This window comes from Streptomyces sp. NPDC051636, from assembly GCF_044453765.1.
Taxonomy (GTDB): domain Bacteria; phylum Actinomycetota; class Actinomycetes; order Streptomycetales; family Streptomycetaceae; genus Streptomyces.
Genome location: NZ_JBITDA010000006.1, coordinates 230,687 through 287,789, shown reverse-complemented (window position 1 = coordinate 287,789; position 57,103 = coordinate 230,687). Strand labels below are relative to the sequence as shown.

The window sequence follows — 57,103 nt, the reverse complement described above, 5'->3', positions numbered from 1 at the left end:
GGTCGACCGGTATGCCGTAGCGCCCGCATACCGCGGACGTCAGCCGCGCCGAGGCCGCGTACATCGCGTCCGTGAAGGAGGACGCGTGCTCGACGAAACCCTCGTGCTCGATGCCGACGCTCCGCTCGTTGTACTCCCGGTTGCCCGCGTGGAAGGCCACGTCCAGCTCGCGGATCAGCTGGGTGACCCGCCCGTCCTTGCGCACGATGTAGTGCGCCGCCGCCTCGTGCGCCGGATCCTGGAAGGCCTTCACCGCGCTCGCGTAGTCGCCCTGCGTGACATGGATGACGACCCGGTCCACGGAATAGTCGTCCGGCCGGTCCGCCCGCCGGTAGTTCGCCGGGGACGCCGCCACCCAGCGCGCACCCCGGAAGTCCACCGCGCCCGCCACCCGCGACTTCTCCACCCCCGGCAGCCGCCACCACAGATGGGACAGCTCCTCCCGGGCCAGCGCGGCCGTGCCCACGGCAGCCGCCACCCCGCCGACGAGCAGGGCCCGCCGCCCCAGCCGCCGGTCCGAGTCGCCGCGGGCCGCCCCCGCCTGTGTCGTCCCCATGCGATCGTCAACGGATACGCGCGGGCTCCGGTTCCCGCGCCCCCGTACCCTGGAAGGGCTATGACTGACACCCCGCAGCGCACCCGCCCCCTCCGCGTCCTCGCCGCCATGTCGGGCGGCGTGGACTCCGCCGTCGCCGCCGCCCGCGCGGCCGAGGCGGGCCACGACGTGACCGGCGTCCACCTCGCGCTCTCCGCGAACCCGCAGTCCTTCCGCACCGGCGCGCGGGGCTGCTGCACCATCGAGGACTCGCGCGACGCCCGCCGCGCCGCCGACGTCATCGGTATCCCGTTCTACGTCTGGGACCTCGCCGACCGCTTCCGCGAGGACGTGGTCGAGGACTTCGTCGCCGAGTACGAGGCCGGCCGCACCCCGAACCCGTGCCTGCGCTGCAACGAGAAGATCAAGTTCGCCGCCCTGCTGGACAAGGCGCTGGCCCTCGGCTTCGACGCGGTCTGCACCGGCCACTACGCCAAGGTGATCGTGAACGAGGACGGTACACGCGAGCTGCACCGCGCCTCCGACATGGCGAAGGACCAGTCGTACGTCCTCGGCGTGCTGGACGACCGGCAGCTGGCCCACGCGATGTTCCCGCTCGGCGACACGGTCACCACCAAGGACGAGATCCGCGCGGAGGCCGAGCGCCGGGGCCTGGCCGTCGCCAAGAAGCCCGACTCGCACGACATCTGCTTCATCGCCGACGGCGACACCCAGGGCTTCCTGGCGAAGCGGCTGGGCAAGGCCGAGGGCGACATCGTCGACGAGTCCGGCGCGAAGCTCGGCACGCACGAGGGGGCGTACGGCTTCACCATCGGCCAGCGCAAGGGGCTAAGGATCGGCACCCCCGCCCCCGACGGCAAGCCGCGCTACGTGCTCGACATCTCCCCGGTGACCAACACGGTGACGGTCGGCCCGGCCGACGCCCTGGACGTGACGGGGCTGACGGCGATCAAGCCGCGCTGGTGCGGGGCGGCCCCCGCCGGCCCCGGCACCTACACCGCCCAGCTCCGCGCTCACGGCGGCGAGACCGAGGTCACCGCCGAACTGGTCGACAGTTCCCTTCAGGTCCGGTTCGCGAAGCCGGTGCGCGGCGTGGCCCCCGGTCAGGCGATCGTCCTGTACGACGGCACACGCGTGGTGGGCTCGGCCACGATCGCGTCCACGGTGCGGGCGACGGCCGGGGCGGCCTGAGCGCCCGCCCTGTGCGGTGAAGGTCACGCGGTGAAGAACTCCGCGAGCGCCGACGCCAGCACATTCGGGTCCACCATGTGCGTCTGGCCCTCCAGGACGCGGTACGTCCCCTGAGGCACCGTCTCCGCGACGGCCCGCGTCGCCTCGCGGAGCCACGCCGGGCTCTCGCCGCCCGCGACCGCCAGCACCGGGACGGTGAGCGCGGCCAGCCGGTCCCGGGGTACCAGCCCGTTGCCCATGACCGCGTCGTCGTAGGCCAGGGTCGGCGCGATGGCCTCCATATCGGCCCACATGGGGGACTGGCGGGCGCCCTGGATCATCTGCTCGGCCAGCCCGGTGAGCCGGAGGAACAGCTCCACCGCGTCACCGCGCCTGCCCTGCGCGAGCGCCTCGGTGAGGTTCTCCGTGTACTCGGCGCGCCCCTTCGCCCCTTCCTCGTCCAGGGCGAACGGCGTCTCGTACACGGCCACCTGACGCACCGGCAGCCCGCTCGCCGCCGCCTCCAGGGCCAGCGCGCCGCCCGAGGAGATGCCGTAGAGCGCCGCCTCGCCGCCCACCGTGTCGATCAGCGCCGCGAGGTCCTCGACCTCCCGCTGAACCGCGTACGGTGCCGTGTCGCCGCTTCTGCCGCGGCCCCGGCGGTCGTACACGACGGCCTGGAAGCGGCCCGCCAGGCACTGCGCGAGGGGCGCCACGGTCCCGCCCGTGGACATCGCACCGCTCACCAGGATGACCGCGGGCCCCTGACCGGTGCTCGTGTAGGCGATGCGGGTGCCGTCACGGGAAAGCGTCTCCTTGTCCATACCCGTGCAGACTGCCGCATCGCACGGAACTCATCGGTCATGACACGTCGACTTCGTAGAAGCAGAGGTGGTCCTTGATCCGCGCCACGTCCGGCTTCGGGTCGAGGTACGCCCAGACGAGGTCGGGGGCGTCCGGGAGCGACCAGTACGACGCCGTGCCCTTGAAGGGGCAGTGGGTGCGGGTGCCGGAGGGGGTGAGGAGGTCGAGGCGTACGTCCTCGGCGGGGATGTAGTACCGCACCGGACAGCCGGTCTCCCGCAGCACCAGGGGGCGGTCGGTCTCGGCCAGCACCTCCTCGCCGTGCACCACGCGCACGTGCTGCCCGCCCTCCTGGATCGTGATCGTGTGTCCTGTCGCATGTCCTTCGGTCATACCGGGAAAGCGCTCGCGGCCCCCCGCTTCTTCCCGCCTGCACTGACCGCGTGATCGGCAAGGCCGGGCACACCCTTGTCCGGGGCGGTTCGAACGTCGGCCTGATGAAGGTGGTCGCCGACGGGGTGCAGGAGGCGGGCGGCCGTCTCGTCGGCGTCTTCGTCGGCTTCCTGGCGAACAAGGTGCGGCCCGGCGCCGCCGAGACGGTGATCGCCGAGGACCTCGCCACGGGGTCACCCACGCCTTTGGGGGAGTGGGGGAGGAAGAAGCTGCTGCTGGAGAAGGCCGACGCGGTGGTGATCATGGTGGGCGGCACCGGGACGCTCTACGAGGCCACCGAGATCCTGGAGCTGAAGAAGCACGGTCACACCGACAAGCCGGTGGTGCTGCTGAAGACGGCCGGTTTCTACGACGGGCTGAAGGAGCGGTTCCGCCGCATGGAGGACGAGGGCTTCCTGCCCCGCCCGCTGGCCGTGATGTTCTTCGCCGAGGAGCCGGCGGCCGGGCCGGCATACCTGGAGGAGCACCAGGGCGCCGGGTGAGCGGCGGCGGATGCGAGCATGGCGCCATGGCTACTCATGTGATCACCGGAGCGGGTTCCGGCATCGGCGCGGCCGTGGCCCACCGTCTGCACGCGCGCGGGGACGAACTCGTGCTGCACGCGCGCGACGCGGGCCGCGCGAAGGAACTGGCGGCCGAGTTCCCCGGCGCGGCAACGCTCGTCGGCGACCTCGCCGACCCGGACCGGCTGTCCTGGGCCTTCTCCCACCAGACGCTCCCCGACCGGGTCGACTCCCTGCTGCACATCGCCGGAGTAGTCGACCTCGGCGAGGTGGGCGATCTGACCCCCAAGTCCTGGCGCCACCAGCTCAACGTCAACCTGATCGCCCCCGCCGAGCTGACCCGCCACTTCCTGCCCCAGCTCCGCGCCACCCGGGGCCACGTGGTGTTCGTCAACTCCGGCGCCGGCCTCAACGCCCACGCCGGCTGGTCCGCCTACGCCGCCTCCAAGCACGGCCTCAAGGCCCTGGCCGACTCCCTGCGCCACGAGGAACACGGCAACGGCATCCGGGTCACCTCGGTCTACCCCGGCCGCACGGCCAGCCCCATGCAGGCCAAGGTCCACCAGCAGGAGGGCAAGGAGTACGACCCGGCCCGGTGGATCGACCCCGAGTCGGTCGCCACCACGATCCTCACCGCTCTCGACCTGTCCAGGGACGCGGAGATCAACGACGTGACGGTGCGGCCGGGGCGGTGACCGGTTCGCGGCGGGCCGGGGTGGCGGGCGGTGACGAGATCCGCCGGTGGCTGGACGGGGTCCGGGACCGCACCGAGGGGGTGTGGATCCTGGCCGGAGGGGACAACGGCTCACCACTCGCCCGGCGCCCGGTCGTGGGGGAGGTCCACGGCCCGGCCGGCCTCGCCGAGCTCCGCACCCTCGCCACGACGGGCGAGTTCCTGGACGGCATCTGCCGCTGCTTCGGCAGCCTCACCCTCGCCCTGTTGGACGCGGGCGCCGAGATCATCGGCAGCGAAGCCTGCACGGCGTCACCGACCTCGCCTGGGAGCGAGGCCGCTTCCGCAACAATCTCCAGGTGGCCGACCCGGAACGACTGGCCGCGTTCCTGGAGCGGCAGGGGAACGTACCGGCGTTGAGGCCGCCCGGGTAGGGTTACGTACGCTTCCAGGGTGAGCGAAAACAGCCAGTTGAGGTTCGGTGCCGCCACCGGTATCGGTTCCATGCCCGGTGGGGACGCCCGTGAGGCCGTCAAGACCGTCACCGGCAGCTTCGAGGACTTCCCCTTCCTGCCCGAACTGCCCGCCCGGGGACCGGGCGCCGACATGATCGGGCGTACGGCCGGGATACTCGTCGAGCTGTACGCGCGCGTGGAGCCCAGTGGCTGGCGGATCGGGGACCGGCCGGGGCGGGACACCAAGCGGGCCCGGGCCTGGCTGGGGGAGGACCTCGACGCACTGGAGGAGTTCACGCAAGGCTACGAGGGTCCGCTGAAGGTGCAGGCCGTCGGACCCTGGACGCTGGCGGCGAACCTCGAGCTGAGGAACGGCGAGGCCGCCCTCTCCGACCCCGGCGCCTGCCGCGACCTCGCAGCCTCCCTCGCCGAGGGGCTGCGGCTGCACCTGGCCGAGGTCCGGCGGCGGATCCCGGGCGCACGGCTCGTCCTGCAACTCGACGAGCCGTCCCTCACCGCCGTCCTGCGCGGGCAGGTGAAGACCGCCAGCGGCTACCGGACCCACCGCGCCGTGGACCGGCAGGTCGTCGAGTCCGCCCTCCGGGACATCGCCGGCGTGCACGCGCCCGATCCCGTGGTGGTGCACTCCTGCGCCCCGGACGTTCCGTTCGCCCTGCTGCGCCGGGCGGGCGTGGCCGGGGTCTCCTTCGACTTCTCGCTTCTCACCGAGCGTGACGACGACGCGATCGGCGAAGCCGTGGAGGGCGGCACCCGGCTCCTCGCCGGTGTCGTGCCGGGCACGGACGGCCCGTTGTCAGACCCTGCCGGTAGCGTCATGGGTGTCAGGACGCTGTGGCGCAGGCTGGGGCTGCATCCGGGGCTTCTCGCCCAGGCGGTGACGGTCACCCCGGCGTGCGGACTAGCGGGCGCTTCCCCGGAGTACGCGCGCCGGGCGCTCGCCCATTGTGCCCGGGCGGCGAGATCCCTCGCGGACAACCCAGAGTAACGGGAGGACAACACGGTGGCCGGCGACAAGCAGCAGGCGGAGACGGCAGTGCCCGCCGAGGCACGGGAGAAGCACGCGCAGCTCGCTGAGCAGATCGAGGAGCACCGCTTCCGGTACTACGTGAAGGACGCTCCCGTCATCAGCGACGCTGAGTTCGACGGGCTCCTGAAGACTCTGGAAGCGCTGGAGGAGCGGTATCCGGAGCTGCGCACGCCGGACTCGCCGACCCAGAAGGTGGCCGGGTCGTACGAGACGGAGTTCACCTCGGTCGAGCACCGCCAGCGGATGCTCTCCCTGGACAACACCTTCAACGACGACGACCTCGCCGCCTGGGCCGACCGCATCGCCCGCGAACTGGGCGACCAGGAGTACCACTTCCTGTGCGAGCTGAAGGTCGACGGCCTCGCGGTGAACCTCACCTACGAGCGCGGCCGCCTCACCCGCGCGGCCACCCGCGGCGACGGCCGCACCGGCGAGGACATCACGCCCAACGTCCGTACGATCGCGGAGATCCCGGACCGCCTCAGGGGCGACCGCGTCCCCGACCTCGTGGAGATCCGCGGCGAGGTCTACTTCCCGATGGAGAAGTTCGCGGAGCTCAACGAGCGCCTGGTCGCGGCCGGCGACAAGCCGTTCGCCAACCCCCGCAACGCGGCGGCCGGTTCGCTGCGCCAGAAGGACCCGCGCGTCACCGCCACCCGCCCGCTGCACATGGTCGTCCACGGCATCGGAGCCCTGGAGGGCTACCAGGGCCTCACCCGACTCTCCCAGGCCTACGAGCTGCTGCAGACCTGGGGTCTGCCCACGTCCCCGCACAACAGGGTGGTCGACGGCCTCGACGGCGTACGGGAGTTCATCGCGTACTACGGCGAGAACCGCCACTCCGTGGAGCACGAGATCGACGGCGTGGTGGTCAAGCTCGACGAGATCCGCCTCCAGGGCCGTCTCGGCTCCACCGCGCGCGCCCCGCGCTGGGCGATCGCGTACAAGTACGCGCCGGAGGAGGTCAACACCAAGCTGATCGACATCAAGGTGGGCGTCGGCCGCACCGGCCGCGTCACGCCGTACGCCCAGGTCGAGCCGGTCACGGTCGCGGGCTCGGAGGTCGAGTTCGCCACGCTGCACAACCAGGACGTGGTCAAGGCCAAGGGCGTCCTCATCGGTGACACCGTGGTGATCCGCAAGGCCGGTGACGTCATCCCGGAGATCCTCGGACCCGTGGTCGACCTGCGCGACGGCAGCGAACGCGAGTTCGTGATGCCGAGCGAGTGCCCCGAGTGCGGTACGCCGCTGCGGCCCATGAAGGAGGGCGACATCGACCTCCGCTGCCCCAACGGCCGCACCTGCCCGGCCCAGTTGAGAGAGCGCGTCTCCTACCTCGCGGGCCGTGAGTGCCTGGACATCGAGCACTTCGGTCAGGTGGCGGCGGCCGCGCTGACCCGCCCGCTGGAGCCGGCCGACCCGCCGCTGGTCGACGAGGGCGACCTGTTCGACCTGACGGTGGAGAAGCTGCTCCCCATCAAGGCGTACGTCCTCGACCCGGACAGCGGTCTGCCCAAGCGGGACCCGAAGACGGGCGAGGAGAAGGTCGTCACGGTCTTCGCCAACCAGAAGGGCGAGCCGAAGAAGAACACCCTCGCGCTGCTGCGGAACATCGAGGCGGCCAAACAGCGGCCGCTGGCCCGTTTCCTGAACGGGCTTTCCATCCGCCACGTCGGACCGGTGGCGGCGCAGGCCCTGGCGCGTGAGCTCCGTTCCATCGACCGCATCGAACAGGCCACCGAGGAGGAGTTGGCGGCCACCGACGGCGTCGGCCCCATCATCGCCGCGGCCCTGAAGGAGTGGTTCGCGGAGGAGTGGCACCGGGAGATCGTCCGAAAGTGGAAGGCGGCCGGAGTCCCGCTGGAGGACGCGGGCTCCGGCGAGGAGGAGGGACCGCGTCCGCTGGAAGGGCTCACTGTCGTGGTCACCGGCACGCTCGAGCACTTCACGCGCGACGGCGCCAAGGAGGCGCTGCAGAGCCGGGGAGCGAAAGTGACCGGTTCCGTATCGAAGAAGACGTCTTTCGTCGTTGTGGGCGACAACCCGGGATCGAAGTACGACAAGGCCATGCAGCTCAAGGTGCCCGTTCTGAACGAGGACGGTTTCAGTGTCCTTCTGGAGCGGGGACCCGAGGCGGCGGCCGAAGTCGCGCTTCCGACCGGGGAGTAGCGGTTGAAGGCCACCCGAACAGCGCATATCAGATGCATAAGGGTGGCCAGGGCGCATTCGGGCAACCGTCGACGACCGCTGCCCGTGGAAGCCCTGTGCGGCCTACTGTTGAGGGATGCGCCTGCCGTGCCCAGCTGCGGTCGGGGCATCCTCCTGCTCCGGCGGAGCGGGAGGAAGGGCTTTCCAACGCGGAGCCGCTCATGATTGTCGGGCATCGGGCCGCGTGGCGTGGGCACCGCCGGCTGTGAGAGGGACGGGAATGGAACCGACCGAGAGCGCCGCCCCGAACTCCCGGCTGCGCCTGCGCCGCAGGGCGGCCGCATGGCGGGGGAGCCGGTGGACGGGGCGGACCGCGGAGCGTCCGGGCGCGCGGCGACGCGCCGCCGGGCCGCCCACCGCGACGGACGCGCGCACCACCCCCGTACCGCTCGCCATCGAGCCCGCCTCCGCGCTGCCCGGCGCCGAACCCGAACGGCGCCTGTCCCGGCCCACGCTGCCCGCGGCCGCCGTCGCGGCCGCCGGCTTCGCCCTGGGCGCCGGTTTCTACCGCGCGTTCACCGACCACCACGCCCTCTTCCCCTCCGGCACGGTGGGCTGGGCCCTGGCCGTGCTGACCGGCGTCATCGTCGGCCACCTGGTCATGCTCGGCCGCTCCCGCTGGTGGGGCGGCACCGGCTCCGGGGCCGCCCTCACCATCGCCGTCCTGCTGCTCTACGGCTGGCTGCCCGCAGGCATGGTCAGCCTCACCGTCGTCGTCCTGGTCGGCATAGCCCGCCGCCACCGCTGGCGCCAGGGCGTGCTGCACGGCGCGGTGGACATCCTCGGCATCGGCGCCGGCGCCCTGGTGCTGGGCGCCTTCGGCCGCGTACCGACCGTCGAGCGGCCCTGGAACCCCGAGACCTGGACCGTCACCACCGCCCCCGAGGTCGTCCTCGTCGCGGTCGCCTACCTCGCGGTCACCCGCGTCCTGCTGTGGTACCTGCACGCCCCGCGCGGCGGCCTGCCCACCGTCGCCCGCACCGCCCTGGCCAGACAGGGCCTGGTCGCGGTCGCGCTGCTCGGTATCGCGCCGCTGGTCTGCGTGGTCGCCGTCGCCCAGCCGCTGCTGCTGCCGCTGTTCGCCATCCCCCTCGTCGCGCTCGACTCCACGCTGTGGATAGCCCGGGCCCGGGCGGAGGAGCAGCTGCGCGATCCCCTGACCGGGCTGCCCAACCGGCAGTGGCTGCTGGAGCGGACCTGGACGGCCCTCGACGACGCCGAACGCATCGGCGCCCGGGCCGCCCTGATGCTGATCGACCTGGACCGCTTCAGGTCGGTGAACGACACCCTCGGTCATCTCGCCGGTGACCGGCTCCTGCTGCAGATAGCGGACCGGCTGCGGCTGGCGCTGCCGCGCGGCGCGGAGGCCGCCCGGCTCGGCGGCGACGAGTTCGCCGTGTTACTGCCCGTCGCCGACTCCACCACGTCGGCGACCCGGGTGGCCCGCGGCCTCGTCACCGCCCTCAGCTCCCCGCTCGACCTCGACGGGCTCACCCTCGTCCTGGAGGCCAGCGCGGGCGTCGCCGTCTTCCCCGACCACGCCCTCGACGCCGAAGGGCTGCTGCGCCGGGCGGACGTGGCGATGTACCAGGCGAAGCGGGACCGTACGGGCGTCGAGGTCTACGAGTCCAAGCGGGACTCCAACACGCCCGACCGGCTGGGCCTGCTGGGCGACCTGCGCCGGGCGCTGGACGCGCACGAGGTCCAGCTGCACTACCAGCCCAAGGTCCGCTTCGACGGGCAGGTCGCGGGGCTCGAGGCGCTGGTCCGCTGGGTGCATCCCGAGCGCGGGAAGGTGCCGCCGGACGAGTTCATAGCGATCGCCGAGTCCTCGGGGCTGATGCCCCATCTGACGGAGTACGTGCTGGAGACGGCGCTCGGGCAGGTCGCGCGGTGGCGGGCGCAGGGACTGCGGGTGCCGGTGGCGGTCAACGTCTCCCCGCGCGACGTCCACACCCCGGGTTTCGCGGGGTCCGTCGCCGCGCGGCTGGCCCGGCACGGGGTCCCGGCGGGAGCGCTCCAGCTGGAGATAACCGAACACGTCCTGCTGGAGGACCCGCAGCGGGCCGCCGACACCCTCGCCGGGCTGACCGCGCACGGCGTGAAGATGTCCCTCGACGACTTCGGCACCGGCTACTCCTCGCTGGTGCACCTGCGCCGGCTGCCGGTCAGCGAGCTGAAGATCGACCGGTCCTTCGTGGCCCGCCTCGCCGTGGACACCGAGGACGCGGAGATCGTGCGGTGCACGGTCGACCTCGCCCACTCCCTGGGCCTGCTCGTCGTCGCGGAGGGCGTCGAGGACGACGAGACCTGGGAACGCCTGCGGGACCTCGGCTGCGACGCCGTACAGGGGTGGCTGGTGGCCGCGGCGATGCCTCCCGAGGAGACGACGGCGTGGTTGCGGGCGCGCGGATCGCGGGGGTGGCAGCGCCCCCGGGCGGCGCTGCCGGCCGCCGAGTGAGTCTTCCACCCGGCCCGCCCGTTCATCCTTGACGGAGACCGCCCGCCCGTCGCGTCACGGCATGTGCTCCCCCGTGAAGCGGCCGATCAGCAAGGACAGCCGGCGTTCATGTGCCTCCCCGGGCAGGCGCCCGCTGCGCATCAGGGTGACGAGGCCGTGCAGGCCCGCCCAGTACGTCTCCGTGAGGAGCCCGGGTCGTCGCCGTCCCCGGCGATCGGCTCCACGGCCCGCGCCAGCTCGCCGAACGCCTCGTGCAGCGCGGCCGGGGCCTCGGCGGTCGCGAACGGCAGGTCCACGGTGTGCGTGAACATCGCGTCGTACAGGGCGGGCCGGCGCCGGGCGAAGGCCGGGTAGGTCTCGCCCACCGCCGCCAGCGCCGCTCGGGCGCCCCCGGCAGCCGTACGCGCCGCCCGCAGCTCATCCGCCAGCTCCGCGAAACCTGCACCGCGACCGCGGCCATGATCGCGTCCTTGCCCTTGAAGTGGCTGTAGAGGACGGGCTGGCTGTACTCGATCTCGGCGGCCAGCCGCCGCGTGGTGACCGCGTCCCAGCCCTCGGACTCCACCAGCTCCCGCGCGGCCGTGACGATCAACCGCTCGTTCGCGTCGGTTCCTGTTCCAGCCCCCTCCGCCGCCGCCGGCTACGGAGCCCCGGCCGATCCCGCCGGCGACGCCGGCGCCTATCTCGCGATCAAGGGCCTCAGGGACGGCACCTTCGGCCTGGTGGGCCTTGCGCTGCTGGCCTTGGCGGGGGCGCACGCCGAGGCCTGGCTCATGCAAGCGTGGCGCTCGTCCCACTCGGCGACACGCTGATAGTCCTGCGGCACGGCGGCACGAAGGCCGTGGCGTTCGGAATCCACTTCGCCACCGCGGTCGTTGTGCTGATCAGTGCCGCTCTGCTCTTCGCCGTCCGACCGCGTCAGCACCATCACAGGGGTTCGGAAATGTCGCTGTTCGTACCCAGGTTCGACTCGTCCGTAATCGTCCGTGACGCGGAGGCCGAGGTCGTCGGCCGTGCTCCCGCCACCGTCCGGCTGCTGGCCGACAGCAGTCGGACCGGCGGCGCGCTGTCCACCCAGCGCGTCACCCTCACGGCGGGCGCGGACGGCGCGAAACCGCACTGGCACAACAACTCCGCCGAGATGTTCTTCCTGCTCGACGGCGCCGCGGAGATCCTCTCCGGCGAGGACGTCGTCACCGCCGGCCCGGGCGACCTCGTCATCGTCCCGCCCGGCAAGCCGCACGCCTTCGCCGCCGTACCGGGCGCCGACGCCGACCTGCTCATCGTCCTCACCCCGGGCGTCGAACGCTTCGAGTACTTCCGCCACCTCCAGCGCATCGCCCTCGGCGAGGCCACCCCGGACAGCCTCCTGGACGTGCAGGAGCTGTACGACAACCACTTCCTGAAGAGCGAGGCCTGGGACGGGCGCCGCTGACCTCGGAGCGTGCGGCCGGGCAGACCGTTTCACGGGCACCTGCCCCGGCCCCATAGGATTAGGACCCCTAGGCCCGAACCACACACACTCACCCCAGAGGAACGCTGCATGCCTGGCATCACGCGCGAGGAGGTCGCCCACCTCGCCCGGCTGGCGCGTCTGGAGCTGAAGCCCGAAGAGCTCGACCACTTCGCGGGACAGCTTGACGACATCATCGGCGCGGTCGCCCGCGTCAGTGAGGTCGCCGACCAAGACGTACCGCCGACCTCGCACCCGCTCCCGCTGACGAACGTCATGCGCCCGGACGAGGTCCGTCCCTCGCTCACCCCCGAGCAGGCGCTCTCCGGCGCCCCGGCCCAGGAGCAGCAGCGTTTCAAGGTGCCGCAGATCCTGGGGGAGGACTGATCCCATGACGGACATCATCAAGCTCACGGCCGCCGAGACCGCCGCGAAGATCGTCTCCGGCGAGCTCACGGCCGTCGAGGTCACCGAGGCCCACCTGGCGCGCATCGAGGCCGTCGACGAGAAGGTGCACGCCTTCCTGCACGTCGACCGCGAGGGCGCCCTCGCCCAGGCCCGTGCCGTCGACGAGAAGCGGGCCAAGGGGGAGAAGCTCGGTCCGCTGGCCGGCGTCCCCCTCGCGCTCAAGGACATCTTCACCACCGAGGGCGTGCCCACGACCGTCGGTTCGAAGATCCTCGAGGGCTGGATCCCGCCGTACGACGCGACGCTGACCAAGAAGCTGAAGGCCGCCGACGTCGTCATCCTCGGCAAGACCAACATGGACGAGTTCGCCATGGGGTCCTCCACCGAGAACAGCGCGTTCGGGCCGACCGGCAACCCCTGGGACCTCACCAGGATCCCCGGCGGCTCCGGCGGTGGGTCGAGCGCCGCGCTCGCCTCCTTCCAGGCGCCCCTCGCCATCGGCACCGACACCGGCGGCTCGATCCGCCAGCCGGCCGCCGTCACCGGCACGGTCGGCGTGAAGCCGACGTACGGTGCGGTGTCCCGCTACGGCATGGTGGCGTTCTCCTCCTCCCTCGACCAGGGCGGCCCCTGTGCCCGTACGGTCCTGGACGCTGCGCTCCTGCACGAGGTCATCGCGGGGCACGACCCGCTCGACTCCACCTCCATCGACGCCCCGGTCCCGCCGGTCGTCGAGGCCGCCCGCAACGGCAGCGTGGCCGGGATGCGCGTCGGCGTGGTGAAGCAGTTCCGCGGCGAGGGCTACCAGGCCGGCGTCATCCAGCGGTTCGACGAGTCCGTGGAGCTGCTGAAGGAGCTCGGCGCCGAGATCGTCGAGCTGGACTGCCCGTCCTTCGACCTGGCCCTGTCGGCGTACTACCTGATCGCGCCGTCCGAGTGCTCCTCCAACCTGGCCCGCTTCGACGGCCTGCGCTACGGCCTGCGCACCGGCGACGACGGCACCCACTCGGCCGAGGAGGTCACCTCCCTCACCCGTGAGGCGGGCTTCGGTCCCGAGGTCAAGCGCCGCATCATGCTCGGTACCTACGCCCTTTCGAGCGGGTACTACGACGCGTACTACGGCTCCGCGCAGAAGGTCCGCACGCTCATCACGCGCGACTTCGAGAAGGCCTTCGAGCAGGTCGACGTGATCGTCTCGCCGACCACCCCCACCACCGCCTTCCCGATCGGCGAGCGCGCCGACGATCCGATGGCGATGTACCTGGCCGACCTGTGCACCATTCCGACCAACCTGGCGGGCAACGCGGCCATGTCGCTGCCCTGCGGTCTCGCCCCGGAGGACAACCTCCCGGTGGGCCTGCAGATCATCGCCCCGGCACTGAAGGACGACCGCCTCTACAAGGTCGGTGCTGCTGTGGAGGCCGCCTTCGTGGAAAAGTGGGGGCACCCGCTGCTCGAGGAGGCTCCGTCGCTGTGAGTAAGGCACTGTCGAAGGCCAAGGGCTTCAAGAAGTCCAAGTCCGGTACGTACCTGTCCATGGCCACCACCGCGTTCGGCGCCGTCAGTGTCGTCAAGCAGGTCAAGAAGGCCCGCCTCGAGAACGACACGCTGCGCCTGATCGACGCGGCCGTGTCCGCCGCCGCCATCGTCACCGGCCTCGCCATCCTCTACCGCGAGCTGAAGCGGCTGGGCGACGACGACGTCCTGCTGGGCTGAGAGGGAAGTTTCACCGTGACCACCACGACCGACCTGGTGTCGTACGAGGACGCGCTGGCGTCGTACGACCCCGTCATGGGCCTCGAGGTCCATGTCGAACTCGGCACCAGGACCAAGATGTTCTGCGGCTGTTCGACCGCGCTCGGCGCCGAGCCGAACACCCAGACCTGCCCCACCTGCCTCGGCCTGCCCGGCTCGCTCCCGGTCGTCAACGCGACCGGCGTCGAGTCCGCGATCAAGATCGGTCTCGCGCTGAACTGCGAGATCGCCGAGTGGTGCCGCTTCGCCCGGAAGAACTACTTCTATCCGGACATGCCGAAGAACTTCCAGACCTCCCAGTACGACGAGCCGATCGCCTTCAACGGCTACCTCGACGTGCAGCTGGAGGACGGCGAGACCTTCCGCGTGGAGATCGAGCGCGCCCACATGGAGGAGGACACCGGCAAGTCGACGCACGTCGGCGGTGCCACCGGCCGTATCCACGGCGCGTCCCACTCCCTGCTCGACTACAACCGCGCCGGCATCCCCCTGATCGAGATCGTCACCAAGCCGATTGTCGGCGCGGGCGAGCGCGCTCCCGAGGTGGCGAAGGCGTACGTCCGTGAGCTGCGCGAGGTCATCCGTGCTCTCGGCGTGTCCGAGGCCCGCATGGAGATGGGCCAGATGCGCTGCGACGTGAACCTGTCGCTGATGCCCAAGGGCAGCGCCACGTTCGGCACACGCTCGGAGACCAAGAACGTCAACTCGCTGCGGTCCGTGGAACGTGCGGCCCGCTTCGAGATCCAGCGCCACGCGGCCGTCCTCAGCGGCGGCGGCACGATCGTGCAGGAGACCCGGCACTTCCACGAGGACACCGGGTCGACGACCTCGGGCCGCGTGAAGGAGGAGGCCGAGGACTACCGGTACTTCCCCGAGCCGGACCTCGTCCCGGTGGCCCCCTCGCGCGAGTGGGTCGAGGAGATCCGTTCCGCGCTGCCCGAACTGCCGTTGGTCCGCCGCAACAGGCTCCGCGAGGAGTGGGGCATTTCGGCCACCGACATGCAGGCGATCCTCAACGCCGGTGCGCTGGACCCGATCGTCGCCACGATCGAGGCCGGTGCCGACGCCGCCTCCGCCCGCAAGTGGTGGATGGGCGAACTGGCGCGCAGCGCCAATGAGTCCGGCACGTCCCTGGACGAACTGGCCATCACACCCGAGCAGGTCGCCCGCGTCACCAAGCTGGTGGCCGCCGGTGACCTGAACGACAAGCTGGCCCGCCAGGTCATCGAGGGCGTCCTCGCGGGCGAGGGCACCCCCGACGAGGTCGTCGAGAAGCGCGGACTGAAGGTCGTCTCCGACGAGGGCGCCCTGACCGCCGCCGTCGACGAGGCCATCGCCGGCAACCCGGCCATCGCGGACAAGATCCGCGGCGGCAAGGTGGCCGCGGCCGGCGCCCTGGTCGGCGCGGTCATGAAGGCCACGCGCGGCCAGGCGGACGCCGCCCGGGTGAAGGAGCTGATCCTTCAGAAGCTGGGCGTCAGCGAGGGCTGACCTCTGCTCCAGCTCCTCAGGGGGATGCATCCGCAGTGATGCATCCCCCTCTTGCCGCCACATTGCACAGCCACAGGTACTACGCTCGCCCGCCATGAGTGGACGCGTTGATTCCGACACAGAACCCGAGATAGCCGAGGTGGACGACGCAGAGGACCCCGCCGAGGACGCACGCCGGGCCCGCTGGACGGCGACCGGCACCGGAGCCGTGCTGACCCTGGCGGGTGTCGCCGCCTCCCTGATGCGCCTCACCGGCTCCGCGCCGGCCCTCGTCCCGGCCGCGTACGCCTTCGGCGCCGCGGTGTGCGCCCTGGCCGCGGTGCTGGGCGTCAGAGGCCGTACCCGCCGGGCGCTCTGGCTCCTCATCGCGGGGACGATGATCATGGCGCTCGGCGATCAGTTCGACTGAAGTGCCCCGGATCCGAGCCACCGGAGCGCCGCACCGCACATGAGAGGCTCACGGGCGTCGTGGCGGAACAGGGACGGAGTTCATCGGCCGCCACGTCGGCCTGCCGGACGTGGTGACGGACCTGGAGTCGGCCCGCGCCCATCTCCGCTCGTACGCCGACAAGCGCGCGGCGGACGCCGGCAGCCTGCGCGGGGTGTGGCTGGACGGCAGGCTGGTCGGCGGGCTGCTGTTCCGCCGTCTGGGACACGCCCGGCGGGGTCTGCGAGGCCGGCTGCTGGGTGGAACCCTCCGTGGCCGGGCGCGGGCTGGTCACACGCCGTATGCGGGCGCTGCTGGACTGGGCGTTTGACGAGCGCGGCATGCACCGTGTGGAGTGGCACGTGTCGTCGGCCAACGAACCCAGCATCAACGTGGCGCGACGGCTGGGCATGACCCGCGAGGGCGTGCTCAGGCAGAACTACCTCTGCCGGGGCGTGCGCACGGACACCGAGATCTGGTCGGTGCTCGCTCCCGAGTGGCGTGCGGCACGCGCGCGTGCCGCACACGACGATCATTAAGGGACCTCTCAGAGAGCGTCCGTACGGTGCGAGGCATGGGAACGAAGACAGTGGACGCCACCCAGAACGACGATGAGCGCGCCGATGAGCATGTCGACGAGGTGACGGAGGCCGAGAACGCCGGGCCCGCGGCAGAAGCCGACGTCGAGGAGCCGGTGGCCGACGAGACCGAGCACGCGGGCCCCTCCGGAGTCGGACAGGGCGCCGGTGCCGTGGTCTCCGCCGCCCTGGGCCTGGTCTCGCTCACCGGCGGCTGGATCGGCACCGTGGCCGCCGCACGCGAGACCCTCGTCGGCCAGCTGCAGACCTCGTCGACCGCGAGCGTCGGCAAGCAGGTCAAGGAGGTCTACGGCGACGCCTGGCACACCACCGCGCTGTGGGCCGGCCTGTTCGCCCTGGCCGCGCTGATCACCGGCGTCGTCGTCCTGGCCCGGCCCGCCTTCGGCACCCCCGGCAAGCCGCAGGCCGCGTGGATCAAGTCGGTCGCCTGGGCGGGCGTCTCCCTCGGCGTCATCGGCCTGCTCCTGGCCGTCCTCAAGTACTCCGACGCCCTGCTGGCCCTGCCCTCCGCCGGCTGACACTCCGCAGACCTGAGGGGCCTTAGGGCGTCCGTGAGCACCTTACGGACGCCCTAAGGCCCCTTACGCGTCTCCCGTGCCCGTCAGGCCCGCCGAAGATGCGGAACACTCCCGATGCGGCCCGCCTCCCTGGGCGACGAAGGTGGAGGCATCCCGGAACGACCCGGGAAGCCACCTCGCACCAGGGGAGACATCATGTTCCAGTTCGAACTGCTCCAGGCCCGTTCCGCCGAACTGCGCCGCCGGGCCGAGCACGAGCGCCTGGTCCGCGAGGCCGTGCGCGCCCGTCGCGCCGCCCGTCGCGAGGAGGCCGCCCGCCGCGCCGCCGAGACCGAGGCCCATACCCGCGGCTCACGCCGGGACCGACTCGCCCGCGCCGCGTGACCGCGGGAGCGGAGGCGGGCGGCCGAACGGGGGTCGGCCGCCCGCTTCCGTATGGTCGTACGACGAATACCGTCGCGCTGTGGAAAACCCGTGTCACGTCGTCCGATCCGCATGCGATGCTCGGGCCCGTGGAGACCAGATCCGTCAGTCCCGTCTTCGTCGGCCGCACCGATGAACTGGGCGCCCTGAACGACGCGCTCGCCCGTGCCGGCACGGGCGAGCCGCAGGCCTTGGTGGTCGGCGGCGAGGCGGGCGTCGGCAAGACCCGGCTCGTCGAGGAGTTCGCCACCGCCGCCTGCCGTCAGGGCGCCTTCGTCGCGCTGGGCGGATGCGTGGAGATCGGCGCCGACGGGCTGCCCTTCGCTCCCTTCTCCACCGCCCTGCGCACGCTGCGCCAGGCCCTCCCCGGCGAACTCGCCGCCGCGACCGCCGGCCAGGAGGAGGAACTGGCCCGGCTGCTGCCCGAACTCGGCGAGGCCACCTCCAGCCGGCACGACGAACAGGGCACGGCCCGCCTCTTCGAACTCACCGCCCGCCTCCTCGAACGCGTCGCCGCCGAGCGCACCGTCGTCCTCGCCCTCGAGGACCTGCACTGGGCCGACGCCTCCACCCGCCACCTCCTCGCCTACCTCTTGCGCACCTTGCGCACCGGCCGTCTCGTGGTCCTCGCCACCTACCGCTCCGACGACATCCACCGCCGCCATCCCCTCAGGCCCCTGCTCGCCGAACTCGACCGGCTGCGCACCGTCCGCCGCCTCGAACTCGCACGCTTCACCCGCGAGGAGGTCGGCCGCCAGATCGCCGGCATCCTCGCCACCGAACCCGACCCCGCCCAGGTCGACGAGATCTTCGACCGCTCCGACGGCAACGCCTTCTTCGTCGAGGAACTCGCCGTCGCCACCTGCGAGGGCTGCTGCGCCGGCCTCACCGACTCGCTGCGCGACCTCCTCCTGGTCCGCGTCGAGGCACTGCCCGAGAGCGCCCAGGGGGTCGCCCGGATCGTCGCCGAGGGCGGATCCACCGTCGAGTACCGGCTCCTCGCCGCCGTCGCCCGGCTCGCCGAGGACGACCTCATCGAGGCACTGCGCGCCGCCGTGAACGCCAACATCCTCAGCGCCGCACCCTCCGGCGACGGCTACCGCTTCCGTCACTCCCTGGTCCGCGAGGCCGTCTCCGACGACCTGCTGCCCGGCGAGCGCTCCCGCCTCAACCGCCGCTACGCCGAGGCCCTGGAGGCCGACCCCACGCTCGTCCCCGCCGACGAACGCGTGATGCGCCTGGCCAGTTACTGGTACCGCGCCCACGACGCCGCCAAGGCCCTGCCCGCCGTCCTGGACGCCTCGGTCACCGCCCGCCGCCGGCACGCCTACAGCGAGCAACTGCGCCTTTTGGAGCGGGCGATGGAGCTGTGGGACAGCGCCCCCGAGGACGTACGGTCCGCCCTGCGCCCCGCCGACTACACCGAGGGCTATCCCCACTGCGGCTGCGACCCGGCCACCACCCCCCTGCGCTATCTCGACCTGCTGGCGGAGGCCACCGTCGCGGGCCGCTTCTGCGGAGAACGCGAACGCGGCCTGAAGATCGCCAAGCGGGCGCTGCGGCTGCTGGAGGACGATGACGACCCGCTGCGCGCCGCCTGGTTCTGGGCGCAGCGTTCCCGGCTGGTCCAGGCCCAGGCCCGGGGCGACGGCTGGAAGGAGCTGGCCACCGCACAGGAACTGGTGCGCGGACTGCCGCCGTCGGAGGTGCACGCCGAGGTCCTCGCCTACGTCGCCAACTGGTGCATGCTGCACGAGCCCGGGCCGGACGCCCTCGCCGCCGCCGAACGGGCCGTCGAGTACGCGCGCATGGTGGGCGCCCGTGAGATCGAGCTCCACGCCCGCCTCACCCTCGGCTGCCTCATGGTCGACGCGGGCGACACCGAAGCCGCGCTCGCCGGACTGCGCCAGGTCAAGGAGCAGGCACTCCAGGAAGGCGTCGTGCACGTCGCGGGCCGCGCCCATGTGAACCTTCCGAGCGAACTGCTGTCGGTAGGCCGGGCCCGGGAGGCCGTGCCGATCCTCCGGGAAGGCATCGCCTTCACCCGCAGGTTCGGCCTGCTGGACACCGAGGCATGGGTGTGGGGCAACCTCTCCGAGGCGCTGTACGTGCTCGGCAGCTGGGAGGAGGCCGCCGACGCCGCCGCGAACGCGCTCACCGTGGGCCACAGCGCCAAGCCCCAGGGCGCGGGCGCGCTCCGCCTCGCCCACCTCGCGCTCGGCCTCGGCGACGTCGCCGAGGCCGGCCGCCGGCTGGCCACCGCCCGCGCCCACTACGGCACCCACGACCCCATGCCCCAGCAGTGGCTGCCCCTGGCCCGCATCGCCGTCGGCGTCGCCGCCGCGGAGGGCCGGCTGCTCGACGCCCGCGCCGAACTGCTCTGCGCCCTCGACGCCGGCTTCCCGCCCGGCACGCACCGCTACGCCTGGCCCCTGCTGCTGGCCGCCGCCACCGCCGAGGCCGACGCCCGCACTCTGCCCGCGGCGGCGGAGGGCCGCACGGAGTACCTCGACCGCCTCAGCGAGGCCGTCAGGAAACTCACCACCGGCGCCCCCGTCTGGCTCGCCCACGAGAAGTGGACCCGCGCCGAACTGCTGCGCGCCGGCGGCGAGGACACCGCCAACACCTGGGCGGAGGTGGTCACCGCCTTCGAGTGCCTGGAGCGCCCCTACGACCTCGCCCGCGTCCGGCACCGGCTCGCCCAGGCCCTGCTGACCGACGGCGGCGACGACCAGCGCGACCGCGCCGCGGAACTGCTCCGCCTGGCCGGGGCCGTAGCCGACCACCTGGGCGCCCGTCCGCTCGCCGAGGCCGTCGCCCTGCTCGCCCAGCGTGCCCGCCTCACCCCGGCCCGCGTCCCCCGGCAGGCCCTCACCGCCGCCGACCCCGTCGAGGCGCTCGGCCTCACCAGCCGGGAGCGGGACGTGCTGCGCCTGGTGTCCGCCGGCCGCACCAACCGCCAGATAGCCGAGGAGCTCTTCATCTCCCCCAAGACGGCGAGCGTCCACGTGTCGAACATCCTGGGCAAGCTCGGCGTCTCGGGGCGCGGCGAGGCGGCGGCGGTGGCGCACCGGCTGAGTCTGTTCCCGCCCGAGCCGAGCACCGTCCGGACGGCGGGGTGAGACCGGGAAGAGGGCTCGGGGCTCAGGGGGTGTCGTTGGGAGCAGCGCGGACCCGGGGTGTTCCCCACGACACCCCCTAGGTCACCCGCGCCTCCAGGATGCGGTCGTCGCCCTTCTCCGGCGTGCCCCTGCCGTCCGTGTTGCTGGTGACCAGCCACATCCTGTCGCCGCCCGCCGCCACCACCGTACGCAGGCGGCCGTACTCGCCGGTGAGGAAGGCCTGCGGGGCCGCCGAGGCCTTCGTGCCGTTCAGCGGGACGCGCCACAGGCGCTGCCCCTTCAGGCCCGCCATCCAGATGACGCCCTTGACGTAGGCGATGCCGCTGGGGGAGGCGTCGTCGGTGTGCCACTGGGCGATGGGGTTCTGGTACCGGGTGTTGTCCGACCTGCCCTCGGCGTCCGGCCAGCCGTAGTCGGCGCCGGGCTTGATCGCGTTCAGCTCGTCCCAGGTGTCCTGTCCGAACTCCGAGGCGAACAGGCGCTGTCTGTCGTCCCAGGCGAGGCCCTGCACATTGCGGTGGCCGTAGGTGTACACCGGGGAGTCGGGGAACGGGTTGCCCGGGGCCGGCTCGCCCTCCGGGGTCATCCGCAGGATCTTGCCGCCCAGCGACTTCCTGTCCTGGGCCAGGCCCCGCTGCCCGCTCTCGCCGGTGCCCGCGTAGAGCATGCCGTCCGTTCCGAAGGCGATGCGGCCGCCGTTGTGGATGTAACCCTTGGGGATGCCCCTGAAGACCGTGTCGGGGGCGCCGAGTTGTTCGCCGGCGGGCCTGTGCTCGTCGTACAGCATCCGGACGATGCGGTTGTCCGAGGCGGAGGTGAAGTAGGCGTAGATCATGTGGTCCGAGGCGTAGTCGGGGGAGAGGGCGATGCCCAGCAGGCCGCCCTCGCCGGCCGGGGACACCCCGGAGACCTTGCCCAGCTCCGTCTTCTTCCCGGTCTTCTCGTCGACCCGGATGATCGTCCCGTCGTCGCGGGAGGAGACGAGCAGGCCGCCGTCCGGCAGGGGAGCGAGGCCCCACGGGGTCTTCAGGCCCTCGGCGACCGTGCGCAGCACCTTGACCGTGCCCTTGGCGGGCGGCGTCCGCTCGGCCGTCTGCCCCGAGGGGGACGCCCCGGACGCCGTACCCCCTGCCTTCGTACTCCCGCCGCTGCCCGGCGATCCCCCTCCGTCCGAGGAGCAGCCGGCCGTCAGCAGGAGCGCGGCCGCGGCCAGCACGGCCGTCACAGCTCGACGTCGCACGATCAAGGTCCCTTCAAGCGGCGGTTCCAACGGGCACCTTCACTCTCTCCTACATCGCCCGAGCGGCCCGGGTTCCCACTTCTCGCGGCGCGGCTCAGCGGGTTCGGGCGCGACGGTCCGGCTGCCGGGGAGCGGGGCCGCACGCAGAGCCCCGTGCCGCCCCCTCAGTCCCACGATCCCCGCGCCGCAGGCAGCCTCGACACCTCCGTCAGGTCCTCCGGTGCGAGGCGCAGAGCCACCGAGGACGCGTTCTCGGCCACCCAGCGCTCCTGCTTGGTGCCGGGGACCGGGACGACGTGGTGGCCCTGGGCCAGGATCCACGCGAGGGCCACCTGCGCGGGGGTCACCTCCTCGCCGTGCCGGCGGGCGATGCGGCGCAGGCCGGCGACGATCGGCTGGTTGGCGGCCATCATCTCGGCCGTGAAGCGGGGGTGGCGGGCGCGGACGTCGTCCGGCTCGAAGCCCTCGCCCGGGGTCAGCGTGCCGGTCAGGAAGCCGTTGCCCAGGGGCATCGCGGCCAGGAAGCCGACGCCACGGGCCTCGCACCACGGCAGCAGCCCGTCCAGCGCCTCCGGCGACCACACCGACAGCTCGGCCTGCACCGCGCTCACCGGGAAGACCTGCTGCACCCGCTGAAGCTGGCGCAGCGTGGCGTCGTGCAGCCGCCCCCCGGACCGGCGGCCGCCCCGCGCGCCCACCGCGCACAGCCCCAACGCCCGTACCTTTCCGGCCTGGACGAGCTCCGCCATCGCCCCCCACGTCTCCTCGACCGGCACCTCGGGGTCGGCGCGGTGGAGCTGGTAGAGGTCGATCACGTCCGTCTGCAGGCGGCGCAGCGACGCGTCGCACGCCCGCTTCACATACCCGGGGCGCCCGTTGGCCACGATGTGCTGCTCGCCGACCAGCAGGCCGACCTTGGTCGACACGAAGGCGTCCGCGCGCCGCTCCTTGAGCACCCGGCCCAGCAGCAACTCGTTGGTGAAGGGCCCGTACATGTCGGCCGTGTCCAGGAGCGTCGACCCCACGTCCAGCGCCCGCTGCACCGCCCTGACCGACTCCTCGCCCCGCTGCCGCGACCCGCTGTACGCCCAGCTCATCGGCATGCACCCGAGTCCGACGGCCCCCACCGTGAGCGCCCCCGCGCCGATCGTCCTGCGCTCCACCTGGTCGTGAACCTCCCTCTGCCCGCCCCCAACCTAACCTCTGCGCCCGCGCACGCCTGACCTAGGGCCTGCCCGGCGGACCCGGCAGGAGACGCGGGGTCTGGCACGCGCATCTGCGCTCACAAGGCACCGCCACGTATCTCCTGCCTGACCCGCCGGACAGGCCCTAGCCTCCAGAGCATGACTGCTGACGTATGGCTGCCCATCCCGCCGGAGGAGATCGACGGGCTCCCCGAAGGACCCCGGTACCGGTTCTGGAACGGGGAGGAGGAATTCCCCGCGGACCCGGCCGACTGCGCCTTCTACGTCGTGCCCTACATGAAACCCAGCGACCTGTGCGTACGCCCGCTGCCGTACATGACCTCCGTGCAGGTGCTGCAGACCCTCTCCGCCGGCATCGACCACGTGCAGCCCGGCCTGGGCCGACTGCGCCCGGGCGTGCGGCTGTGCAACGCGCGCGGTGTGCACGAGGCCAGCACCGCCGAACTCACGCTCACGCTGGTCCTCGCCTCGCTGCGCGGCATCCCCGACTTCGTCCGGGCCCAGGACAGAGGGGAGTGGCTCGGCGGTTTCCGCCCGGCCCTCGCCGACAAGAGCGTCCTCATCGTCGGCTACGGCTCCATCGGCGCCGCCATCGAGGATCGGCTCGCGCCCTTTGAGCTCGCGCGGGTGGCGCGCGTCGCGCGCTCACGGCGCACCACGGCGCGCGGTCCGGTGCATCCGCTCACCGAACTGCCTTCCCTGCTCCCCGAGGCGGACGTCGTCGTCCTGTCCACCCCCTTGACAGAGGCCACCCGCGGCCTCGTCAACGCAGATTTCCTCGCCCGGATGAAGGACGGAGCGCTGCTGGTGAACGTGGCCAGGGGGCCCGTCGTCGACACCAAGGCGCTGCTCGCGGAGCTGGAGACCGGGCGCCTCACCGCCGCCCTGGACGTCACCGACCCCGAGCCGCTGCCCCCGGCGCATCCCCTGTGGCGGGCGCCGGGCGTGCTGATCAGCCCGCATGCGGGTGGCCCCACCTCGGCCTTCCTGCCGCGCGCCGAGCGGTTGCTCGCGGACCAGTTGCACCGTTTCGTGAACCGCGAGCCCCTGCGCAACGTGATCCTTACAACAGGCTCCTCGGCAGGCGCGTAAGCCCCTCCGGGTACGCTCCGCGATCTCGCGGACGCGGTGCGTACGCACATCTCCGCTGGTAGTTACGGAGCGTAGAGAAGCTATGTCCCTGAGTGACGATACTGGTGTATCGTCCCGACAGGGGCTGCGCCGCGGACCATTCGGCGCCGGGGATGGACATTTCAGAATTTGTGAGGGGGGCGACGGGCGATGCACGGCCTATGGACGAACGATCCGACGCGGCGGAGCCGCCGACGGCGACCCTGGCGCAAGGCCACGCGCAGACGTGGCCACCACACCGGCCACCACCAGCAACTGGCCGGGAGGGCCCGGTGAGCCCCCCGCCCGTGACCACCACCATCGACCGGGCGCTGCGGGCACAGCGTCCGTCGGGGACACTGCTGCCCCGTCCGCCGGCCTCCGGCGACGGTTCACGCCTGGTCCACCAACTGGTCCTGGCCGTGGTGTGCGCGGGATACGCCGTCGGTTCCGCGTTCGGCTGGGGCTCGGAGGAAGTCGCGCTGATCATGGGTGACTTCGGCCTGACCGCCGCGGCGGGCGCCGCCGCCGTCTCGTGCTTCCTCCACGCCCGCAGCCCCAGGGTCCGCTTTCGGTCCGCCTGGCTGCTGTTCGCCCTCTCGTCGGCGATGGCGGCCCTGGGCAACGCGGTCTGGGGGTGGTACGAGGTCGTGCTGGACCAGGCCGTGCCCAGTCCCAGCTACGCCGACCTGTTCTTCCTGTGCTTCGCGCCGCCCGCCATCGTGGGACTGCTCGTGCTCGCCAAGCGCCCGGTGAGCAAGGCGGGCTGGATCTGCCTGGCGCTGGACGCCTGGCTGATCGGCGGCTCGCTGCTCACCCTGTCGTGGAGTCTCGCGCTCGCCCAGGCCGCGCGGTTCGACGGGCCGAGCGTGGCGCACGCGGCCCTGTCGCTGGCGTACCCGCTGCTCGACATCGCGCTCGTCAGCATGGTGCTCGCGCTGCACTTCCGGCGCACCCCGGGCAACCGCACCGCGGTGAACACCGCGATCGGTGCGCTCGCCCTGACCGTGATGTGCGACGCCCTGTTCACCTCGCCGCTGCTGCACAGCAGCTACCACTCGGGCCAGCTGCTCGACGCGGGCTGGTTCGCCGGCTCGCTGCTCCTGGCGTACGCCCCCTGGGCCGCTTCCCGCAGCGGCCAGGCGGAGGCGCGCGTTCCGGACAGGCACACGCGCGTGGTCCACGAGCACGTGCCCGGCCAGCGCACCGGCGGCCACCACCAGGCACAGGCGTCCGCGCCCGTGCCCGCGCCGGGGGGTGATCACAGCCGGTACGCGGCGGGCCCGCCGCTCACCGGCTCCCTGGCCGCGCTCACCCCGTACCTGGCAGCAGCCGTGTGCACCCTGGGCATCCTCTACAACGTCCTCGATGGCCGCAGCCCCGACCACGTGGTGCTCATCACGGCCGGCTGCGTCGTGCTCGCGCTCGTGGTGCGCCAGGGGATCATGCTCCTCGAAAACATGACCCTCACCCAGGAACTGGCCCAGAAGGAGAACCACTTCCGCTCCCTGGTGCAGGGCTCCAGCGACGTCATCATGATCGCCGCCCCCAACGGCATCCTCCGGTACGTCTCCCCGGCCGCCGCCGGGGTCTACGGACGGCCCGCCGAGGAGCTGGTGGGTACGGAACTGGCCAATCTCATCCACCCGGAGGACCTGGGCTGCGTGGTGCACGAGGTGCGCCGGTTCCTCGCCGCAAGCCCGCTCGAGGAACCCACCACCCGCATCGAGTGCCGTTTCCGGTCCGGCGACGGAGGCTGGCTCAACGTCGAGTCCACCGTCAACCGCCACCACGGCGGTCTCATCTTCAACAGCCGGGACGTGACCGAAAGGGTGCGGCTGCAGGCGCAACTGCAGCACAACGCCGAGCACGACCCGCTCACCGACCTGCCCAACCGCGCCCTGTTCACCCAGCGCGTGCAGCAGGCCCTGTCCGGCCGCCGCGCCTCCGACCGCGGCGACCGCCTGCGCGGCACAGCCGTCCTCTTCATCGACCTGGACGGGTTCAAGGCCGTCAACGACACCATCGGGCACCAAGCCGGGGACGAACTGCTCGTCCAGGCCGCCCGCAGGCTCCAGGACTCGGTCCGGCAGGGAGACACCGCCTCCCGGCTGGGCGGCGACGAGTTCGCGGCCCTGATCGTCGGGGACGGCACCCGGGACCGTGCCGCCCGGGAGCGGAACATCCTGGAGCTCGCCGACCGCCTCAGGCTCACGCTCTCCCAGCCGTATCTCATCGACGGCAACGATGTCCGTGTCAACGCCTCCATCGGTGTCGCCTTCGCCGAACCCGGCCTCGGCGCGGGCGAACTGCTGCGCAACGCCGACCTCGCCATGTACCGGGCCAAGTCGGCCGGAAAGGGCCGGGTCGAGCTGTACAAGCCGCAGATGCAGCAGGACGTCGTACGCAAGGCGGAGCTGGCCACGCGGCTGCGTGCCGCACTGCACGACGGCGAGTTCGCGCTTTTGCACCAGCCGGTGGTGTGCCTGGACAACGGCCGGATCACCTCGGTCTGCGCCCAGGCGCGCTGGCGCTCCTCCCAGGGGGTGCTGTTCACCCCGGCCGAGTTCCTGCGGGTGGCCGAGGACAGCGACAAGACGTCGGAGCTGGACCGCTGGATCCTCGAGGAGGCCGTCGAGCAGGCCGCCGGGCGGGCCGCGACCGGCCTCACCGCGCCCGTGGCCGTCCGGATGAGCGCCCGGCGGCTGCTGGACCGCTCGCTGCCGCCCGGCTCGGTGGAGGCCCTCCTCACCCGGCACGGGCTACCCCCGGGCTCGCTGATCCTCGAACTGTCCGACGCCGATCCCCGGATCGGCCTGGACGAGCTGGAGCGGCGCCTGACCGCCCTCAGCCGGCTGGGCGTCCGGATCGCGCTGGACGGTTTCGGCAGCGGCTACGCGGCGATCACGGCACTGCGCAGGCTCCCCGTCGACGTGCTGAAGCTCGACCGCAGCCTGGTCGACGGCGTCGTGGAGTCGGCGCGGCTGCACAAGATCACCAGTGGGCTGCTCCGCATCGCCACCGACCTCGGGCTGCAGTCCGTGGCCGAGGGCGTGGACGTCCCGGAGCAGGTCGTGGCACTGCGCGCGATGGGCTGCACGCACGGGACGGGCATGGCGTTCTCCGGTCCGCTGGACGAGTACCGGCTGCGCCGAGCGCTCGGATCCGGCCACTATCCGGTCCCGCACGCACCGGCCGAGCCGGCGTTCACGGTCGGCGGCGCGGGGGTGTACACCAGTGGTGTCACCGGCGGTGTCTCCGCCGTCTTCGGAGGCGGCAGTGCCCTTCGTTCACATAATGAGACTCCCGTCCCACCCACTTGACACGTGGTGCGTGCCGGGGGGAGGGTCAGTGCCATGCGCACCCGAATTCTCGTACTTGGACAGCGCGTCGGCTGAGCTGGGACCCACCGGAGGACGATCCGGAAACCCCAGCGACCTCACCGGCGCGCTCCCCTCGCTTGCCCTACGGCACGAGGGGTTTTTTGTTGCACAGGCACCTGCCGTACAGCAGTCGTACACCGCACAAACCTCGCAAAAACCCTCAGCATCGAGAAGAGAATGCCGATGACCGAGCAGGCCACCGGGGCCCACCATCCGCAGCCGCGGCCCCGTTCCGGAGGACCGCAGTCCACCCCCGTCGAGCACGTCACGGGTGCGCAGTCCCTCATCCGCTCCCTCGAGGAGGTCGGCGCTGACACGGTATTCGGCATTCCCGGCGGCGCGATCCTCCCGGCGTACGACCCGCTGATGGACTCCACCAAGGTGCGCCACGTCCTGGTCCGCCACGAGCAGGGCGCCGGCCACGCGGCCACCGGCTACGCGCAGGCCACCGGCAGGGTCGGCGTCTGCATGGCCACCTCGGGGCCGGGTGCGACCAACCTGGTCACCCCGATCGCCGACGCGCACATGGACTCGGTGCCGCTTGTGGCGATCACCGGCCAGGTGGCGTCCAAGGCGATCGGCACGGACGCCTTCCAGGAGGCGGACATCGTCGGCATCACCATGCCGATCACCAAGCACAACTTCCTGGTCACCAAGGCCGAGGACATCCCCAGGACGATCGCCGAGGCCTTCCACATCGCCTCCACCGGCCGGCCCGGCCCGGTCCTGGTCGACATCGCCAAGGACGCACTCCAGGCGAGGACCACCTTCCAGTGGCCGCCCACCACGGACCTGCCCGGCTACCGCCCGGTGACCAAGCCGCACGCCAAGCAGATCCGCGAGGCCGCCAAGCTGATCACCTCCGCCAGGCGGCCGGTCCTGTACGTCGGCGGCGGTGTCCTCAAGGCCCACGCCACCGCTGAGCTCAAGGTCCTCGCCGAACTCACCGGAGCGCCCGTCACCACCACCCTGATGGCGCTCGGCGCGTTCCCCGACAGCCACCCGCTGCACGTGGGAATGCCGGGCATGCACGGTTCGGTCACCGCCGTCACCGCGCTGCAGAAGGCCGACCTGATCGTCGCCCTCGGAGCCCGCTTCGACGACCGCGTCACCGGCAAGCTGGACAGCTTCGCCCCGTACGCCAAGATCGTCCACGCCGACATCGACCCCGCCGAGATCGGCAAGAACCGCGCCGCCGACGTGCCGATCGTCGGGGACGCCCGCGAGGTCATCGCCGACCTGATCCAGGCCGTCCAGAAGGAACACAGCGAGGGCCACAAGGGCGACTACACCGCCTGGTGGAAGGACCTCGGCCGCTGGCGCGAGACCTACCCGCTCGGCTACGACCAGCCCGAGGACGGCTCCCTGTCCCCGCAGCAGGTCATCGAGCGCATCGGTCAGCTCGCCCCCGAGGGCACGATCTTCGCGGCGGGCGTCGGCCAGCACCAGATGTGGGCGGCGCACTTCATCCAGTACGACAAGCCCGCCACCTGGCTGAACTCCGGCGGCGCCGGGACGATGGGCTACGCGGTCCCGGCCGCCATGGGCGCCAAGGCCGGGCAGCCGGACCGCGCCGTCTGGGCGATCGACGGCGACGGCTGCTTCCAGATGACGAACCAGGAGCTCACCACCTGCGCCCTGAACAACATCCCGATCAAGGTCGCCATCATCAACAACGGCGCCCTCGGGATGGTCCGCCAGTGGCAGACCCTCTTCTACAACCAGCGGTACTCCAACACCGTGCTGCACTCCGGCCCCGGGGCAGACGGCAAGCAGCCGAGCGCCGGCACCCGCGTCCCCGACTTCGTGAAGCTGTCGGAGGCCATGGGCTGCTACGCGATCCGCTGCGAGCGGCCGGAGGACCTGGACAAGGTCATCGAAGAGGCGAACTCCATCAACGACCGCCCGGTCGTCGTCGACTTCATCGTCCACGAGGACGCGATGGTGTGGCCGATGGTCGCCGCCGGCACCTCCAACGACGAGATCATGGCCGCCCGGGACGTCCGCCCCGACTTCGGCGACAACGAAGACGACTGAGCGAGAGAGACGAAAGAGAAATGTCCAAGCACACGCTCTCCGTCCTGGTGGAGAACACCCCGGGCATCCTCGCCCGGATCGCCGCCCTGTTCTCCCGCCGCGGCTTCAACATCGACTCGCTCGCGGTCGGCGTCACCGAGCACCCCGACATCTCCCGCATCACCATCGTGGTGAACGTCGAGGACCTCCCGCTGGAGCAGGTGACCAAGCAGCTCAACAAGCTCGTCAACGTGCTGAAGATCGTCGAGCTGGAGCCGGGTTCGGCCGTTCAGCGCGAACTCGTTCTGGTGAAGGTGCGCGCCGACAACGAGACGCGCTCCCAGATCGTCGAGATCGTCCAGCTGTTCCGCGCCAAGACCGTCGACGTCTCCCCGGAGGCCGTGACGATCGAGGCCACCGGCAGCAGCGACAAGCTGTCGGCCATGCTCAAGATGCTGGAGCCGTACGGCATCAAGGAACTGGTCCAGTCCGGCACCATTGCGATCGGCCGCGGCGCCCGTTCGATCACGGACCGCTCGCTGCGGGCGCTGGACCGGTCGGCGTAAGGACGCGTCGGGCGGCCGGGTGACACCGGCCGCCCGTATACCGAGACCCCGAAACTTCCCTTCCGCCCGCCGTCATACGGTGGGACGCAACACCTGCACTCCCGAGGAGAGAACCCAAAGTGGCCGAGCTGTTCTACGACGCTGACGCCGACCTGTCCATCATCCAGGGCCGCAAGGTCGCGGTCATCGGCTACGGCAGCCAGGGCCACGCCCACGCGCTGTCGCTGCGCGACTCGGGTGTCGACGTGCGGGTCGGTCTGCACGAGGGCTCGAAGTCCAAGGCGAAGGCCGAGGAGCAGGGCCTGCGCGTGGTGACGCCGTCTCAGGCCGCCGCCGAGGCCGACGTCATCATGATCCTGGTCCCGGACCCGATCCAGGCCCAGGTCTACGAGGAGCACATCGCCTCGAACCTGAACGACGGCGACGCCCTGTTCTTCGGTCACGGCTTCAACATCCGCTTCGGCTTCATCAAGCCCCCGGCCGGTGTGGACGTCTGCATGGTCGCCCCGAAGGGCCCTGGCCACCTGGTGCGCCGTCAGTACGAGGAGGGGCGCGGCGTTCCCTGCATCGCCGCCGTCGAGCAGGACGCCTCCGGAGGCGCCTTCGCGCTGGCGCTGTCGTACGCCAAGGGCATCGGCGGTACCCGCGCCGGCGTCATCAAGACGACCTTCACCGAGGAGACCGAGACCGACCTGTTCGGTGAGCAGGCCGTGCTCTGCGGTGGTACGGCCGCGCTGGTCAAGGCGGGCTTCGAGACGCTGACCGAGGCCGGTTACCAGCCGGAGATCGCCTACTTCGAGTGCCTGCACGAGCTGAAGCTGATCGTGGACCTCATGTACGAGGGCGGCCTGGAGAAGATGCGCTGGTCGATCTCCGAGACCGCCGAGTGGGGCGACTACGTCACCGGCCCGCGCATCATCACGGACGCCACCAAGGCCGAGATGAAGAAGGTCCTCGCCGAGATCCAGGACGGCACGTTCGCCCAGGCCTGGATGGACGAGTACCACGGCGGTCTGAAGAAGTACAACGAGTACAAGCAGCAGGACTCCGAGCACCTGCTGGAGACCACCGGCAAGCAGCTGCGCAAGCTGATGAGCTGGGTGAACGAGGAGGCGTAGGCTTCCAGAGGGGCCGGAGCGACCGCTCCGGCCCCCTTGTCCATCCCGTCCTGCCACGGACGGGTGATCCTTCCGCAGAGGCGTAAGACACCACCTCCCACGCCACTAGACTGCTGCACAACACGCGTCAGGCCCACAGCGTCGTGCGTCTTCCGCGGCTAGCCACCCTCCACCGCCTGCGGCCGTCGGGACGGCCGTCCGCATGCATTGGACTTGTGAGGACCTCACGTGAGCTCGAAACCCGTCGTACTCATCGCTGAAGAGCTTTCGCCCGCGACCGTCGACGCGCTCGGCCCGGACTTCGAGATCCGGCACTGCAACGGCGCCGACCGAGCCGAACTGCTGCCCGCCATCGCCGAGGTGGATGCGATCCTGATCCGCTCCGCCACCAAGGTCGATGCCGAGGCGATCGCCGCCGCGCGCAAGCTGAAGGTCGTCGCGCGAGCCGGCGTCGGCCTGGACAACGTCGACGTCTCCGCCGCCACCAAGGCCGGCGTGATGGTCGTCAACGCCCCCACCTCCAACATCGTGACCGCCGCCGAGCTGGCCTGCGGTCTGATCCTCGCCACCGCCCGCAACATCCCGCAGGCCAACGCCGCGCTGAAGAACGGCGAGTGGAAGCGCAGCAAGTACACCGGCGTCGAGCTGGCCGAGAAGACCCTCGGTGTCGTCGGTCTCGGCCGCATCGGCGCGCTCGTCGCGCAGCGCATGTCCGCGTTCGGCATGAAGGTCGTCGCGTACGACCCCTACGTCCAGCCCGCCCGCGCCGCGCAGATGGGCGTCAAGGTGCTGTCGCTGGACGAGCTGCTCGAGGTCTCCGACTTCATCACGGTGCACCTGCCGAAGACCCCCGAGACGGTCGGTCTGATCGGCGACGAGGCGCTTCGCAAGGTCAAGCCGAGCACGCGGATCGTCAACGCCGCGCGCGGTGGCATCGTCGACGAGGAGGCGCTGTACTCCGCCCTCAAGGAGGGGCGCGTCGCGGGCGCCGGCCTGGACGTGTACGCCAAGGAGCCGTGCACCGACTCCCCGCTGTTCCAGTTCGACCAGGTGGTGTGCACTCCGCACCTCGGCGCGTCGACGGACGAGGCGCAGGAGAAGGCCGGTATCGCCGTCGCCAAGTCGGTGCGTCTCGCGCTCGCCGGTGAACTGGTGCCGGACGCGGTGAACGTCCAGGGCGGTGTCATCGCCGAGGACGTCAAGCCGGGCCTGCCGCTCGCCGAGCGCCTCGGCCGCATCTTCACCGCGCTCGCGGGCGAGGTCGCGGTCCGCCTCGACGTCGAGGTGTACGGCGAGATCACCCAGCACGACGTGAAGGTGCTGGAGCTCAGCGCCCTCAAGGGCGTCTTCGAGGACGTCGTCGACGAGACGGTGTCGTACGTCAACGCCCCGCTGTTCGCCCAGGAGCGCGGTGTCGAGGTGCGCCTGACCACGAGCTCCGAGTCGGCCGAGCACCGCAACGTGGTCACCGTGCGCGGCACGCTCGCGGACGGCGAGGAGGTGTCGGTGTCCGGCACGCTGGCCGGCCCGAAGCACCTGCAGAAGATCGTCGCGGTCGGGGAGTACGACGTCGACCTCGCGCTCGCCGACCACATGGTCGTGCTGCGGTACGAGGACCGGCCGGGCGTCGTCGGCACCGTCGGCCGCATCCTCGGCGAGGCGGGCATCAACATCGCCGGCATGCAGGTCGCGCGCGCGGCGGCGGGCGGCGAGGCACTGGCGGTCCTGACGGTGGACGACACGGTGGACTCCGGTGTTCTGGCCGAGGTCGCCGCGGAGATCGGGGCGACGTCGGCCCGCTCGGTGAACCTCGTCTGAGGAACGTCCGCAGACACCGGACGGGCTGGGAAACCAGCCCGTCCGGTGTTTTTTGCGCGCTCCGGGGTGTCCTCAGGCGGCCGCCTTCTCCCGCTCCGTGGCCTCCACGCCTTCCGTGACATCCCGCACGTGAACCCGCCGCAGGCTCACCGCCGCCGCGACCGCCGCCCCCGCGAGCAGCAGCGCCCCCGCGATCGCCGCTGCGTGCATCCCGCTGGTGAACGCCTCCCGTGCCGCCGTGGCCAGCCCCGGGACGTGGCCGGCGACGGCCAGCGCGCCGCCGAGGGTCTCGTGGGCCGCGGCCGGAGCGGCGGCCGGGATGTCGTGGCGGTAGACCGCCGTGCCGATGGAGCCGAGGACCGCCATGCCGAGGGCGCCGCCGAACTCGGTGCCGGTCTCCATCACGGAGGAGGCCGCGCCCGCCCGCTCGACCGGGGCGGCGCTCATGGCCAGGTCGGACAGCTGGGACATCACGACCACGACCCCGGAGGCCAGGACGCCGGCGGCGGCGAGCACCAGCCAGAGGGAGTCGGTGCCGGCCAGGGCGAGCATGCCGTAGCCGGCCGCGGTGACGGCGAAGCCGGCGGCGACGACGTACCCGCGGTTGGCGCCCTTCTGGACGAGCTGGGCCGCCACCGGCCCGGCGACGCCGATGAGCACCGAGGGGAGCAGGCTCCACAGCGCGGCCTGCAGGGGGCTCTTGCCGAGGACCGACTGCAGGTACTGGGTGGTGAAGAGGGCCGAGCCCATCATCCCGAAGGCGGAGACCAGGGTCAGCACGATCGACGGGGTGAAGCCGTGGGCGCGGAACAGGGCCGGTGAGATCAGCGGGGAGGCCGCGGTGCGCTGCCGGTGGACGAACAGCGCGGCGAAGACCAGGCCGACGGTCACCGAAACGACGTACCGCAGGTGCCAGCCCTCGGACGGGATCTCCTTGAGGCCGTAGATCACGGGAAGCACGGCGGCCATCGACAGCGGCACGCTCAGCCAGTCGAAGCGGCCGGGGTTCGTGCTCCTGGACTCCGGGAGCAGGACCGGGCCGAGGGCCAGCAGGAGCAGCATCGCGGGCAGGTTGACCAGGAAGACCGAGCCCCACCAGAAGTGTTCGACGAGGATGCCGCTCAGCACCGAGCCGAGCGCGATCCCGCCCGTCATCACGCCGGACCACAGGCCGATCGCCTTCGCGCGCTGGCCGGGGTCGGTGAACATCGTGCGCACCAGGGCCATGGTCGAGGGCATCAGGGTGGCCCCGCCGATGCCCAGCACCGCGCGGGCGGCGATCAGGGTCTCGGCGCTCCCGGCGTACGCCGCGAGCACCGAGGCGGTGCCGAAGGCGGCGGCGCCGATGAGGAGCAGCCGGCGGCGGCCGATGCGGTCGCCCAGGGAGCCCATCGTCATCAGCAGGCCGGCCAGGACGAAGCCGTAGACGTCGAAGATCCACAGCTGCTGGGTACCGGTCGGGCGCAGGTCGGCGTTGATCGCGGGAATCGCGAAGTACAGGACCGAGACGTCCATGGAGACCAGCAGCAGCGGCAGCATCAGCACGCCGAGGGCGGTCCATTCGCGGCGCCCGGCACGGGTGGTCGGGGTGGCGCTCGTCGAGTTCGTCATGCCAGGAAATGTACACACGTATAAAACGGCTGTCTAGAACGATCGTATAGGTCAACTGTCTAGGACGGTTGTATGGATGCGGGACTACACTGGTCCGCATGGGACACCGTGAGGATCTGCTCGAAGGCGCCAAGCGCTGCCTGCTGGAAAAGGGCTTCGCCCGCACGACGGCGCGCGACATCGTCAAGGCTTCGGGAACCAACCTGGCCTCGATCGGCTACCACTACGGCTCGAAGGACGCGCTGCTGGCGCAGGCCTACATCTCACTGGTGGAGGGCAAGTCGGACGACTTCGGGGGAGCCGGGGACGGCGGGATCCACGGGGCGCCCGGCTCGCTGGAGCGGTTCCGGGCGGTGTGGTCGAACATCGTCGACAGCATGCGGGAGCCCGATTCGATGTGGCGGCTCAGCGTGGAGGTCATGACCATCCAGCTGCCCGAGGTGCGTGACCACCTCGCCCGCGCCCAGCGTGAGGGCGGACGGGGCCTGGTCGCGCTGCTCATGGGCGTGCCGGAGGAGGAGGTGTCGGACGAGAGCGCCGACACCGTCGGCCGGTTCTATCTCACGCTGATGACCGGGCTCATCGCGCAGTGGACGTTCGACCCGAAGACCGCGCCCGACGGGGACGCCCTCACCGAGGGCCTGCGGCAGATCATCGAGGCCGCCGCCCGGACGTGACAGCCGCTTCCGCCGTCACGCGGCCGCAGGAGGCGTTCCGCGCCGCCGGGCCCGGCGCCGGCAGCACCGCCGCGGCTGTCAGGGCGAAGGTCCACGGATACCCGGTGTGCCCCGCGGCCAGGCCGAACCCCGCCGCACCGACGCCCAACCCGGCGTCGTACCCGAGGTTCCACAGCGCGGTCACCGTGCCGTAGGACGGGCGGTCGACCCCGCGCACTCAGCAGGATGCGCGACGTCCTTGTCCACCGGATGCCCTGGTTGGCGGCGGGAGGCGGTGCCTCGGGCGAACAGGCCGCCTGATCCGCGCATCGAGAGGCGGAGCCCGCAGGAGCTAGAGCCGCGCCCCCTTCAACGCCATGTGCAGCAGCAGCCGGTCCTCCCCGTCGTCCAGGTCCAGGCCCGTCAGCTGCTCGACCCTGGACAGCCGGTAGTACAGGGTCTGGCGGTGGATGCCCAGTTCGGCGGCGGTGCGGCCGGCCTGGCCCGCGCAGTCGAGGTAGACCTCGGCGGTGCGGGCCAGCTCATGGTGGGCGGGGGTGAGCAGCGGGGCGACCACGGGATCGTGGGCGGCCTCGGGCGGCAGGGAGGTCAGCAGCCGGTACGGGCCGATCCGCGCCCACTCGGCGACCGGTGCGAACCGCGGCTCCGCCAGTGCCGCTCGGGCCGCCGCGGACGCCTCCTGCCAGGCGGTCCCCAACTCGGCGAGCCCCAGCCGCGCGGCGGCGACCCCGGCGGCGGCACCCGGCCCGCCCGCTCCGCCGCGTCCCCCGGTACCGGCTCCCCTGCCCCTACTCCCCGCCCGCTCCAGCAGCCGGCCCGCCGCCGACACCGCCGGAGTCACGGCGTCCGTCGACCGCAGCCGCACCAGCAGCGCGAGGGACTGCGCGGACGTGCCCCACGGCACCGTGCACAGCGCGGTCGCGCCCGGCAGCGTACGTACGGACGGCGCGTCGTCCGGGTCGGCGGACGGCCAGGGCGCCACGCACACCACCGTGTGCGGGCCGTCCGCGCGCGGGCCGAGGGCCGTGCGCAGCTCGGCCACCGCCATGTCCCGCTGCCAGCCCGGCTCGGCGATGAGCACCGCCCGCAGCTCCCGGGTGAGGTCCGCGCCGTGCTGCGCCTCGTCCGCGAGCAGCGCGCCGATCCGGGCCGCGACCTCCATCGCCGCGGACAGCTGCCGCTCGCTCGGGCCCGGGTCGTCGTCCAGGAGCCAGACGTATCCGAGGACGACACCCCGATGACGTACGGGAAGGCAGATGCGCCCCCGGTACACCCCCGCCTCCGGCGTCGGCGGAATACGGACCGGGCCGGTCGCCCGCGTGATGCCGAAGCCCTCGAACCACGCCCGCACCGCCGCCGTCGAGCGCCGGGTCAGGATCGAGCGGGTGCGCACCGGGTCCAGCGCCGAGGCGTCCAGCTCCCCTTCGCTGTCGTACGCGCCGAAGGCGATCAGCTCGAAGTCGCGGTTCTCCAGCGTCGCCGGAGCACCGAGGAGCTCCGAGATCTCGTCCACGAGCTCCTGGTAGTCACCCATGCCTTTGAAAGGCGCAACATCGGACGTCACCCTGGCATTCTCCCGCATACCCGAGCCGCCTTCATACATCTGTCTGAGATCGGGTGCACGGATGCGTGACAGCTGTCGATGGCCGACGATCGGAGAGATCCTTAGGTTTCACGGTGGTTCTCCGTGCCGTACCCGAATGGTCGGGTATCGGCCTTCTTTGCCCTTGTTGTGGAGGTGCCCCGTGCTGGGTCCCGTGATTCTCGCCGCGTCGCGCAGCGACCGGATGCGACGTCTGATCTCGGCGGCCCCGGTGACCAAGCAGGTCGTCGACCGCTTCATCCCCGGCGAGACCGTCGACGACATCGTCCCCGTCATCGAGGACCTCACCGCCAAGGGCCTGGAACTGACCATGGACGTGGTCGGCGAGGACATCACCACCCCCGAGCAGGCCACCGCCGCCCGGGACGCCTACCTGGCTCTGGTCGACCGCCTCAAGCAGCTGGAGCTGGGGGAGAGGGTCGAGATGTCGGTCAAGCTGTCGATGTTCGGGCAGTCCCTCCCGTCGCCCACCACCGCCCTCGACCGAGGGCCCTCCGGGCCCGCCCCCGCATTCCCCGGCGGGCACGAGCTCGCGCTCGCCAACGTCCGCCCGGTCGTCGAGGCCGCCGCCGCCATCGGCACGACCGTCACCCTGGACGCCGAGGACCACACCACCCTCGACTCGATGTTCGCCATCCACGAGGAGCTGCGGAAGGACTTCCCGCAGACCGGCTGCGTCATCCAGGCCTACCTCTTCCGCACCGAGGCCGACGCCCGCCGCCTGGCCGCCTGCGGCAGCCGCGTCCGCCTGGTCAAGGGCGCCTACAAGGAACCCGCAGACGTCGCCCACCAGCAGAAGCACGAGATCGACAAGGCGTACGTCCGGATCCTGAAGATCCTCATGGACGGCGGGGGATACCCGATGATCGGCTCCCACGACCCGCGCCTGATCACCATCGCGCAGGAACTCGCCCACCGTGCCGGGCGCAAACTGGACGAGTACGAGTTCCAGATGCTCTACGGCATCCGCAGCGACGAGCACCTGCGGCTGGCCGCCGAGGGCCACCGCATGCGCGTCTACACCGCCTACGGCACCGACTGGTACGGCTACTTCATGCGGCGCCTCGCGGAGAAGCCGGCCAACCTGCGCTTCTTCGTCCGCAGCATGATCACCAAGGGCTGAGCCCCGCCCCCCGCCCGCAACACCGCTCACCTCAAGGAGTTACGGATCTCATGGACGCTGTGACCCAGGTCCCCACCCCCGTCAACGAGCCGGTGCACGGCTACGCCCCCGGCTCGCCCGAGCGCGCCCGGCTGGAGGCCAAGCTGAAGGAGCTGGCCGACAACCCGATCGACCTGCCCTGCACCATCGGCGGTGAGAAGCGGATGGGCGGCGGCGAGGCCTTCCAGGTCGTCCAGCCGCACAACCACAAGGCCGTCCTCGGCACCTACCGCAACGCCACCCAGCAGGACGCGAAGGACGCCATTGACGCGGCCCTCGCCGCCGCGCCGGCCTGGCGCGCGATGTCCTTCGACGACCGCGCCGCGATCATCCTGCGCGCCGCCGAGCTGCTGGCCGGCCCCTGGCGCGAGACGCTCGCCGCCTCCACGATGCTCGGCCAGTCGAAGACGGCCCAGCAGGCCGAGATCGACTGTCCCTGCGAGCTGGTCGACTTCTGGCGCTTCAACGTCCACTACGCCCGCCAGATCCTGGCCGAGCAGCCCCCGGCCAACTCCCCGGGCGTCTGGAACCGCCTCGACCACCGCCCGCTGGAGGGCTTCGTCTACGCGATCACGCCGTTCAACTTCTCGGCGATCGCGGCCAACCTGCCCACCGCGCCCGCGCTGATGGGCAACGTGGTGGTCTGGAAGCCGTCTCCGACGCAGACCCACGCCGCCGTCCTCCTCCTGCGGCTGCTGGAGGAGGCGGGCCTGCCCAAGGGCGTCATCAACCTCGTCACCGGCGACGGCGTCGCGGTCTCCGAGGTCGCCCTGGAACACCGCGACCTGGCGGGCATCCACTTCACGGGCTCGACCAAGACCTTCCGGTACCTGTGGAAGACGGTCGGCAACAACATCGAGAAGTACCGCTCCTACCCGCGCCTGGTCGGCGAGACCGGCGGCAAGGACTTCGTCGTCGCCCACCCGAGCGCCGACCGCGCCGTCCTCAAGACCGCCCTCACCCGCGGTGCCTTCGAGTACCAGGGCCAGAAGTGCTCGGCGACGTCCCGGGCGTACATCCCGGCGTCCATCTGGAACTCCGGCTTCAAGGAGGAGTTCGCCGCCGAGGTCGACTACCTGACCATGGGCGACGTCACCGACCTGTCGAACTTCGTCGGCGCGGTCATCGACGAGCGGTCCTTCGCGAAGAACAAGGCCGCGATCGACCGGGCGAAGGCCGACCCTGCCTGCACGATCGTCGCGGGCGGCAGCTACGACGACTCGGTCGGCTACTTCGTCCGCCCGACCGTCATCGAGTGCACCGACCCGGAGAACGAGGTCTTCACCACCGAGTACTTCGGCCCGATCCTCGCCGTGCACGTCTACGAGGACGACAAGTACGACGAGATGCTGACCCAGATGGAGTCGGTGTCCGACTACGCCCTGACCGGCTCGGTCATCGCGAACGACCGTGCGGCGGCGGCGTACACGATGGAGAAGCTGCGCTACGCGGCCGGCAACTTCTACATCAACGACAAGTCGACCGGCGCCGTCGTCGGCCAGCAGCCCTTCGGCGGCGGCCGGTCCTCCGGCACCAACGACAAGGCCGGCGCCCCGCAGAACCTGATGCGCTGGACCCTGACCCGCGCCATCAAGGAGACGCTGGTCCCGCCGACCGACTACGCCTACCCGCACATGGGCTGACCGCCCTCCCGCGCGCGGGCCGGGAAGCCCGCCACAAGCTGGGCTTCCCGGCCCGTTTCCCTGTCCGCCCGGGCAGACTGGCGCCATGACCCGGACGGAGAGCGAGACGGTCGAGACGGACGACGGGGTACGGCTGTGGGCGGCCCGGACCGGCGAGGGGGAGCCGCCGCTCGTGCTGTGCCACGGCGGCCCGGGCCTGTGGGACATGTTCACGGACGTGGCCGCAACTCTGGCGGACGTGACCCCGGTCGTGCGCTGGGACCAGCGCGGGTGCGGCCGGTCCGAGCGGTGCGCCGGACCGTGGACGAGCGAGCGCTTCGTGGCCGACCTGGACGCCGTGCGACGGCACTTCGGCCTGGACCGCATGCCCCTGCTCGGCCACTCCTGGGGCGCTCAGCTGGCGCTGAGCTACGCGCTGGCCCGCCCGGAGCGGGTGAGCGCGCTGGTGTACGTGTCCGGTACGGGCATCGGGCCGGACGCCGACTGGCATCCCGCCTTCCGGGAGAACTTCCTCGCCCGGCTCGGCGAGCACCCCGAACGACTCGCCCGCTGGCAGGAGTTGACGAACCGGCCGCTCCTCTCCGAGGAGGAGGACCGGGAACGGGCGGTGCTCCAGTGGTCCATCGACTTCGAAGACCGGGAACGGGACCTGGACCACGCCCGCCGGATGGCCGACCCCTGGCTGGGGATCAACGCCGAGTGCGGCAAGGCCCTCAACGAGGAGCGGAAACGCACCTGGGGCACGCCCGAGCTCTACGCCGCCTGCCAGTCCCTCTACCTCCCGGTGACGATCATCGACGGCGCCCGTGACATCCGCCCCCGCACGGCCGTGGACTCCCTGGAGCGGGCCCTGCCCCGCGTCCGCCGGGTGAGCCTCCCGGACGCCGGGCACCTGCCGTGGGCCGAGGATCCCGAGGGCTTCGGGGAGGCGGTGGCGGCAGCCCTGTGAGCCGTTACCTCTCGCAGGTGGTGCGGCCCTCGTGCCAACGGCAGGCGAGTGCCGCGAAGCCGCCGTCCGTGATGACGGGGACCGACAGGGTGGCGCCGGCGCGGACGGCGTGCGTGGTGCGCACCAGACCCGACGGGCCGTCCGTCAGCGTTTCGACCAGCCGGCGGCCCGCGCCCAGCCGCAGCGGCACGTCGGCCGTGTGCGCCGCGCCCGCGAACGTGCCGCCGACGAACCAGCGGCCGTCCGCCGACCGCCGGGCCGGCACGGCCGAGCGGCCCGGATCGCCGGTGAGGAGGCGGGTCCGATGGGGGATGGAGGGGGCGGACGGGGCCGTCAAGGGCGCGGACGGGGTGAGGCCGCGGACAGGTCGGATCACAATACTGAGGTGATGGCCACCTCCCCGCCCCTCGCCCGCCTTCGCACCGCCCACACCGCCGACCTCACCGCCGCCGACCTCCGCGCCGCCCGCGCCCTCCTGGACGCGGCCTTCGACGGGGACTTCTCCGACGAGGACTTCGAGCACGGGCTCGGCGGCATGCACGCCCTCGCCCACGACGACGCCGGGCTCGCCGCGCACGGCTCGGTGGTCATGCGCCGGGTACGGCACCGGGGGCGCTGGCTGCGCGTGGGATACGTCGAGGCCGTCGCCGTGCGGCCCGACGTGCGCCGTACCGGATGGGGCGGGCAGGTGATGGCCGCCCTGGAACGGATCGTCGACCGGGCCTACGACCTCGGCGCGCTCTCCGCGAGCGATGACGGCGCCCGGCTGTACGCCGCCCGCGGCTGGCGGTTGTGGACCGGCCGGGTCCGCGCCCTGTCGCCGGACGGGATCGTCCACCTGCCGGACGAGGAGGACAGCACCTACGTGCGCCCCGCGCTCGCCGGGCCGCCCGACCCCGCGCACGACCTGCTCTTCGACTGGCGGGACGGGGATGTCCTGTGATCACCCAGACCCGCTCGGCGGGCTGCGTCGCCACCGCCGGCCCGGCCTCCGCGGCGGCCTTCCGGGCGCTCCTCCGGGAGCTGCGGGCGTTGCGCCCGCGTACGGTGAAACCGCAGGTCGCAGCGGTGTGACCCAGCCCGCTGTCTCAGATAGTAGGAAGTCCGAGTAATTGTGGAGACAGACGCGCGTCGCTCCCTTAGCTTTGTAGGAGCCGAACGTCTCGCTCGATCCAGCGAATGGCGGTCGTGAGCCGGGCCCCGAAGCAGGCAACCCCTGCGGCACCGCTCCCCGCCCCTCCGGCGTCTCGTAACCCCGCTGTCTCTCCGCACCTCTGTGTGTCGAAGGAGCCGATCCCCATGGCCGAGACGACCGTCCGCCGCCGAGTCCGCCACGTGTCCCGCACGAGCGAGTCCGAGCGCAAGAACGCCGCCGCCGCCCTCCAGCGTGCCCTCGACCGCCGCGACAACGGCGGCGAGACCGGCCACTGAGCCGGCGGCCGCCCCCCCCCACGAACCGGGAGCCGCACCCGTTCGAGGTGCGGCGCGGCCTCACCCGCCGCGTCGCACCTCGAAGTGATCCAGCCGCCTGCCGTCCTGCGCCAGCGCCGACACCTTCAGCCGCGGGGACGCGCCCGCCCGCGCCTCGACCGACAGCAGCGAGAAGCCGGTGTAGCGCACCCGCGACCACTCCACCGTCTCCGCCCGCGGCACCTTCCCCTTCGCCCAGTGGAAGGTCTTCACCGCGTCGTGCCGGGTGATGTGCCCCTCGTAGCTGTCCTTCACGCCCGTCGGGAAGGAGTACAGGTCCCGGCCGCCACCGCCCGCGGTGACGTACACGATCCCGTCCCGGGTCGGATCCGTGGACCCGCCGACCGGCACCGTCCGGCCGACGTGACCGTTCGCAATCGCGTCCGTGCGCTCGTACACATGGTTGTGCCCGTTGATCACCAGATCGACCTTGTGCTTGGCGAACAGCGGCAGCCACTCCCTGCGGATGCCGCCGTCCGAGGCGTGCTGCGAGGTCGAGTAGGCACAGTGGTGGAAGAACACCACCACGAAGTCGACCGCCTTCGCCGCCCGCAGCTCACCGAGCCTGCGGTCCAGCCACTTCGTCTGTCTGCCGCCGGTGTAGCCCAGGTTGGCGGGGATCTCGTACGACACGTCGTTCGCGTCCAGCGCCACGAAGCCGACGTTGCCGTACGTGAACGCGTACACGCCCGGCGCCGTGTACGGGTCGAATCCGCTGTCCGGGAGGGAGAAGCGGGCCAGCTGGCCGCCGTAGCCGTCCGGTGAGTACCAGGCCTCCATGTCGTGGTTGCCGGTGGTCACCATCCACGGCACCGACTTCGCCACCGGCTCGTTCTGCTTCAAGAACAGGTCCCAGAACGTGGGATCGTAGCCGTCCGCCTTCGAACCGGCCCCGTTGACGTCCGCGTAGCAGATGTCGCCCGCGTGCAGGTGGAAGGCGGGCTTCAGACGCAGCAGCAGGTGGTCGTTGGCGTTCGCGCCCGTGCTGACGCCCTGGTCGCCGAAGGCGGTGAACACGAAGCTCTCCGGGGTCGCGGGCGCGGTGCGGAACGAGGCGATCGTGGAACGGTGTGCCGGGGAGGCGGGGTCCCAGCCGTCGTGACCGACGCCGTAGTAGTACGCCGTGCCGGGCCTGAGGCCCTCCAGGGCCGCGTGCACGTAATACTGCTCGACCGTCGGCCGCACTCCTTGCACCCCCGGGGTGCGCAGGTGGCGCACCTCGGCCTCGACCCGGCGGCCCAGGTCGTCCGGCCGCAGCCCGACGCGCACGTACGGCTTCCGCACCGCGAGCGGCACCTGCCAGGAGATCCGCATCCGCGTCCTGGGGTCGGCGCCGAAGGCCAGATGGCGGCCGAACGGGGCGACGACCGAGCCGGGCACGCGGGAGGTGACGGGGGCCGGGGCGCCCGAGGTACGGGCCGACGCCGTCGTGCCCGCGCAACCGGTCAGCAGCCCGCCCGCCACCGCGCCCGCCGTCACCAGCGTCCGGCGCCGGGTCAGCCGGGTGCGCAAGTACTCGTACTGCTCGGCCATGCTCATCCGCTCCGCGAGCCGCCGCGGAATGCCGAAGTCAGGGGTCTCCATGCCGTCAGAAGTTCCCGGCGAATCCCAACACCGCCCCAGCCAGGGGTGAACGGCGGCCAACAGGATGACACCCGCCCCCCGCACGGGTGCCCGAGCAGTGTCCGGATGGCGGACAGTCCATGTCATCCCATGGGACGAGGAGTAGGGTGCCGACATGTCTCGCAGCATCGATCTCGCAGTGATCCCCGGTGACGGCATCGGTCAGGAAGTCGTGGCCGAAGGCCTCAAGGTCCTCTCCGCCGTCCTTCCCGAGGATGTGAAGCTGGAGACCAAGGAGTACGACTTCGGCGCCAAGCGTTACCACGCCACCGGTGAGACCCTCACCGACGCCGACCTCGACGCCCTCAAGCAGCACGACGCCATCCTGCTCGGCGCGATCGGCGACCCGTCGGTGCCGTCCGGCGTCCTGGAGCGCGGCTTCCTGCTCAAGCTCCGTTTCGCCTTCGACCACCACGTCAACCTGCGTCCGTCGAAGCTCTTGCCGGGTGTCGCCACCCCGCTGGCCGGCGAGCCGCAGATCGACTTCGTCGTGGTCCGGGAGGGCACCGAGGGCCCGTACACCGGCAACGGCGGCACCATCCGCAAGGGCACCGAGCACGAGGTCGCCACCGAGGTCTCCGTCAACACGGCCTTCGGTGTCGAGCGCGTGGTCCGCGACGCCTTCGCCCGTGCCCAGGCCCGCCCGCGCAAGAAGCTGGCGCTGATCCACAAGAACAACGTGCTGACCTTCGCGGGTCACCTGTGGACCAACATCTTCAACAAGGTGGCCGCGGAGTTCCCCGACGTCACCACCGAGTACATGCACGTGGACGCGGCGACCATCTACCTGGTCACGCAGCCCGAGCGGTTCGACGTGATCGTCACCGACAATCTCTTCGGCGACATCATCACCGACCTCGCCGCGGCCGTCGCCGGCGGCATCGGCGTCGCCGCGAGCGGCAACATCAACCCCTCCGGCGAGTTCCCGTCCATGTTCGAGCCCGTACACGGCTCGGCCCCGGACATCGCCGGCCAGGGCAAGGCCGACCCCACCGCCACGGTCCTGTCCGTCGCCCTGCTGCTGCGCCACCTCGGCTACGAGGCCGAAGCGACCCGCATCGAGGACGCGGTCTCCGCCGACCTCGGCGAGCGCGCCCAGCTGCCCGCCCGCTCCACCTCGGAGATCGGCGACGCGCTGGCCGTACGAGTAGCCGGCTGACCCGCCGCGCTGTTCGGACTCTCGAAGCCGCCGGGTCGCATCCGCACCCGGCGGCTTCCCCCATGTCCCCGCCGGGTGCCACCATCATCCTCTGGGCCGCATTCACCCCGATTCCTTCCGCCGCAGGCCCCGCGAGATAATCGAACGCGGAGCCGCGGCGTGAACGAATGCTCGGACGTCCTAGCACTGGCCGGAAGGCCGTACGGGCGTGAGCGCGGCCCGTCACTACAACCGGTGAAGGACAAGCACTCATGACGACGCCCACGATCGAGCTCAAGCCGTCCGCCCACCCGCTGCCCGCAGCGGAGCGCCAGGCGATCCTGGCGAACCCCGGGTTCGGCCGCCACTTCACCGACCACATGGTGACGATCAAGTGGACCGAGGGCCGCGGTTGGCACGACGCGCAGCTCGTCCCGTACGGCCCGATCTCGCTCGACCCCTCCACCCACGTGCTGCACTACGGCCAGGAGATCTTCGAGGGCCTGAAGGCCTACCGCCAGCCCGACGGTTCGGTCGCGCTCTTCCGGCCCGAGGCCAACGCCCGCCGGTTCCGCAACTCCGCCCGCCGCATGGCCATGGCGGAGCTTCCCGAGGAGCTGTTCATCGCGGCCCTGGACGCGCTGCTCTCCCAGGACGCCGGCTGGGTCCCGCCGCACGGCGGCGAGGAGTCCCTCTACCTGCGCCCGTTCATGTTCGCCACGGAGGCCGCACTCGGCGTCCACCCGGCCAACGAGTACCTGTTCATGCTGATCGCCTCCCCGTCCGGCGCCTACTTCGCCGGCGGCGTCAAGCCGGTCACCATCTGGGTCTCCGAGGACCACGTCCGCGCCGTCCCCGGCGGCACCGGCGACGCCAAGACCGGCGGCAACTACGCCGCCTCGCTGCTGCCGCAGAAGGAGGCCGCCGCGCACGGCTGCGACCAGGTCGTCTACCTCGACGCGGTGACCCGCACCAAGGTCGAGGAGTCCGGCAGCATGAACATCGCCTTCGTCTACGGCGACCGGATCGTCACCCCCGAGCTGACCGGCTCCATCCTCGAGGGCATCACCCGCGACTCCCTCCTCCAGGTCGCCCGCGACCTCGGCTACACCGCCGAGGAGGGTGTCGTCACCCTCGAGCGGTGGCGCGAGGACGCCGCCTCCGGCGCCCTCACCGAGGTCTTCGCCTGCGGCACCGCCGCCGTGGTGACCCCCATCGGCCACGTCAAGACCAAGACCGACGCCTGGACCCACGGCGACGGCACCCCCGGCCCGGTCACCCTCCGGCTGCGCGAGGCCCTCCTGGGCGTCCAGCGCGGTATGACCGAGGACAAGCACGGCTGGATGCACCGCGTCGGCCAGTAAGGGGACGTCTTCGTACGGAATTGGGGCAAGGGAATTCCCATGCCGCCCGCCGGGCAGTAACGGCCCATGGGACGACAACACTGGAAGAAGATCTGGGTCGGCTCGGCGGGCAACATGGTCGAGTGGTTCGACTGGTTCGTGTACGCGAGCTTCGCCACCTACTTCGCCGGAGCGTTCTTCCCGAGCGGCAACCCCACCGCCCAGCTGATGAACACGGCGGGCATCTTCGCCGTCGGGTTCTTCATGCGCCCGGTCGGCGGCTGGCTGCTGGGCAGGGTCGGCGACCGCAAGGGCCGCAAGGCGGCGCTGACCCTCACCGTCACGCTCATGTCGGCGTCCGCGATCCTCATCGCGGTCGCGCCGACCTACGCGGCCGCCGGATACGGCGGCGCGTTGGTGCTCCTCGTCGCCCGCCTGCTGCAGGGCCTGTCGGTGGGCGGCGAGTACGCGGCCAGCGCCACCTACCTGACCGAGGCCTCCGACCCCCGCAGGCGCGGCTTCGCCTCCAGCTTCCAGTACGTGTCCATGACCGCGGGCCAGATCGCCGGACTCGGCCTGCAGATCATCCTGCAGCGCACCATGTCCGACGACGCCCTGCACAGCTACGGCTGGCGCATCCCCTTCGTCGTCGGCGCCCTCGGCGCCGCGGTGGTCTTCTACCTCCGGCGGAACATGCTGGAGACCGAGGTCTACGAGGAGGACATCTCCCACGCCGAGGAGCGCGGCACCCTGCGCGCGCTGTGGCAGTACCGGCGGGAGGCGTTCCTGGTCATCGCCCTGACCATGGGCGGCACGGTCGCCTACTACACGTACACCACCTACCTCACCAAGTACCTGTCGAACTCCGCGGGCCTGTCCAAGGAGACCGCGACCCTGGTCTCCTTCACCGCGCTGATCGTCTTCGCCTGCCTCCAGCCGCTCGCGGGCGCCCTCTCCGACCGCATCGGCCGCCGCCCGCTGCTGATCACCTTCGCGGTCGGCTCCACGTTCCTGACGGTCCCGATCATGACCCTGCTCAGGCGCGCGGGCAGCTACTGGCCCGCCCTCGGGCTCGCCCTCCTCGCGCTCGTCGTGGTCACCGGCTACACCTCGATCAACGCCTGTGTGAAGGCGGAGCTGTTCCCGACGGGCGTGCGCGCGCTGGGCGTGGCGCTGCCGTACGCCATCGCCAACGCCCTGTTCGGCGGCACCGCGGAATACGTCGCCCTGTGGTTCAAGAAGGCGGGGCTGGAGTCCGGCTTCTACTGGTACGTGGCCGCCTGCGCCGCCGTGTCCCTCGTGGTCTACGTCACCATGCGGGAGACGAAGGACCTGGACCTGGCCCGGGTGAAGGCCCGCGAGGCGTCCACCGTGACGACCGCATCCTGAGACGGTCGGTGAGCCGGGGGCGGGGTTGTGCCACACTGCCCCCGTGCTCTCGTTCGCCATGATTATTGGCAGCAGGCGCGCCGGTCCGCAGTGACCACCACGTACGACCAGGTACGGGTGGCCATCGTCGTCCTCGACCCGCGCGCAGACCTCTCGCACCCGCGAGGGGTTTTTTCGTCTTCCGGCCCACCTTCAGCCGGAGGCGGAGCGCCAGGGACTATGAGGGGACGGTGGAGCCGGTCATTCCGGTAAGACCGAGATTCAAAACAGGAGCCTTGAGACCATGACGGAAACCAGCCAGCCGGACGATTCGTTCCACGTCTTCGACACCACCCTGCGCGATGGCGCCCAGCGCGAGGGCATCAACCTCACCGTCGCCGACAAGCTGGCCATCGCTCGGCACCTGGACGACTTCGGCGTGGGCTTCATCGAGGGCGGCTGGCCCGGCGCCAACCCGCGCGACACCGAGTTCTTCGCCCGCGCCCAGCAGGAGATCGACCTCCAGCATGCCCAGCTGGTCGCCTTCGGCGCCACCCGCCGCGCGGGCGCCAAGGCTGCGGACGACCCCCAGGTCAAGGCCCTGCTCGACTCCGGCGCCCCGGTGATCACCCTGGTCGCCAAGTCGCACGACCGGCATGTGGAGCTGGCGCTGCGCACCACGCTGGACGAGAACCTCGAGATGGTCCGCGACACCGTGTCCTTCCTGCGGGAGCAGGGCCGCCGGGTCTTCGTCGACTGCGAGCACTTCTTCGACGGCTACCGGGCCAACCCGGAGTACGCCAAGTCGGTCGTCCGGGCGGCCTCGGAAGCGGGCGCGGACGTGGTCATCCTGTGCGACACCAACGGCGGCATGCTGCCGGCGCAGGTCCACGCGGTCGTCTCCACCGTCCTCGCCGACACCGGCGCCCGGCTCGGCATCCACGCCCAGGACGACACGGGCTGCGCGGTCGCCAACACCCTCGCCGCCGTCGACGCGGGCGCGACCCACGTCCAGTGCACGGCGAACGGCTACGGCGAGCGCGTCGGCAACGCCAACCTCTTCCCGGTCGTCGCGGCCCTGGAACTGAAGTACGGCAAGAAGGTCCTCCCCGACGGCCGCCTGCGCGAGATGACCCGTATCTCGCACGCCATCGCCGAGGTCGTCAACCTCACCCCCTCCACCCACCAGCCGTACGTCGGTGTCTCCGCCTTCGCCCACAAGGCGGGCCTGCACGCCTCCGCCATCAAGGTCGACCCGGACCTCTACCAGCACATCGACCCCGAGCTGGTCGGCAACACCATGCGCATGCTGGTCTCCGACATGGCGGGCCGCGCGTCGGTGGAGCTGAAGGGCAAGGAGCTGGGCATCGACCTCGGCGGCGACCGCGAGCTGGTCGGCCGGGTGGTCGAGCGGGTGAAGGAACGGGAGCTCGAGGGCTACACCTACGAGGCGGCCGACGCCAGCTTCGAGCTGCTGCTGCGCGCCGAGGTCGAGGGCAGGCCCCTGAAGTACTTCGACGTGGAGTCCTGGCGCGCCATCGTCGAGGACCGCCCCGACGGCACCCACGCCAACGAGGCCACCGTCAAGCTCTGGGCCAAGAGCGAGCGCATCGTCGCCACGGCCGAGGGCAACGGCCCCGTCAACGCCCTCGACCGGGCCCTGCGCGTCGCCCTGGAGAAGATCTACCCCCAGCTGGCCAAGCTCGAGCTGGTCGACTACAAGGTCCGCATCCTCGAGGGCAAGCACGGCACCCAGTCCACGACCCGCGTGCTGATCTCCACCTCCGACGGCACCGGCGAATGGTCCACGGTAGGCGTGGCGGAGAACGTGATCGCGGCGTCCTGGCAGGCCCTGGAGGACGCGTACACGTACGGCCTGCTCCGGGCCGGCGTGGAGCCGGCGGAGTAGCACAGTGGAGGCATGACCGAAGACGACAGGAACCCTCTGGCCCGGGCTCGCGTGGCGACCAGGCTGCCGGCCCGGGACCTGGACCGGGCCCGGCGCTTCTACCGCGACCGGCTCGGACTGGAGCCCGTCGACGAACGGCCCGGCGGGCTGCTGTACCGGTGCGCGGGCGCGGACTTCGTGGTGTTCCGCTCGACGGGGGCCTCGCCGGGCACGTTCACCCAGATGGCTTTCGAGGTGGACGACATCGAGACGGCCGTGGCGGAGCTCAGGCGGCGCGGTGTGGTGTTCGAGGAGGTCGACGCGCCCGGATTCCGTACGCGGGACGGGATCGCCGAGATCGAGGGGAACTACCCGAGCAAGGGCGCACGCGGCGAGCGCGGTGCCTGGTTCCGGGACAGCGAGGGGAACCTGCTGGGCATTGGGCAGCCGACGCGGTAGCCGGCGGCGCCGGGCCCCTCAGGGTGCCCGCCAGACGTTGTCGAAGGCCGCGTCCTCGATGCGGCGTCGCTGCCGCACGGCCTCCAGCTCCGTCAGCGCGCCGCCCACGGCCGCCAGGACGGTCACCACCGCGTCGTCGGGAAGGTCCTCCGGGACCGCTTCCGCCGCCCCCTCCGGGATCCCCAGGGCGGCCGCGAGACCGACGAGGACCGGCTCGCGGGAGGCCCAGCGGTCGGCGGCGTGCCGCCGGGCCGGCGAGTCGGCCGGAGCGCCGCCCCCGCTCCGCCAGGGAAGCCAGCGGTGGTGGGATCCGGTGGCCCGCCCCTCCGCCTCCAGCGCATCGGCATAGGCCGCGGCCAGACCGCGCCCCCGGCGCCACAGCCAGTCCTCGACGGACTCGTACGGCGCCTGCCGGACGAGCGCCGCCCCCGCCTCGTCCTGCAGCCGGTCACCCGTGGCCGGCTGCAGGCCGGGCAGGATGCGGTCGTCCTCCAGGGTGACGGCGTCGGCGGCGATCAGGTCCGCCAGTTCGGCCCCCGCCAGGGCGAGCGACAGGTCCCCCTGCTCGACGGGCCGGCTGGACGGGACGTCCAGCGTGACGATCAACAGGTCCCGCGCTGTGGTCATGTCGGACTCCGGGTCTCAAGGCGTGGTCCAGGGGAGCGGAGCGGTGCCGTCACGGTGTCCCGCCGGTCCGCCCCGGGTCGTTCGGGTGGGGCTCCAGCGGGGTGACGCCGAGGGTCGTCCACGGGCGCAGCGGGAGCGTGCCGAGCGCCTTCTCGTGGAGTTCCTCCCCGTCGGCGGCCCGCCGCCGGTCGACCTCCTCCTGACCGGTGCCCTCGGGGACGGTGGTGGTGATCTCGACCAGGAACTCTCTCATGGACCTGCTCCGCTCGGCGGGGCGTCCGGCGGGTACCGGACGCCGCGGATGGCTTCCCTCCCCTCATCCTCTGCCTGCCGCCCGGTGAGCGCCTACTGCAACCGCCATTTCTGGTTCGCCGCCCCCGTGCACGACCAGATCTGCGCCCGCGCACCGTTGGCCGACGAGGCGTCCGTCACGTCGAGGCACTTGTCCGCGGCGAGGTTCACCACGTCGCCGGTCGACGCGTTGTACGACCACCGCTGGGCGCCGGTGCCGTTGCAGTCGTACAGCTGCACCTTCGCCCCGTCGGCCGTTGACGCCGACGTCACGTCCAGGCACTTGCCGAGCGCCTGGACCGACCCGTCCGCCTGCACGGTCCAGCGCTGTGCCGCCGAGCCATTGCAGTCGTACAGCTGCACCGCCGTACCGTTGGCCGGCGAACCCCCGGCCACGTCAAGGCACTTGCCCGCGAGCCCCACGAACGCCCCGGACCGCCCACCGTCACCCGACTGTGTCCCCGACCAGGTGAAGGTGGCCGAGGTCTTCCCGGGCAGCGAGTAAGTGGCGTGCTGTGAGCCCCAGTTGATGGAGACCGTCCGCGCGCTCGCGGAGTCGTTGTACGCGATCAGCGCCTTGCTGCCGTCCGGGTTGAGCCACGCCACGTTCGGCACCGAGGCGGACGCCGTGGACGCGATCCGCTGCGCCCCCGGCCGGACGAACTTCGTCAGGTGCCCCATGTCGTAGTACTCGACGGTGTAGTCCACCGTCCCGCTCGCACCGTCCCCGTTGTGCACGGTGATCAGCCCGGTGCACGTGCCGCACCCGCCGTTGTGCGGACCCATGTTCTGGTCCACCGCCAGGGACCACTTCGTCACCGACTTCGCCCAGTTCCGCGTGTAGTCCACGATGTCGAGCATGTCCTCGCGCTGCTGGTTCGCGATCCACGTCCCGCCCGAGTGCTCGGTGCCGAAGGCGTCCAGCTGCGGGTACTGGTCGTGCACGGACGTCTGCTTCGTGACGTCACCGCCGTAGCCGTGCCAGGCGATCCCGCCGAAGTTCGGATGGCTGCGGATCGCCGGGTCGTCCACCGTCTGCGCCGCGTACGAGTCGTAGGTGTCCCAGTTCCAGTCGAGCGCCAGCACCTTCGTCGGCAGTCCCGCCGCCTGGAGCTTCGGCAGGAGCTCCGCACTGGTGAAGTGGGCCAGCCCGCTCGCGTTCCAGCTCATCGACGGATACCCCGAGCAGCAGGTCGGCTCGTTCTGGGCGGTCACGTACGACACCGGGACGCCCTGGTCGCGGTAGGCCTGGAGGTACTTCACGAAGTACGAGGCGTACGCGCCGTAGTCCTCCGCCTTCAGCCAGCCCCCGTTGAGCTGCCCGCTGTCCTTCATCCAGGCCGGCGCGGTCCACGGCGAGGCCGTCACCGTCAGCGCCGGATTCAGCTGGAGCGCCTGCTTCGTCAGCGGCACGACGTCCGCGAGGTCGTGCGCGATCGAGAACCGGGACAGCGACGGATCGGTCTGCCCGGCCGGCACGTCGTCGTACGTGTACCCGTACCGCGCGAGATCCGAGGCGCCCATCGGATTGCGCAGGAAGGACAGCCCGATCCCGTCCGCCGGCGAGAACAGCTTCCGCATGGTCGCGTCCCGCGTGGCCTGCGACAGCGCCCCGCTGCTGTTCATCAGCCAGGCCGCGGTGTCCGTGAAGGAGGCGCCGCCCCCGGTGAAGGTCTGGTACCGGGTGTTCTCGTCGACGGTGATGTTCTCGCCGCCGCCACCGGTGCCGGACTGGAAGGCGAACGGCGTCTGGGCCTGGAGGCCCCGGACCACGTGCCGGCCGCCGGGGTCGTCGGTCGTGGTGAGCCAGGCCGTGACCTGCTCACCGGCCGCGTGCGCGGGGGGCACGGCGGCGGTGAACCCGGCGGTGGTGAGCACTCCGGCCAGCAGCAGCCGGACCGCCCGAACGGATCTGCTCATGGTGCGTCGCCCTTCGGACTCGGCTGACGAGGCGTCTTGACGGGCTTGCGCGCCGTGAGTTAACTCACGGCATGATCTAAGTCCTGAGTGAACCACGAGAGCTGAGGGAAGGTCTATGCCGAGAACCGCCCTGCTCGTCTCCGCCGTCCTGTGCACCGCTCTGTTGTCGCCGGCCGCCTCCCACGCGGCCGACGACCCGGCCCCCACCCCCGTCGACCGCTTCGAGGGCGAGGTCCCCTTCGCCTCCCGGCCCGCGGAGGGCGTCTTCACCTGGGGCGGCGACACCGACGACCCGCCCGCCCTCCGGCTCACGGCCGCCCCGGACGCCCCTGAGGGCGCGAAGGTCCTCACCGGCACCTGCGACATCAGCGGCTACGGCGGCTTCACCCACGACTACGCCGCGGCCGGACCCGCCCGCGACTGGTCCGCCCACAAGGGCATCCGCTTCTGGTGGGACGGCCGGGACAACGGCAGGAAGATCGCCTTCGAGATCAAGGACGGCGGCGCCAACGGCGAGGCCTCGGAGCTCTGGACGACCTCCTTCACCGACGACTTCACCGGCTGGAAACGGATCGAGATCCCCTTCACCGACTTCACCTACCGAACGGACTACCAGCCGGTCGGCGGCATCGACCACGTCCTCGGTCTCACCCGGATGTGGGGGTACGCCGTCACGCTCCCCGCCGGTGTCAAGGGCACCTTCGCCATGGACGACGTCGAGCTGTACGGCAGGGCCGACCAGTCCCTGCGCGCCTCCGTCACCACCGGCTCCGCCGTCCTCCCGGTCAAGGAGGGCGGCACGGCCACGGTCGAGGTCGGCGTCGCCACCACCGGCGCCGCCCCGATCGACGAGCCCGTGACGGTCACGTACGAGACGACGGCGACCGGCACCGCCACCCCCGGCAGGGACTACACCCCGGTCTCGGGAACCCTCACCTTCCCGGCCGGTACGGCCTCCGGCACCACCCAGGCCCTCAGGGTCCCCACCCTCAAGGACCGCACAGCCGAGTCCGCCGAGACGATCCCCCTGAAGCTCACGGTGACCGGGGCCAAGGCGCCCACCGAGACCCCGCAGGTCGTCATCGACGCCCACGGACTGCCGTACCTGGACAGCGGGTTGCCGGTGAAGAAGCGCGTCGCGGACCTGCTGTCCCGCATGTCCCCGGCGGAGAAGGCCGGCCAGATGACCCAGGCCGAGCGCGGCGCCCTGACCGACCAGGGCGACATCGCCACGTACGCTCTCGGCTCGCTGCTCTCCGGCGGCGGCTCCACCCCGACGCCCAACACCCCCGAGGGGTGGGCGAAGATGATCGACGCCTTCCAGCTCCGCGCCCAGGCGACCCGCTTCCAGATCCCCCTGGTCTACGGCGTGGACGCGGTCCACGGCCACAACAACCTGGTCGGCGCCACGATCATGCCGCACAACATCGGTATCGGCGCCACCCGCGACCCCCGACTCGCCCAGCGCACAGGCGCGGTGACGGCCGCCGAGGTCCGGGCCACCGGCATCCCCTGGGACTTCGCCCCCTGCCTCTGCGTCAGCCGCGACGAACGCTGGGGCCGCTCCTACGAGTCCTTCGGCGAGGACCCGGCGCTGGTGAAGTCCATGGAGACGATCATCCAGGGCCTCCAGGGCCGAGCGGACGGCCGGGACCTGAGCCGCGACGACAAGGTCCTGGCCACCGCCAAGCACTTCGTGGGCGACGGCGGCACCGAGTACGGCTCCTCGACCACCGGGACGTACAAGATCGACCAGGGCGTCACCAAGGTCACCCGGCAGCAGCTCGAAGCCGTCCACCTGGCTCCGTACCGGACGGCCGTCGACCGGGGCATCGGCACGGTCATGCCGTCCTACTCCTCCCTCGACATCCTCGGCGACGGCCAGGGCCCGGTGAAGATGCACGCCCGCGCCGACATGATCAACGGCGTTCTCAAGGACCGCATGGGCTTCGACGGCTTCCTGATCAGCGACTGGGCGGCGATCGACCAGCTGCCCGGGGACTACGCGAGCGACGTCCGTACGTCCGTCAACGCGGGCCTCGACATGATCATGGTCCCGTACGCCTACAAGGACTTCACCACGACACTCGTCGACGAGGTGAAGGCGGGCCGCGTCAGCGAGCAGCGGATCGACGACGCCGTCTTCCGCATCCTCACCCAGAAGTTCGGGCTGGGTCTCTTCGAGCACCCCTACGCCGACACCGCCGGCGCCGCGCGGATCGGGTCCCGGGCCCACCGGGTCCTCGCCCGGCAGGCGGCGGCCGAGTCGCAGGTCCTGCTGAAGAACACGGGCGGCCTGCTGCCGCTGAAGAAGAACCAGAAGGTGTACGCCGCCGGATCCAACGCCGACGACATCGGCACCCAGGCCGGCGGCTGGACCGTCACCTGGCAGGGCTCCTCCGGAAACATCACTCCCGGCACCACGATCCTGGAGGGGATGCGGAAGGCGGGCGGCGACGTCACCTACTCCAAGGACGCCTCGGCGCCCCTGACCGGCTACGACGCCGGCGTGGTCGTCGTCGGCGAGACCCCGTACGCCGAGGGCGTCGGTGACGTCGGCAACGGCCACGACCTCCGGCTCTCCGCCGCCGACCAGGCAACCGTGGACAAGGTGTGCGCGGCCATGAAGTGCGCGGTGCTGATCGTCTCCGGGCGCCCGCAGCTCATCGGCGACCGGCTCGGCACGATCGACGCCCTGGTCGCCTCCTGGCTGCCGGGCACGGAGGGCGACGGCGTGGCCGACGTGCTGTACGGCAGGCGGCCCTTCACCGGACAGCTCCCCGTGACCTGGCCGAAGTCCGAGGCACAGCTGCCGATCAACGTCGGCGACAGCTCGTACGACCCGCAGTTCCCCTACGGCTGGGGCCTGACCACCCTGACCAAGGTCCCGCACGGGGCCGAGGCGACCCTGCGGGCGCTGGCCGCCGCCGCGACGGCCACCGAGAAGGCGGGCGCGGACGAGGCAGGGCGCGCGCTGGTCACCAGGGCGCGCCTGATCGTCCAGGGCAGGATCGGGCAGGAGATCACCCCGTCGGTGGCGAAACCCTTCGCCGACGCGGACCATCTGCTGCTGACCGGGCGGTACGGGGAGGCGGTGCGCAAGCTGCTGGAGGCGTATCGGGCGGCTTGAGAGCCGTATGAGTCCGCGGGAAGACCTTTGAGAGCCGTATGAGGCCAAGCGGAGACAAGGGGAAAACGGCAGGTTTCCCACCTGCATAAATGACCGGTTTGGAGAGGCTTCGGGTAGTTTCGAAGCATGAAGGGTGTCGTACGGACCCGAAGCCTCCCAGTGCTGTTGCTGGCCCTGGCGCTGGCCGTCCTGACCGTGCTGGCGCCGCGGGCGACGGCGGCCACCAGCGTCTCGACGATCGCCGAGGCCCTCCGCAAGAGCCCCGTCTACGTCGACCCGGCCGCCTCCGCCCAGCTGTCGGCGCAGGAGGCCGGCACCCTCGCCCGGCGGGTCAAGGACGCGGACAAACCCCTTTTCATCGCGGTCCTCCCGGCCGACTACCCCACCCGTGACCTCTTCACCGACCTGCGCACCGCCACCGGCGTCACCGGCCTGTACGCCATCCGCCTCGGCGACCGCTTCGACGCCCGCGCCGACTCCTCGGTCCTGCCCCGCACGGCCGTCCACAACCTGGTCACCAGCGTCCAGGGCGAGAAGGCGACGACCCAGCTCACCGACTTCACCGACCGCGCCCTGGCCAACATGGGCGGCAAGGCCCCCTCGTCCTGGGGCTCCTCCGCCCGCGGCGGCACCGGGATCTCCAGTACCGCACTGATCACCACGGCAGCCGTCCTCGTGCTCTGTGGCGCGGGCGCCTACACAATGGTCCGTCGAGGCCGCCGCCGCCACGCGGAGGAACAGCGGGCCGCCCTGGACCGGCTGCGCGTGGTGGTGGACGAGGACATCACCGCCTTCGGCGAGGAACTGGACCGCCTCGACTTCCACCCCGCCGAGGCCGGCGCCGACGACGCCATGCGCGCGGACTACGAGCGGGCCCTGGACGCCTACGAGAACGCCAAGCAGTCCATGGCCGGGGCCCGCAAACCCGAGGATGTCCGCGCCGTCACCGAAGCCCTGGAGGACGGCCGCTTCTCCCTCGCCCAGCTCGCCGCCCGCCGCCAGGGACGCCCCCTGCCCGAACGCCGCCCACCCTGCTTCTTCGACCCCCGTCACGGCCCCTCGGTCACCGACGCCGCCTGGACACCCCCCGGCGGCGCACCCCGCGAGGTCCCGGTCTGCGCCGCCGACGCCACCCGTCTGGCAGACGGCCGTGACCCCGTCATCCGCGAGGTCGACACCGACTACGGCCGCCGCCCCTACTGGGACGCGGGCCCTGTC

At 71.6% G+C, this 57,103-nt stretch carries 48 protein-coding genes and 4 pseudogenes (2 of these 52 cut by a window edge); 38 read left to right on the top strand and 14 right to left on the bottom strand.

Annotation, left to right across the window (positions count from 1 at the left end):
• Nucleotides 1–556 carry the 5' portion of an N-acetylmuramoyl-L-alanine amidase gene (locus ACIBBH_RS14770; protein ID WP_399404609.1) on the bottom strand. It extends 107 nt beyond the left edge of the window, so the window shows 556 of its 663 coding nt (coding positions 1–556); its start codon is at nt 554–556; the stop codon falls past the left edge of the window.
• A 60-nt stretch (nt 557–616) separates the two neighbouring features.
• Here ACIBBH_RS14770 and mnmA point away from each other — a divergent pair, with 60 nt between their 5' ends.
• A complete protein-coding gene (mnmA, locus tag ACIBBH_RS14765) occupies nt 617–1,747 on the top strand; it encodes a tRNA 2-thiouridine(34) synthase MnmA (protein ID WP_399404608.1) in 1,131 nt (376 codons plus the stop codon).
• A 23-nt stretch (nt 1,748–1,770) separates the two neighbouring features.
• Here mnmA and ACIBBH_RS14760 read toward each other — a convergent pair whose 3' ends face one another.
• Nucleotides 1,771–2,550 (bottom strand): alpha/beta fold hydrolase, encoded by a 780-nt coding sequence (locus ACIBBH_RS14760; protein ID WP_399404607.1) that lies wholly within the window; start codon nt 2,548–2,550, stop codon nt 1,771–1,773.
• Nucleotides 2,551–2,587: 37 nt separating this feature from the next.
• Nucleotides 2,588–2,923 carry a DUF427 domain-containing protein gene (locus ACIBBH_RS14755; protein ID WP_399404606.1) on the bottom strand — a complete coding sequence of 112 codons (336 nt, stop codon included), beginning with the start codon at nt 2,921–2,923 and terminating at the stop codon, nt 2,588–2,590.
• A 47-nt stretch (nt 2,924–2,970) separates the two neighbouring features.
• Between ACIBBH_RS14755 and ACIBBH_RS14750 the strand changes: the two are divergent.
• The 6 genes and pseudogenes from ACIBBH_RS14750 to ACIBBH_RS14725 all read left to right on the top strand — a co-directional run.
• Nucleotides 2,971–3,465 (top strand): annotated as a pseudogene (locus tag ACIBBH_RS14750) (LOG family protein); the annotation flags it as partial.
• Nucleotides 3,466–3,491: 26 nt separating this feature from the next.
• Nucleotides 3,492–4,181 (top strand): SDR family oxidoreductase, encoded by a 690-nt coding sequence (locus ACIBBH_RS14745; protein WP_399404605.1) that lies wholly within the window; start codon nt 3,492–3,494, stop codon nt 4,179–4,181.
• The gene (locus ACIBBH_RS14740; protein ID WP_399404604.1) at nt 4,178–4,579 is read left to right on the top strand and encodes a hypothetical protein; all 402 of its coding nucleotides are present in this window, start codon (nt 4,178–4,180) and stop codon (nt 4,577–4,579) included. Before ACIBBH_RS14745 ends, ACIBBH_RS14740 begins: the two co-directional genes overlap by 4 nt.
• Before the next feature lie 33 nt (nt 4,580–4,612).
• Nucleotides 4,613–5,620 carry a methionine synthase gene (locus tag ACIBBH_RS14735; protein WP_399404603.1) on the top strand — a complete coding sequence of 336 codons (1,008 nt, stop codon included), beginning with the start codon at nt 4,613–4,615 and terminating at the stop codon, nt 5,618–5,620.
• Between the two features lie 15 nt (nt 5,621–5,635).
• Nucleotides 5,636–7,831, top strand: coding sequence for an NAD-dependent DNA ligase LigA (gene ligA, locus ACIBBH_RS14730; protein ID WP_399404602.1), 2,196 nt, complete (start codon nt 5,636–5,638; stop codon nt 7,829–7,831).
• 259 nt (nt 7,832–8,090) lie between these two features.
• Complete coding sequence (locus ACIBBH_RS14725; protein WP_399404601.1) at nt 8,091–10,331, top strand: putative bifunctional diguanylate cyclase/phosphodiesterase; 2,241 nt, start codon at nt 8,091–8,093, stop codon at nt 10,329–10,331.
• Between the two features lie 54 nt (nt 10,332–10,385).
• On the opposite strand, the pseudogene ACIBBH_RS14720 reads toward ACIBBH_RS14725, so the two are convergent.
• Nucleotides 10,386–10,923, bottom strand: a pseudogene (locus tag ACIBBH_RS14720) (TetR/AcrR family transcriptional regulator).
• Between ACIBBH_RS14720 and ACIBBH_RS14715 the strand changes: the two are divergent.
• The 11 genes and pseudogenes from ACIBBH_RS14715 to ACIBBH_RS14665 form a co-directional block, all read left to right on the top strand.
• Nucleotides 10,865–11,172: pseudogene (locus tag ACIBBH_RS14715) on the top strand (DUF4267 domain-containing protein); the annotation flags it as partial. The pseudogenes ACIBBH_RS14720 and ACIBBH_RS14715 sit on opposite strands and share 59 nt — an antisense overlap.
• A 102-nt stretch (nt 11,173–11,274) precedes the next feature.
• Complete coding sequence (locus tag ACIBBH_RS14710) at nt 11,275–11,766, top strand: cupin domain-containing protein (RefSeq protein ID WP_399404666.1); 492 nt, start codon at nt 11,275–11,277, stop codon at nt 11,764–11,766.
• Between the two features lie 108 nt (nt 11,767–11,874).
• Nucleotides 11,875–12,171 (top strand): Asp-tRNA(Asn)/Glu-tRNA(Gln) amidotransferase subunit GatC, encoded by a 297-nt coding sequence (gene gatC, locus ACIBBH_RS14705; RefSeq protein WP_031117542.1) that lies wholly within the window; start codon nt 11,875–11,877, stop codon nt 12,169–12,171.
• A 4-nt stretch (nt 12,172–12,175) separates the two neighbouring features.
• Nucleotides 12,176–13,669 (top strand): Asp-tRNA(Asn)/Glu-tRNA(Gln) amidotransferase subunit GatA, encoded by a 1,494-nt coding sequence (gatA, locus tag ACIBBH_RS14700; RefSeq protein WP_399404600.1) that lies wholly within the window; start codon nt 12,176–12,178, stop codon nt 13,667–13,669.
• Nucleotides 13,666–13,908, top strand: a complete 243-nt coding sequence (locus tag ACIBBH_RS14695) for a hypothetical protein (RefSeq protein ID WP_399404599.1) — start codon at nt 13,666–13,668, stop codon at nt 13,906–13,908. The genes gatA and ACIBBH_RS14695 overlap by 4 nt, the downstream gene beginning before the upstream one ends.
• A 15-nt stretch (nt 13,909–13,923) precedes the next feature.
• Nucleotides 13,924–15,438: an Asp-tRNA(Asn)/Glu-tRNA(Gln) amidotransferase subunit GatB gene (gene gatB, locus ACIBBH_RS14690; RefSeq protein ID WP_399404598.1), complete on the top strand. Its 1,515-nt coding sequence runs from the start codon at nt 13,924–13,926 to the stop codon at nt 15,436–15,438.
• Between the two features lie 94 nt (nt 15,439–15,532).
• Nucleotides 15,533–15,847: a hypothetical protein gene (locus tag ACIBBH_RS14685; RefSeq protein ID WP_399404597.1), complete on the top strand. Its 315-nt coding sequence runs from the start codon at nt 15,533–15,535 to the stop codon at nt 15,845–15,847.
• 70 nt (nt 15,848–15,917) lie between these two features.
• Nucleotides 15,918–16,404: pseudogene (locus ACIBBH_RS14680) on the top strand (GNAT family N-acetyltransferase); the annotation flags it as partial.
• A 35-nt stretch (nt 16,405–16,439) separates the two neighbouring features.
• Nucleotides 16,440–16,982 (top strand): hypothetical protein, encoded by a 543-nt coding sequence (locus ACIBBH_RS14675; protein ID WP_399404596.1) that lies wholly within the window; start codon nt 16,440–16,442, stop codon nt 16,980–16,982.
• 195 nt (nt 16,983–17,177) lie between these two features.
• A complete protein-coding gene (locus ACIBBH_RS14670) occupies nt 17,178–17,366 on the top strand; it encodes a hypothetical protein (protein ID WP_399404595.1) in 189 nt (62 codons plus the stop codon).
• A gap of 116 nt (nt 17,367–17,482) precedes the next feature.
• Nucleotides 17,483–20,527 (top strand): AAA family ATPase, encoded by a 3,045-nt coding sequence (locus ACIBBH_RS14665; protein ID WP_399404594.1) that lies wholly within the window; start codon nt 17,483–17,485, stop codon nt 20,525–20,527.
• A 76-nt stretch (nt 20,528–20,603) separates the two neighbouring features.
• Here the strand turns inward: ACIBBH_RS14665 and ACIBBH_RS14660 are convergent, their stop codons facing one another.
• Both ACIBBH_RS14660 and ACIBBH_RS14655 read right to left on the bottom strand, forming a co-directional pair.
• Nucleotides 20,604–21,752 (bottom strand): PQQ-dependent sugar dehydrogenase, encoded by a 1,149-nt coding sequence (locus ACIBBH_RS14660; RefSeq protein ID WP_399404665.1) that lies wholly within the window; start codon nt 21,750–21,752, stop codon nt 20,604–20,606.
• 179 nt (nt 21,753–21,931) lie between these two features.
• A complete protein-coding gene (locus ACIBBH_RS14655) occupies nt 21,932–22,930 on the bottom strand; it encodes an aldo/keto reductase (RefSeq protein ID WP_399404593.1) in 999 nt (332 codons plus the stop codon).
• A gap of 180 nt (nt 22,931–23,110) precedes the next feature.
• Between ACIBBH_RS14655 and ACIBBH_RS14650 the strand changes: the two genes are divergently transcribed.
• From ACIBBH_RS14650 to serA, 6 genes are all read left to right on the top strand, one after another.
• Complete coding sequence (locus tag ACIBBH_RS14650; RefSeq protein ID WP_399404592.1) at nt 23,111–24,064, top strand: 2-hydroxyacid dehydrogenase; 954 nt, start codon at nt 23,111–23,113, stop codon at nt 24,062–24,064.
• Between the two features lie 311 nt (nt 24,065–24,375).
• Nucleotides 24,376–27,405: a putative bifunctional diguanylate cyclase/phosphodiesterase gene (locus tag ACIBBH_RS14645; RefSeq protein ID WP_399404591.1), complete on the top strand. Its 3,030-nt coding sequence runs from the start codon at nt 24,376–24,378 to the stop codon at nt 27,403–27,405.
• A gap of 243 nt (nt 27,406–27,648) precedes the next feature.
• On the top strand, nt 27,649–29,502 hold the full coding sequence (locus ACIBBH_RS14640; protein ID WP_399404590.1) for an acetolactate synthase large subunit: 1,854 nt from the start codon (nt 27,649–27,651) through the stop codon (nt 29,500–29,502).
• A 20-nt stretch (nt 29,503–29,522) separates the two neighbouring features.
• The gene (gene ilvN, locus ACIBBH_RS14635) at nt 29,523–30,047 is read left to right on the top strand and encodes an acetolactate synthase small subunit (protein WP_043504310.1); all 525 of its coding nucleotides are present in this window, start codon (nt 29,523–29,525) and stop codon (nt 30,045–30,047) included.
• A 119-nt stretch (nt 30,048–30,166) separates the two neighbouring features.
• Nucleotides 30,167–31,165: a ketol-acid reductoisomerase gene (gene ilvC / locus ACIBBH_RS14630; RefSeq protein ID WP_399404589.1), complete on the top strand. Its 999-nt coding sequence runs from the start codon at nt 30,167–30,169 to the stop codon at nt 31,163–31,165.
• Between the two features lie 228 nt (nt 31,166–31,393).
• Nucleotides 31,394–32,983, top strand: a complete 1,590-nt coding sequence (gene serA, locus ACIBBH_RS14625) for a phosphoglycerate dehydrogenase (RefSeq protein WP_399404588.1) — start codon at nt 31,394–31,396, stop codon at nt 32,981–32,983.
• 72 nt (nt 32,984–33,055) lie between these two features.
• On the opposite strand, the gene ACIBBH_RS14620 is transcribed toward serA, so the two are convergent.
• On the bottom strand, nt 33,056–34,594 hold the full coding sequence (locus ACIBBH_RS14620; protein ID WP_399404587.1) for an MFS transporter: 1,539 nt from the start codon (nt 34,592–34,594) through the stop codon (nt 33,056–33,058).
• A 98-nt stretch (nt 34,595–34,692) separates the two neighbouring features.
• Between ACIBBH_RS14620 and ACIBBH_RS14615 the strand changes: the two genes are divergently transcribed.
• Nucleotides 34,693–35,271, top strand: a complete 579-nt coding sequence (locus tag ACIBBH_RS14615) for a TetR/AcrR family transcriptional regulator (protein WP_399404586.1) — start codon at nt 34,693–34,695, stop codon at nt 35,269–35,271.
• On the opposite strand, the gene ACIBBH_RS14610 is transcribed toward ACIBBH_RS14615, so the two are convergent.
• Both ACIBBH_RS14610 and ACIBBH_RS14605 read right to left on the bottom strand, forming a co-directional pair.
• Nucleotides 35,246–35,488, bottom strand: coding sequence for a hypothetical protein (locus tag ACIBBH_RS14610; RefSeq protein WP_399404585.1), 243 nt, complete (start codon nt 35,486–35,488; stop codon nt 35,246–35,248). The genes ACIBBH_RS14615 and ACIBBH_RS14610 overlap by 26 nt on opposite strands.
• Before the next feature lie 114 nt (nt 35,489–35,602).
• Nucleotides 35,603–36,853 carry a PucR family transcriptional regulator gene (locus ACIBBH_RS14605; protein WP_399404584.1) on the bottom strand — a complete coding sequence of 417 codons (1,251 nt, stop codon included), beginning with the start codon at nt 36,851–36,853 and terminating at the stop codon, nt 35,603–35,605.
• Nucleotides 36,854–37,016: 163 nt separating this feature from the next.
• Here ACIBBH_RS14605 and ACIBBH_RS14600 point away from each other — a divergent pair, with 163 nt between their 5' ends.
• The 3 genes from ACIBBH_RS14600 to ACIBBH_RS14590 all read left to right on the top strand — a co-directional run bounded on the left by ACIBBH_RS14600 (nt 37,017) and on the right by ACIBBH_RS14590 (nt 40,628).
• Nucleotides 37,017–37,997, top strand: a complete 981-nt coding sequence (locus ACIBBH_RS14600; RefSeq protein ID WP_399404583.1) for a proline dehydrogenase family protein — start codon at nt 37,017–37,019, stop codon at nt 37,995–37,997.
• 50 nt (nt 37,998–38,047) lie between these two features.
• Nucleotides 38,048–39,679 (top strand): L-glutamate gamma-semialdehyde dehydrogenase, encoded by a 1,632-nt coding sequence (gene pruA, locus ACIBBH_RS14595; RefSeq protein ID WP_399404582.1) that lies wholly within the window; start codon nt 38,048–38,050, stop codon nt 39,677–39,679.
• A gap of 85 nt (nt 39,680–39,764) precedes the next feature.
• Complete coding sequence (locus ACIBBH_RS14590; RefSeq protein WP_399404581.1) at nt 39,765–40,628, top strand: alpha/beta fold hydrolase; 864 nt, start codon at nt 39,765–39,767, stop codon at nt 40,626–40,628.
• Nucleotides 40,629–40,632: 4 nt separating this feature from the next.
• On the opposite strand, the gene ACIBBH_RS14585 is transcribed toward ACIBBH_RS14590, so the two are convergent.
• Nucleotides 40,633–41,004 carry a glycoside hydrolase family 97 C-terminal domain-containing protein gene (locus tag ACIBBH_RS14585; RefSeq protein WP_399404580.1) on the bottom strand — a complete coding sequence of 124 codons (372 nt, stop codon included), beginning with the start codon at nt 41,002–41,004 and terminating at the stop codon, nt 40,633–40,635.
• A gap of 12 nt (nt 41,005–41,016) precedes the next feature.
• Between ACIBBH_RS14585 and ACIBBH_RS14580 the strand changes: the two genes are divergently transcribed.
• The 3 genes from ACIBBH_RS14580 to ACIBBH_RS14570 all read left to right on the top strand — a co-directional run bounded on the left by ACIBBH_RS14580 (nt 41,017) and on the right by ACIBBH_RS14570 (nt 42,059).
• Nucleotides 41,017–41,571: a GNAT family N-acetyltransferase gene (locus ACIBBH_RS14580; RefSeq protein WP_399404579.1), complete on the top strand. Its 555-nt coding sequence runs from the start codon at nt 41,017–41,019 to the stop codon at nt 41,569–41,571.
• Nucleotides 41,568–41,702: a hypothetical protein gene (locus tag ACIBBH_RS14575; protein WP_399404578.1), complete on the top strand. Its 135-nt coding sequence runs from the start codon at nt 41,568–41,570 to the stop codon at nt 41,700–41,702. Before ACIBBH_RS14580 ends, ACIBBH_RS14575 begins: the two co-directional genes overlap by 4 nt.
• Before the next feature lie 225 nt (nt 41,703–41,927).
• Nucleotides 41,928–42,059, top strand: coding sequence for a hypothetical protein (locus ACIBBH_RS14570; RefSeq protein WP_089098576.1), 132 nt, complete (start codon nt 41,928–41,930; stop codon nt 42,057–42,059).
• 60 nt (nt 42,060–42,119) lie between these two features.
• On the opposite strand, the gene ACIBBH_RS14565 is transcribed toward ACIBBH_RS14570, so the two are convergent.
• Entirely contained in the window at nt 42,120–43,682 is a 1,563-nt protein-coding gene (locus tag ACIBBH_RS14565; protein ID WP_399404577.1) for a purple acid phosphatase family protein, read from the bottom strand.
• A 154-nt stretch (nt 43,683–43,836) separates the two neighbouring features.
• Here ACIBBH_RS14565 and ACIBBH_RS14560 point away from each other — a divergent pair, with 154 nt between their 5' ends.
• From ACIBBH_RS14560 to ACIBBH_RS14540, 5 genes are all read left to right on the top strand, one after another.
• Nucleotides 43,837–44,880, top strand: coding sequence for a 3-isopropylmalate dehydrogenase (locus ACIBBH_RS14560; protein ID WP_399404576.1), 1,044 nt, complete (start codon nt 43,837–43,839; stop codon nt 44,878–44,880).
• Between the two features lie 251 nt (nt 44,881–45,131).
• Nucleotides 45,132–46,223 (top strand): branched-chain amino acid aminotransferase, encoded by a 1,092-nt coding sequence (locus ACIBBH_RS14555; protein ID WP_399404575.1) that lies wholly within the window; start codon nt 45,132–45,134, stop codon nt 46,221–46,223.
• A 66-nt stretch (nt 46,224–46,289) separates the two neighbouring features.
• Nucleotides 46,290–47,591, top strand: a complete 1,302-nt coding sequence (locus ACIBBH_RS14550) for an MFS transporter (RefSeq protein ID WP_399404574.1) — start codon at nt 46,290–46,292, stop codon at nt 47,589–47,591.
• Between the two features lie 283 nt (nt 47,592–47,874).
• Nucleotides 47,875–49,479 (top strand): citramalate synthase, encoded by a 1,605-nt coding sequence (gene cimA, locus ACIBBH_RS14545; RefSeq protein WP_399404573.1) that lies wholly within the window; start codon nt 47,875–47,877, stop codon nt 49,477–49,479.
• A 12-nt stretch (nt 49,480–49,491) separates the two neighbouring features.
• Complete coding sequence (locus ACIBBH_RS14540) at nt 49,492–49,917, top strand: VOC family protein (RefSeq protein WP_399404572.1); 426 nt, start codon at nt 49,492–49,494, stop codon at nt 49,915–49,917.
• Between the two features lie 18 nt (nt 49,918–49,935).
• Here ACIBBH_RS14540 and ACIBBH_RS14535 read toward each other — a convergent pair whose 3' ends face one another.
• The 3 genes from ACIBBH_RS14535 to ACIBBH_RS14525 form a co-directional block, all read right to left on the bottom strand.
• A complete protein-coding gene (locus tag ACIBBH_RS14535; RefSeq protein WP_399404571.1) occupies nt 49,936–50,544 on the bottom strand; it encodes a GPP34 family phosphoprotein in 609 nt (202 codons plus the stop codon).
• Nucleotides 50,545–50,593: 49 nt separating this feature from the next.
• Complete coding sequence (locus ACIBBH_RS14530; protein WP_399404570.1) at nt 50,594–50,797, bottom strand: muconolactone Delta-isomerase family protein; 204 nt, start codon at nt 50,795–50,797, stop codon at nt 50,594–50,596.
• 92 nt (nt 50,798–50,889) lie between these two features.
• Nucleotides 50,890–52,755 carry a ricin-type beta-trefoil lectin domain protein gene (locus ACIBBH_RS14525; protein ID WP_399404569.1) on the bottom strand — a complete coding sequence of 622 codons (1,866 nt, stop codon included), beginning with the start codon at nt 52,753–52,755 and terminating at the stop codon, nt 50,890–50,892.
• A 115-nt stretch (nt 52,756–52,870) separates the two neighbouring features.
• On the opposite strand from ACIBBH_RS14525, the gene ACIBBH_RS14520 reads away from it, so the two are divergent.
• Both ACIBBH_RS14520 and ACIBBH_RS14515 read left to right on the top strand, forming a co-directional pair.
• Nucleotides 52,871–55,885: a glycoside hydrolase family 3 N-terminal domain-containing protein gene (locus tag ACIBBH_RS14520; protein WP_399404568.1), complete on the top strand. Its 3,015-nt coding sequence runs from the start codon at nt 52,871–52,873 to the stop codon at nt 55,883–55,885.
• A gap of 126 nt (nt 55,886–56,011) precedes the next feature.
• Nucleotides 56,012–57,103 carry the 5' portion of a hypothetical protein gene (locus ACIBBH_RS14515; protein WP_399404567.1) on the top strand. 255 nt of this gene lie beyond the right edge of the window, so only the first 1,092 of its 1,347 coding nucleotides appear in the window; its start codon is at nt 56,012–56,014; the stop codon falls past the right edge of the window.

Coding starts and splice junctions, on each gene's coding strand:
- mnmA (WP_399404608.1), top strand. CDS start 617: ATGACTGACACCCCGCAGCGCACCCGCCCCCTCCGCGTCCTCGCCGCC.
- ACIBBH_RS14760 (WP_399404607.1), bottom strand. CDS start 2,550: ATGGACAAGGAGACGCTTTCCCGTGACGGCACCCGCATCGCCTACACG.
- ACIBBH_RS14755 (WP_399404606.1), bottom strand. CDS start 2,923: ATGACCGAAGGACATGCGACAGGACACACGATCACGATCCAGGAGGGC.
- ACIBBH_RS14745 (WP_399404605.1), top strand. CDS start 3,492: ATGGCTACTCATGTGATCACCGGAGCGGGTTCCGGCATCGGCGCGGCC.
- ACIBBH_RS14725 (WP_399404601.1), top strand. CDS start 8,091: ATGGAACCGACCGAGAGCGCCGCCCCGAACTCCCGGCTGCGCCTGCGC.
- ACIBBH_RS14710 (WP_399404666.1), top strand. CDS start 11,275: ATGTCGCTGTTCGTACCCAGGTTCGACTCGTCCGTAATCGTCCGTGAC.
- gatC (WP_031117542.1), top strand. CDS start 11,875: ATGCCTGGCATCACGCGCGAGGAGGTCGCCCACCTCGCCCGGCTGGCG.
- gatA (WP_399404600.1), top strand. CDS start 12,176: ATGACGGACATCATCAAGCTCACGGCCGCCGAGACCGCCGCGAAGATC.
- ACIBBH_RS14685 (WP_399404597.1), top strand. CDS start 15,533: ATGAGTGGACGCGTTGATTCCGACACAGAACCCGAGATAGCCGAGGTG.
- ACIBBH_RS14675 (WP_399404596.1), top strand. CDS start 16,440: ATGGGAACGAAGACAGTGGACGCCACCCAGAACGACGATGAGCGCGCC.
- ACIBBH_RS14670 (WP_399404595.1), top strand. CDS start 17,178: ATGTTCCAGTTCGAACTGCTCCAGGCCCGTTCCGCCGAACTGCGCCGC.
- ACIBBH_RS14665 (WP_399404594.1), top strand. CDS start 17,483: ATGCTCGGGCCCGTGGAGACCAGATCCGTCAGTCCCGTCTTCGTCGGC.
- ACIBBH_RS14650 (WP_399404592.1), top strand. CDS start 23,111: ATGACTGCTGACGTATGGCTGCCCATCCCGCCGGAGGAGATCGACGGG.
- ACIBBH_RS14640 (WP_399404590.1), top strand. CDS start 27,649: ATGACCGAGCAGGCCACCGGGGCCCACCATCCGCAGCCGCGGCCCCGT.
- ilvN (WP_043504310.1), top strand. CDS start 29,523: ATGTCCAAGCACACGCTCTCCGTCCTGGTGGAGAACACCCCGGGCATC.
- ACIBBH_RS14620 (WP_399404587.1), bottom strand. CDS start 34,594: ATGACGAACTCGACGAGCGCCACCCCGACCACCCGTGCCGGGCGCCGC.
- ACIBBH_RS14615 (WP_399404586.1), top strand. CDS start 34,693: ATGGGACACCGTGAGGATCTGCTCGAAGGCGCCAAGCGCTGCCTGCTG.
- ACIBBH_RS14605 (WP_399404584.1), bottom strand. CDS start 36,853: ATGCGGGAGAATGCCAGGGTGACGTCCGATGTTGCGCCTTTCAAAGGC.
- pruA (WP_399404582.1), top strand. CDS start 38,048: ATGGACGCTGTGACCCAGGTCCCCACCCCCGTCAACGAGCCGGTGCAC.
- ACIBBH_RS14590 (WP_399404581.1), top strand. CDS start 39,765: ATGACCCGGACGGAGAGCGAGACGGTCGAGACGGACGACGGGGTACGG.
- ACIBBH_RS14580 (WP_399404579.1), top strand. CDS start 41,017: ATGGCCACCTCCCCGCCCCTCGCCCGCCTTCGCACCGCCCACACCGCC.
- ACIBBH_RS14570 (WP_089098576.1), top strand. CDS start 41,928: ATGGCCGAGACGACCGTCCGCCGCCGAGTCCGCCACGTGTCCCGCACG.
- ACIBBH_RS14565 (WP_399404577.1), bottom strand. CDS start 43,682: ATGGAGACCCCTGACTTCGGCATTCCGCGGCGGCTCGCGGAGCGGATG.
- ACIBBH_RS14560 (WP_399404576.1), top strand. CDS start 43,837: ATGTCTCGCAGCATCGATCTCGCAGTGATCCCCGGTGACGGCATCGGT.
- ACIBBH_RS14555 (WP_399404575.1), top strand. CDS start 45,132: ATGACGACGCCCACGATCGAGCTCAAGCCGTCCGCCCACCCGCTGCCC.
- ACIBBH_RS14550 (WP_399404574.1), top strand. CDS start 46,290: ATGGGACGACAACACTGGAAGAAGATCTGGGTCGGCTCGGCGGGCAAC.
- cimA (WP_399404573.1), top strand. CDS start 47,875: ATGACGGAAACCAGCCAGCCGGACGATTCGTTCCACGTCTTCGACACC.
- ACIBBH_RS14540 (WP_399404572.1), top strand. CDS start 49,492: ATGACCGAAGACGACAGGAACCCTCTGGCCCGGGCTCGCGTGGCGACC.
- ACIBBH_RS14535 (WP_399404571.1), bottom strand. CDS start 50,544: ATGACCACAGCGCGGGACCTGTTGATCGTCACGCTGGACGTCCCGTCC.
- ACIBBH_RS14530 (WP_399404570.1), bottom strand. CDS start 50,797: ATGAGAGAGTTCCTGGTCGAGATCACCACCACCGTCCCCGAGGGCACC.
- ACIBBH_RS14525 (WP_399404569.1), bottom strand. CDS start 52,755: ATGAGCAGATCCGTTCGGGCGGTCCGGCTGCTGCTGGCCGGAGTGCTC.
- ACIBBH_RS14520 (WP_399404568.1), top strand. CDS start 52,871: ATGCCGAGAACCGCCCTGCTCGTCTCCGCCGTCCTGTGCACCGCTCTG.